Raw genomic sequence first — 56,602 nt, forward strand, 5'->3', positions numbered from 1 at the left:
TTGTGCTCGATCGAGGCGCGCACGATGCCGGCGGTCATCTCGGGCCGCATGGTCAGCGATTCGCCGTTGAGCGCGTCGGTGAACGTGTACATCTCTTTTTCGACGATGTCGGTCACTTCGCCAATGCCGCGCGTGAACAGGCGCGTATGCTCAAGCACGGGCGTACGCACATTGCGATAGCCGTAGCCGCGCAGCCAGCCGCGCACGATTTCCTCGAATTGCTCCCAGCGGGCGCTGGCCCCTGGCAGCAGGTCATTCATGCCGCGAATGGCGGCGACTTTCTGGAAAGCTTGAGTCATCTTGATCATGCCGCTCCGCGCGCCGGCAAGCGCGCCTCGCGGCCACACCCTTTCTTTTAATGAGAGGCGAGCGCGCCGTAGCGACGCGCAACGTAGTCTTCAACGATGGCCTGGAATTCTTCGGCGATGTGGTCGCCCTTCAGGGTGACCGTGCGCTCGCCGTCGACGAACACCGGCGCGGCCGGCACCTCGCCGGTGCCCGGCAGGCTGATGCCGATGTCCGCGTGGCGGCTTTCGCCAGGCCCGTTGACCACACAGCCCATGACCGCGACGTTCATGCTTTCGACGCCGGGGTACTGGGCGCGCCACACCGGCATCTGCCGGCGCAGGTAGGACTGGATGCTATCGGCCAGTTCCTGGAAGAACGTGCTGCTGGTGCGGCCGCAACCGGGGCAGGCCACCACCATGGGCGTGAACGCGCGCAGGCCCATGGTCTGCAGGATCTCCTGCGCCACCACGGCCTCGCGGCCGCGGTCGCCGCCCGGTTCCGGCGTCAGCGAGATGCGGATGGTGTCGCCGATGCCCTGTTGCAGCAGCACGGCCAGCGCGGCGGTCGAGGCGACGATGCCCTTGCTGCCCATGCCGGCTTCGGTCAGGCCCAGGTGCAGCGGATAGTCGCAACGCGCCGACAGGTCGCGGTAGACCGCGATCAGGTCCTGCACGTGGCTGACCTTGCACGACAGGATGATGGCATCGCGGCGCAGGCCGAGTTCCTCGGCGCGCTGGGCGTTGCTGATGGCGGACACCACCAGCGCGTCGCGCATCACCGCCTGCGCTTCCCAGGGCTGGGCGCGGCGGCTGTTTTCGTCCATCTTGCGCGCCATCAGCTCGTGATCCAGGCTGCCCCAGTTCACGCCGATGCGCACCGGCTTGTCGTAGCGGCAGGCCACTTCGATCATCTGGGCGAAATTGTCGTCACGACGCTTGCCGCCGCCCATGTTGCCCGGATTGATGCGGTACTTGGACAGCGCCTGGGCGCAGTCCGGGAATTGCGTCAGCAGCTTGTGGCCGTTGTAGTGGAAATCGCCCACCAGCGGCACGTCCACGCCCATGCGGTCGAGCTGCTCGCGGATCGCCATGACTTCCCTGGCGGCTTCGGGCGTGTTGACGGTGATGCGCACCATCTCGGAGCCGGCCAGCGCCAATTCCTTGACCTGGATCGCCGTGGCGATGGCATCGGCGGTGTCGGTGTTGGTCATGGACTGGACCACCACCGGCGCGTCGCCGCCGATCATGACCGTGCGGTCGCCCCACTTCACCGCCACCGAACGCGTGGCGCGGCGGGGAGCCGCGCCCACGGCGGGCGGCGGCGCATCCTGGCAAGGCAGAGAGGAATCTTGCATCGGCGAAACCGGTATTTACTTGGACAGCTTGGGAAGCCAGTCGAACGCCAGCCATTGCTGCGGCAGCCAGCCCTGCCAGAAGGCATAGGCGACGCCGGCGGCAAGCACCAGCACGATGGCGATCAGCCAGCCCCAGGAGGTCGAGGACGCGCGATCGTCGTCGGCACCGGACTGGGGAATGGAATGGGCCGAATGCAGCGCCCCCGGACTCAGCTTGACCGGGCCGGTGACGCGGGCCTTGGGGTCGAGCGAATCAACGATTGCCTGCGAATCGGCGCCCAGCATGCGGGCGTAGTTGCGGATCAGGCCGCGCAGCGAGACGCCGGTGGGCAGATCGCCCCACTGTTCGTTCTCGAGGGCCTCGATCTGCTTGGCCGAAAACTTGATGCGGCTGGACACTTCGTCGAGCGACCAGCCCTTGGATTGGCGCAGCGTGCGCAGCGCCGAGCCCACATTGCCCGAACCGCCCGCGCTCGCGGGCGTCTCTGAAACTGCAGAAGCGATATCCTGCGTCATGCATGCACCTGTCTAATTGGTATGGTCTGGCGCTGCGCGGCGTTCCGCTCGGTGATGCGGGTACGGTCGCGCACTTCTCCAGCCAGTTGACCACAAGCAGCGTCGATATCGTCCCCCCGGGTCTTGCGCACCGTCGTGATGATGCCGGCGTCCATCAGACGCTGGGCGAACACCTTGACGCGGGCCGAAGGCGAACGCTTCAGGCCGGAGGCGGGGAAGGGATTGAACGGGATCAGATTGAGCTTGCAGCGGATCTGGCGGGCAATGTGTATCAGTTCCTTGGCGTGCTGGTCGGTATCGTTGATGCCATCCAGCATGCAGTATTCAAACGTGATGAAGTCGCGCGGCGCGAAAGCCAGGTAGCGTTCGCACGCGGCCAGCAACTCCTTCAACGGGTATTTCTTGTTCAGCGGCACCAGCTCGTCGCGCAGCGCGTCGTTGGGCGCATGCAGCGACACGGCCAGCGCCACCGGACAGTCCTGCGACAGGCGGTCCATCATGGGCACCACGCCCGACGTGGACACCGTGACGCGGCGGCGCGACAGGCCATAGGCATTGTCGTCGAGCATCAGGCGCAGGGCCGGCAGCACCTGGTCGTAGTTGAGCAGGGGCTCGCCCATGCCCATCATGACCACGTTGCTGATGACGCGGGTGTCTTCGGTGGCGCGAGCGCCTTCCAGGCGCGCGGTGCCGACGTCGGCTTCCAGCACGCGCTTGGCCCACCACAACTGGCCGATGATCTCGCTGGTCTTGAGGTTGCGGTTGAACCCCTGGTGGCCGGTCGAGCAGAAACGGCAGTTCACCACGCAGCCCGCCTGGCTGGAGATGCACAAGGTGCCGCGGTCGTCCTCGGGGATGAAGACGGTTTCGATGGCGTTGCCCTGCCCCACGTCGAACAGCCACTTGCGGGTGCCGTCCGACGAGCGCTGCTCGGTGTTGACCGCCAGCGCCTCGATGACGCAACGGGACGCCAACTGGCCGCGGAAATCGCGGGCCAGGTCGGTCATGGCGTCGAACGAATCGGCGCCGCGCTGGTGCATCCAGCGCTGCAACTGGCGGGCGCGAAACGGCTTGCCGCCCCACTGCCCGACGAGTTCGGACAGGGCGGAGCCATCCAGCCCCAACAGGTTGATTCGTTCGACGGATTCCATGACCAGGGTATTGCTATGACGCTAAAGGAATTTCCGGGAAATCAACGGCTGTGGATGTTGATTTCGGGGAAGAAGAAAGCCACTTCGACAGCGGCCGTTTCCGGCGCGTCCGAGCCGTGCACGGCGTTGGCGTCGATGCTGTCGGCGAAGTCGGCGCGGATGGTGCCCGGGGCGGCCTTCTTGGGATCGGTGGCGCCCATCAGGTCGCGGTTCTTCTGGATGGCGTCTTCGCCTTCCAGCACTTGCACGAACACGGGGCCCGAGACCATGAAGTCAACCAGGTCCTTGAAGAAGGGGCGTTCTTTGTGGACGGCGTAGAAACGCTCGGCGTCGGCGCGCGACAGTTGGGCCAGGCGGGCGGCGATGACCTTCAGGCCGGCTTGCTCGAAGCGGGCGACGATCTGGCCGATGACGTTCTTGGCGACGGCGTCGGGCTTGATGATCGAGAGGGTGCGTTGGACGGACATGAGAACTCCAAAAACGGATACTGACTGGTTTCTATGATTGCCTGGCGTGGCCTGCGCTCGTTGGTGTCACCCTTCAAGCGGCAGCGCGCCATGGGCGCGCAAGCGACTCGGAACAACTGCGTTGACAGCGCGTTCCGGGCCGTCCCGGCCGCCTGTGCCAAGGCGGGGATTCGACACTGCCAACCCTTCGGAGTGATCCCGGGGTTGCCCCCGGGCTGTCCCACCTCGAATGCTTCGCTCGATTCATTGCGCTGAAATTCGCAGCGTTTTTTCAATGAACTTTTGGCGAAACCTCAATGAATTCAGGGACTTCTAAAAGGTTTACAGTAACCCGGTATTCTAACACGCCGATACGACCGCATTACATCTTAAAATGAGCGGTTTGCTTGCCCGTTTCCATCGACCGGGCGCCCTGTCTGCCGGAACCCTGTAATGACTCAAGCCGCTCCCCCGAACGCCGCGTCCGCCGCGACCGACTCCCCGGAACTCTCCAAGAGCTTCGAACCCGCCGAACTCGAATCCCGCTGGTACGCCGAGTGGGAAAAGCGCGGCTACTTCGCCGCGGGGTCGCACGTAAAAACGGGGACGGAAGATCAGCCTTACGTCATCCAGTTCCCGCCGCCCAACGTGACGGGCACCCTGCACATGGGCCATGCGTTCAACCAGACCATCATGGATGGCCTGATCCGCTACCACCGCATGCTGGGCGACGACACCGTTTTCATTCCGGGGACGGATCACGCCGGCATCGCCACGCAGATCGTGGTTGAAAGACAGCTCGACGCGCAGAAGGTTTCCCGCCACGACCTCGGCCGCGAGAAATTCGTCGAAAAAGTGTGGGAGTGGAAGGAAAAGTCGGGCAACGCCATCACCGGCCAAGTGCGCCGGCTGGGCGCCTCGGCCGACTGGCCGCGCGAGTACTTCACCATGGACGACCGCATGTCGCGCGGCGTGGTGGAGACCTTCGTGCGCCTGCATAAACAGGGCCTGATCTACCGCGGCAAGCGCCTGGTCAACTGGGATCCCAAGCTGCTGACGGCCGTGTCCGACCTGGAAGTCCAGTCGGAAGAGACCGACGGCCACATGTGGCACATCCTCTACCCCTTCGTCGACGGTCCGCAGACCATCGTCGACAAGGACGGCCAGACGGTCACCCTGCGCGGCATGACCATCGCCACCACCCGCCCCGAGACCATGCTGGCCGACGGCGCGCTGTGCGTGCACCCTGAAGACCCGCGCTACAAGCACCTGGTCGGCAAGGAAGTCGAACTGCCGCTGTGCGACCGCAACATCCCCATCATCGCGGATGACTTCGTCGACCCCGAATTCGGCACCGGTTGCGTCAAGATCACCGGCGCGCACGACTTCAACGACTACGCCTGCGCGATGCGCCACGACCTGCCGCTGATCGTGATCTTCACGCTCGACGCGCACATCAACGAAAACGGCCCCAAGCAGTTCCAGGGCATGGAGCGCTACGAGGCCCGCAAGGCCGTGGTGGCCCAACTGGAAGCCGAAGGCTACCTGGTCAAGGTCGAGCCGCACAAGATGATGCAGCCCAAGGGCGACCGCACCGGCGTCGTGCTCGAGCCCATGCTGACCGACCAGTGGTTCGTCGCCATGAGCAAGCCGGCCCCCGAGGGCACGCTCAACCCGGGCAAGAGCATCACCGAAGTGGCGCTGGAGGTCGTCGCCGACGGCCGCATCCAGTTCTACCCGGACAACTGGACCACCATCTACAACCAGTGGCTCAACAACATCCAGGACTGGTGCATTTCGCGCCAACTGTGGTGGGGCCACCAGATTCCCGCCTGGTACTCGGATGACGGCCAGGTGTTCGTCGCGCACGATGAGGCCGAAGCCGTCCAGCAGGCCCGCGCCGCCGGCGTCACCGGCGAACTCAAGCGCGATCCGGATGTGCTGGACACGTGGTTCTCGTCGGGCCTGGTGCCCTTCACCACGCTTGGCTGGCCCGACAAGACGGCCGACCTGGCGCGCTACCTGCCGTCCAGCGTGCTGGTCACCGGCTTTGACATCATCTTCTTCTGGGTCGCGCGCATGGTCATGCTGACCACGCACCTGACCGGCCAGATCCCGTTCAAGCACGTCTACGTGCACGGCCTGATCCGCGACGCCGACGGCCAGAAGATGAGCAAGTCCAAGGGCAACACGCTGGATCCGGTCGACCTGATCGACGGCATCGACCTGGACGGCCTGGTGGCCAAGCGCACCTACGGCCTGATGAATCCCAAGCAGGCCGGCGCCATCGAAAAGGCCACGCGCCGCCAGTACCCGGACGGCATTCCCGCCTTCGGCACCGACGCACTGCGCTTCACCATGGCCGCCTACGCGACCCTGGGCCGCAACATCAACTTCGACCTGAAGCGTTGCGAGGGCTATCGCAACTTCTGCAACAAGCTCTGGAACGCCACCCGTTTCGTGCTGATGAACACCGAAGGCCACGACCTGACCGGTCCGGACGCGGGCGAAACCTCGTTCGTCGACCGCTGGATCGTCAGCCAGCTACAGGCGCTGGAAGCCGAGGTGGCCCGCGGCTTCGCCGACTACCGTTTCGACAACGTGGCCAACGCGCTGTACCGCTACGTCTGGGACGAATACTGCGACTGGTACCTGGAACTGGCCAAGGTGCAGATCCAGACCGGCACGCCGGCCCAGCAACTGGGCACGCGCCGCACGCTGATCCGCGTGCTGGAAGGCGTGCTGCGCCTGGCCCACCCGATCATTCCGTTCATCACGGAAGAGCTGTGGCAGAAGGTCTCGGTGGTGGCCGGCAAGCGCAAGCAAGGCGTGGCAGACAGTGTCAGCGTGCAGCCGTACCCGCAGGCCAATCCGGCCGCCGTGGACACCGCCGCCGAAGCCGACGTGGCCGAACTGAAGGCCCAGGTCGAGGCCGTGCGCGCGCTGCGCGGCGAGATGAACCTGTCGCCGGCGCAGAAAGTGCCGCTGTGCGCCCAGGGCGACGCGCCCACGCTGACGCGCAACGCCCCCTACCTGGCCGCGCTGGCCAAGCTCAGCCAGGTGGACGTGCTGGACGCCCTGCCCGACGCTGGCGCGCCGGTGCAGGTGGTGGGCGCCAGCCGCCTGATGTTGCATGTCGAGATCGACGTGGCCGCCGAGCGCGTGCGCCTGGACAAGGAAATCGCCCGCCTGGAAGGCGAGATCGCCAAGGCCAACGGCAAGCTGTCCAACGCCAGCTTCGTTGAACGCGCCCCGGCCGCCGTGGTCGAGCAGGAAAAGGCCCGCCTGGCTCAATTCGGCGAGACGCTGCAGAAGGTGCGCGAACAGCGCGGCAAGCTGGGCAACTGATCGCCCGGCAATGCGTTCATGCAAAGGGCCCCGGATCCTCTCCGGGGCTTTTTTTCGCGCGGCCTGATCGCATCGGCCTATACGCCGCCGTCGGTCATCCGGTACCAGGTGACCACGGCGTTCACGTACAGGCGGCGCAGTCCATAGAGCGGAAACGGCTTTACGGGCGACAACGGCACCGGCAGCGCCTTGGCGTCGCCGCTGACGAGGTACTGCGCCATGGCGCGGCCCATGCTGGTCTGCAGGCCCACGCCGCGCCCCTGGCAGCCGATATCCACCAGCAGCCCGGGCTGCGGCTCGTGCAGGTGCGGCAGATAGTCGCGGGTGATGGCCACGCGGCCGCACCAGCGGTACTCGAACGGCGTGCCGGCCACCTGCGGGAACATCTTCACCATCACCCGTTCCAGGTGGGCCCAGTCCTGCGGCCCCTTGGGCTCGCGGAAGGGCCCACGCCCGCCCATCAGCAGGCGGCCCTGGTGGTCCAGGCGAAAATACAGCAGCAGGTTGCGGGTATCGGACGTGACGTGGCCTTCCGGAAAGATGCCTGCGCGCAGGCGCTCCGGCAGCGGCGTGGTGGCGACCTGGAAGGTATTGGCGTCGATGATCGAGGTCTTCAAGCCCGGCAGCAGATCGGCGCCGTAGGCGTTGGTGCACATCACCACGCGGTCGGCGGTCACGCTGGCGCCGCCGGGAGTCGTGGCGGTCCACTTGCCGCCGTCGCGCTTCAGACCGGTGACTGGCGTGTCGGTATGAATCACGGCGCCGGCATTCAGGGCGGCGCGGGCCAGTCCGCGCGCATAGCTCAGCGGCTGCACCGCGCCCGCGCGGCGGTCGACCCAGCCGCCCAGGTAGCGGTCGGCCCCGATCAGCCGCGCCACCTCGGCCCGGTCCAACGGCTGCGCGTCGGCGCCATGGCGCGCCCATTGCGCGGCGCGGGCGTGCGCCAGTTCCAGCGCGGCGGGATTGTGCGCGCCCTGGATCCACCCCCTGCGCACATGCGGCACGTCCATGGCATGCCGTTCGATCAGGTTGAACACCGCGTCGGCGGTGGCGCCAGCGAAGCGCACCAGGCGTTCGCCGCGCTCGGCGCCGAACATCGAAACGAGCGCATCGGGATCGTACTTGAGGCCGGGAATGACCTGGCCGCCGTTGCGCCCCGAGCCCCCGAAGCCGATCTCGCGCGCTTCCAGCAGCACCACCCGCACGCCCTGCTCGGCCAGGTGCAGCGCGGTGCTCAGGCCGGCGTAGCCGCCGCCCACCACCAGCACGTCGGCCTGCTCGGACTGCGTCAGCGGCTGCGTGTCCGGCGGCGGCGCCGCGGTGGCGGCCCAGAGCGACGGGGAAAGCGGAAACGGCGTCTGCGACATGATGGTTCCTCACATGGGATGCAGCACGCGGCGCAGGAAATCCTGCGTGCGCGGGTGCTGCGGCTGATTCAGCACTTCACGGGCGGCGCCCTGCTCCACCATCACGCCGCCGTCAAAGAACATGACGCGGTCGGCAACCTCGCGCGCGAAGCTCATCTCGTGCGTCACGACGACCATGGTCATGCCGGCCTCGGCCAGCTTGCGCATCACGCCCAGCACGTCGCCCACCAGCTCGGGGTCGAGCGCCGAGGTCGGTTCGTCGAACAGGATCGCCTTCGGCTGCATCGCCAGGGCCCGCGCGATCGCCACGCGCTGCTGCTGGCCGCCGGACAGTTGCGGCGGATGGGCATCGGCCTTGTCGGCCAGGCCGACACTGGCGAGCAATTCACGGCCGCGCTCCAGCGCCTGCGCGCGCGGCTCGCCCTTCACGTAGATCGGACCTTCCACCACGTTCTCCAGCGCGGTGCGATGCGGGAACAGGTTGAAGCGCTGGAACACCATCGCCACCTGCGTGCGGATGGAAACGATGGAGGCCGCATCGCAGTCCACCAGTTCGCCATCCACGGTGATGCGGCCGGCGTTGTAGCGCTCCAGCCCGTTGATGCAGCGCAGGATGGTGGACTTGCCCGAGCCGGACGGCCCGATCACGCATACGACTTCGCCCTTGCTGACCGAGGCATCGATGCCCTTGAGCACCTCCAGCGACCCGAAGCTCTTGCGCACGCCCTTGAGTTCGATCATTTGGCGGCACTCCTCTTTTCCAGATGCCGCACCAGCAGGATCAGCGGCACGCACATCACCAGGTACATCAGCGCCACCAGCGAGAACACGGTGGCGTTCTTGAACGTCGACACGGCGATCAGCTTGCCTTGCAGGGCAAGCTCGGCCACCGTGATGGTGGACGCCTGCGACGAGTCCTTGAGCATCATGATCATGATGTTGCCGTAGGGCGGCAGCACGATCTTGACGGCCTGCGGCAGCACCACGCGGCGCATGGTCATGCTCCAGCTCATGCCCATCGCCATGGCCGCCTCGATCTGGCCGCGGTCGATGGCCTCGATGCCGGCGCGGAAGTTCTCGGCCTGGTAGGCCGAGTAGGCAATGCCCAGCCCGATGATGGCCGCCTGCACCGCCGTCAGCGCGATGCCCATGTCCGGCATCACGAAATAGATGTAGAACAGCAGCACGATGATCGGGATGCCGCGCAGCAGGTTGATCACGCCCGCGCTGAACTTGGACAGGTATTTGTTGCCGGAGACGCGCATCAGCGCCCACACCAGCCCCAGCAGCGTGGACAGGACCAGCGACCCGAGCGTCACCAGGATGGTGAGCTTGGCGCCCTGCAACAGGATCGGCAGGTATTCCGCCGCGTCTTTGAAGAATTCCGTCATGACTCGAATCACCCCAACTGGGCCGCCTCCGGAAACCCCGGACGCGGCCGGTCCGCGCGCCAGGGCGCGCAGTCCGGGCGGACGCCTGCCGCGGCGCCACGCCCGCCATCAAACGGCCGTCAGCCGCCCAGCCCCCACTTCTTCAGGATCTGGTCGATGGCGCCATCGGCCTTGAGCTTGGCCAGCGCCTTGTTGATGCGTTCGAGCAAGGCGGTGTCGTCCTTGCGCGTGGCCAGGCCCAGGCTGCCCATGACGGTGGGCTGGTAGGACTGCGCCATCTTCAGGTTGGGATAGTTGCCCTGGGTCAGGATGTAGGCGGCGATGGGATAGTCCATGAACCCGCCCTGGATGCGGCCGGCGTTGGCGTCGCGCATCATGTCCGGCGGATTGTCGTAGAGCTTCACCTCCTTGAACACGCCGCTCTTCTGGATCGGCTCGACAAAGGCGGTGCCGACCTGCACCCCCACCGTCATGCCCTTCATGTCGGCGAATGACTTGTATTCCTTGTTGTCGCTCTTGAGCACCATCAGGCCTTCGCCATAGCGATAGACCGGCTCCGAGAAACTCACCACCTGCTGGCGCTGCGGCGTGATGAACATGGCCGCCGAGACGATGTCGATGCGCTTGGAAGTCAGCGAACCGATCAGCGCCGAAAACGCCATGGGCTCGATCTGCACCTCGAAGCCAGCCTCCTTGCCGACCGCTTTCACAATATCGACCATCACCCCTTCGATGGAGTTGGTCTTGGTGTCAAGAAAAGTGAACGGACTGCCGGTGGGCGTGGATCCCACCTTCAACACCGTCTGGGCCTGCGCGGCCGTGGCCGTGGACAATGCTGCGAATACAGAGACAACCAGAGTCTTGAATTTCATGACATTTCCTCATCTAGGCAAAGCGTTCCGGAGCGTGCCCGGAAGGCGGATGATCCCCAGTGTCATCGCGCCGATTCACTGCCCGCGCGCTCAAGGCGGCGGTTGCGTCGTATCCCCCGCGGCTTGATTGATATTCGAGATGGCCCAGATGACTTCGGTCACCTGCGAGCCGGGATTGCGCCAGCGCCGCGGCGTGCTGCTGGCATAGCAGAAACTGTCGCCCTCCTTGAGCAGCACGACGCGGTCGCCCACCCAGAGTTCGAGCGCGCCCTTGAGCACCACGCCGATCTGCTCGCCCTGCCCGGTCACGAACAGTTCGTTGCCGGTCGAGCCGCCGGGCTCGATGGTGGCGCGGCACAGGTCCATGCTGCGGCACGCGGGCGGCGTGTACATCTCCTTGACGATGCCTTTCTCGCGCAGGTCGATATAGCGGTGCGTGCCGGCGCGGGCGACGCGGCCGCCGTCCTCGCCTTCGGTGTGCTCGGCGTTGCGCAGCAAGGCGTTGACCGACACGCCGAACTCGCGCGCCAGTTGGTGCAGCGTCTTGACCGACGCGGAGCTCAGCCCGCGCTCGATCTGGCTGAGCAGCCCCAGCGACATGCCGCAGGCCTGCGCCACGTCCGCCAGCGAGCGGCCGTGCTGCTTGCGCAACTGGCGCAACTGCTGGCCCAGCCACATGTCGACGGCGGACTCAGGGCGACCCGCCGCCAGCGCTGGCTTGGAGAGCGCGGCGGCATCACGCGGCACGGGAGAGGATCGGCTCATATGAAAATTTCATTTTTATGTAATTTTCAATACTAAGGAGCGCGCCGAGTCGCTACAACCTAGGAGCATCCCTAGGCTGATCGGGTCTTGGAAAATGGGAAAAGGCTTGCGAAGAAAGCCGGCTTGAGTTGGGGGGGGGATGCGCCTGCCGGCTCAGGAAGCCTTGGGCTTGGATCCGCGGCGGCGCTTGGCGGGCAGCGGCGGCAACGGCTCGCCGGCCAGCTCGGCCAGGAAGCGCTCGTCGGCGAGCGACAGCCACCCCTGGGCGCGGGCCGACTCGATCAGCTCGGGACGTCGCGCAACGGTCAACGCCAGCGAGCGTTCACGGCGCCAGCGCGAGATGTTGGCATGGTGGCCGCTGAGCAGCGGCGCCGGCACGGGCGCGCCCTCGTAGACTTCGGGGCGCGTGTAATGCGGGCTGTCCAGCAGGCCGGACAGCGTGTCGTTGAAGGAGTCCTGCAACGCGGAGTCGCCGTCGTTCAGCACGCCCGGCAACAGGCGCACCGCGGCGTCGATCACGGCCAGCGCCGCGATCTCGCCGCCGGACAAGACGAAGTCGCCCAGCGAGATTTCGTGGGTGACACAACGCTCGATGAAGCGCTGGTCGACCCCTTCGTAGCGACCGCAGATGAGAATCAGGCCGTCGCTGGCAGCCAGCGCCTCGGCGCCGGCCTGATCGTAACGCTTGCCCACGGGCGCGAGCAGCGCCACCGGGGCCGGCCCCAGGCCTTGGGCCGCGCGCGCCGCCTGGGCGGCGCTGACGGCGGCTTCCAGCGGAGCCGCCATCATCACCATGCCGGGGCCGCCGCCATAGGGGCGGTCGTCCACGGTACGGTGGGGATCAGTGGTGAAATCTCGCGGATTCCACGCATGCAGCGCCCACCGGCCCTGGGCATGGGCCCGGCCGGTGACGCCGAAGTCGCGCACCACCCCGAACATCTCGGGAAAGAGCGTCACGACATCGATGCGCATCAGAGATCCGCGGGCCAGTCGCTGTCGATGCGGCGCGCGGCCAGATCGACGGCTTGGATGTGCGCGCGCACGAACGGAACGAGCATTTCGGCGGGCTTTCCCTTGGCGTTCAGCAAGGTTTCGGGGCCGTCGGCTCCGACCTTCTGGCGCAAGACCTTCAAGACGGCGTGAGCGCCGTTATCCAGGACCTCGTCCACCACGCCAATGAGCGCGGCGTCGCCGTCCGCCGTGGTGTACAGCGAACAGCCAATGAGATCGACCCAGTAGTATTCGTCTTCCTCGGGCGCGGGGAAGGAACCCCGCGGCGCCTGCACGGAATAACCGCGCAGCGCTTCGGCCTGGTCGCGGTCGGCAATGCCGGCCAACTGGGCCACCACGGTGGCGCCCTGCGAACGGACTTGCACGACCTTGTATGCGACGGGCGCAGACGCGACAGCGCCCCGCGCCAATTCAGGCACAGGGCGAGTCAACCACCATTGAGAAGCTGAGAGCAGCACTTCGGCATTGGCCGAATGCGGCTGCACCTTGACCCAGCCTTTCACACCGTAGGCCGCACTGATGCGGCCCAACTCGATCAAGTCCGCAGGCGCCGCGTTGGAATGTGCGGCATCAGACATGTATCGGGCTATCGGTTTCGTACAGCGTAGCTAGAAACTAGCAGGGTTCAGGCGTGCGACGCAGGCATTAAGCCGCGGCGGAAACCTTGGCCGAGTAGTCCTTGACCAGACGCTCGACGGCCGGCGACAGCTGGGCGCCGTTGCTGGTCCAGTGTTGCACGCGATCCAGCGCGATGCGCAGGTTTTCCGCGCCTTCGTTGCCGACGGGGTTGTAGAAACCCACGCGCTCGATGAAACGGCCGTCGCGACGGTTACGCGAATCGGTGGCCACCAGGTTGTAGAACGGACGCTTCTTGGACCCACCGCGGGCCAGGCGAATCACCACCATAGGTAATCCCTTGAATTAGTTGTGAAAAACGGGAAATTCTAGCACTTAAACAAGCCGACTGGCAAATGCGCATGCTGAATATCGGAAGGCGCGGCGCGATTTATACGCGAAAACACCACATATGCACCACATACGGGTATTCTACAAAATCCGGGCCGGAGCCCGCCGCAGACAGAGTGTAGCCCGTCACGGGCCGCCGTGCTGCGGCGGGGCGCATGAAAATCGCCCGGCGGCGTTGCCGTCCGGGGCGCGCCGCCCGACCGGCACCCTTTGCAAGTGCGTGTGAAGCATTTCCCCGATTGGAGAGATCGGAATGTCATCCTACGCCACATCCGCAAGCCCGCTCCCCCCGGCCGCGCCGCAACGGCGTCGCCCCTCCACGCCCTCACGCACCGCATGCCCGCGCGAACGTCCCCGTTTTCGCAGGGGCTGATCGCGCCCTGTTTCTCCCCAGCGTTTTCCCACAACTTCCTCTACCGGAGGGTGCTACACCATGAAGAACCGTAAAACTGTCTTCACCCCTGTCGCGCGCCTGGCGGCAACAGGTTTGCTGGCGGGCATGCTGGCGCTGCCGATGGCGGCCCAGGCCCGGGTGGTCGGCGCCGCGTTGACCACCGCCACCGGCAAGGTCACCGCGGTGGATCCCGCCACCCGCACCATCACCCTGCAGGGCGCCAATGGCAACGTAGTGGATATCCAGGCCGGACCTAACGTGCGCAACTTCAAGCAAATCAAGCCGGGCGATTCGCTTACGCTGGACTATTACGAATCGGTCGCCATCGACGTGCGGCGCGCGGGTTCCGGCGCGCCGGAGGTGGTCACCGAGACCGCCGCCACGCGTAGCGCCAAGGGCGCCAAGCCGGGTGGCGCGATGGGCCGGCAGACCACCATCACCGCGGAAATCTGGCACATCAACAAGAGCGCCAATCTCGTGACACTGAAGGGTCCGCAAGGCGGCCTGCGCACGATCCAGGTGCAGGACCCCGCCTTGCAGGCCCGGTTGGCGCAGCTCAAGGAAGGCGACCTGGTGGACTTCACCATCACGCAAGCCGTGGCAGCGGCGATTCATAAATAAGGCGCGACGAGCGCCGACAAAAAAGGCCAGCCTGGGGAGAGGCTGGCCTTTTTCATGTGTCGCGCGCAACTGCGTGGCTAGCGGCGGCGCAGGAAATGCACGCCGCGACCGTCGGCCTCGTGTTGCGCGACCAGCACGTTGCCGGTCTGGCGCGAAAAGGCCTGGAAATCGCGGATGGCGTTGCGGTCGGTGGTGACGACACGCAGCACCTGCCCGCTTTCCATCTGCGCCAGGGCCTTCTTGGCGCGCAGGATGGGCAAGGGGCAGGTCAGGCCGCTGGCATCCACCTCCTGGTCGAACGACGGCGCCGTGGCGCCTGACGCGTTGTCTATGTCAGAGGCGCTCATCGACCCACTTCTGCACGCTGGCGATCGCGGCAGGCAGCGCCGCCAGATCGGTGCCGCCGCCCATGGCCATGTCCGGACGACCGCCGCCCTTGCCGCCCACCTGGCTGGCGACGAAGCCCACCAGGTCGCCGGCCTTGATGCGGTTGGTCAGGTCGGCCGTGACGCCGCCGACGACGCTGATCTTGCCGTCGGCCGAGCCGGTGGCCAGCAGCACCACGGCGGGCTTGAGGCGGTCTTTCAGGTTGTCGACCATGCCGCGCAGGGCCTTGGGGTCGACGTCGCCGATGCTGGCGGCGAGCAGCTTGATGCCCTTGACCTCGACGGCCGCGGAGCTGGCCAGGTCGTTGCCGGCACTGGCGGCGAGCTTGCTGCGCGATTGTTCCAGGTCTTTTTCGAGCTGCTTGACCTGGTCCTGCACCTGCGCGATGCGGGCCGGCAGGTCGGCCGGCGTGCTGCGCAGCATGCCGGCCACCTGGGCCAGCAACGCGCTCTGGTTCTGCACCCAGGCCAGGGCGTTGTCGCCCGTGATGGCCTCGATACGGCGCACGCCGGCGGCCACGCCGCCTTCGGACACGATCTTGAACAGGCCGATGTCGCCAGTGCGGCTGACGTGGGTGCCACCGCACAGTTCACGCGAGAAACCGATGTCGAGCACGCGCACGGTGTCGCCGTACTTTTCGCCGAACAGCGCCATGGCGCCGCCCTTGACGGCGTCATCGTAGGCCATGACCTGAGCCACGGTGGGCTGGTTGGCGAGGATCTCGGCATTGACGATGGCCTCGACGCGGGCGATCTGCTCGGCCGTCAGGGGCGCGTCCTGCGCGAAGTCGAAACGGGTCTTGTCGGGGTCGACCAGCGAGCCGCGCTGCTGTACGTGCGCGCCCAGCACCTGGCGCAGGGCCTTGTGCATCAAATGGGTGGCCGAGTGGTTGCGCACGGTGCGGGCGCGGCGCACCGCGTCCACGCGCGCCAGCACGGTGTCGCCGACCGCCAGCTTGCCCTCTTCCAGCGTGCCGTGATGGCCGAACACGCCGGACTGGATCTTGAGCGTGTCGCCCACGGCGAAACGCACGCCGACCGCTTCGAGCAGGCCGGTGTCACCGACCTGGCCGCCGGACTCGGCGTAGAACGGGGTGGCGTCCAGCACCACCACGGCGCTCTGGCCGGCCTGCACCTGCTGCACCTGGGTGCCGTCGACGTACAGGGCCGTGACCTTGACGTTGTCGAGTTCGAGCTTTTCGTAGCCTTCGAAACGCGTTTCCGCGCCTTCGTAGCTCAGGCCTTCGGCCATCTTGAACTTGCCGGCCGCGCGCGCCTGGTCGCGCTGGCGTTCCATGGCGACTTCGAAGCCGGCCATGTCGACGTCGACTTCGCGTTCGCGGCAGATGTCGGCGGTCAGGTCTACCGGGAAGCCGTAGGTGTCGTACAGCGTGAACAGCGTGGTGCCGTCCAACTGGCCGCCCTTGGGCACATTGGCCAGCGCGCCGTCAAGGATGCGCATGCCGTGTTCCAGCGTTTCGCCGAAGCGCTCTTCTTCCTGCTTGAGCACCTGCGCCACGCGCTCGGCGGTGGCAGCCAGCTCGGGATAGGCTTCGCCCATCTCGGCGACCAGGTCGGGCACCAGGCGGTGGAAGAACGGCTTGGTCTGGCCCAGCTTGTAGCCGTGGCGCAGCGCGCGGCGGACGATGCGGCGCAGCACGTAGCCGCGGCCTTCGTTGCTGGGGATGACGCCGTCGACGATCAGGAACGAGCAGGCGCGGATGTGGTCGGCGATGACCTTGAGCGAATTGTTCGCCAGGTCCTTGACGCCGGTTTCGCGCGCGGCGGCGGCGATCAGGTTCTGGAAGAGGTCGATTTCGTAGTTGGAGTGGACGTGCTGCAGCACGGCCGCGATGCGCTCCAGGCCCATGCCGGTATCGACACAGGGACGCGGCAGGCGCGGCATGTTGCCGGCGGCGTCGCGCTCGAACTGCATGAACACCAGGTTCCAGATCTCGATGTAGCGGTCGCCGTCTTCCTCGGGCGATCCCGGGGGGCCGCCCCAGATCTCGGGGCCGTGGTCGTAGAAGATTTCCGAGCACGGGCCGCAGGGACCGGTGTCGGCCATCTGCCAGAAGTTGTCCGACGCGTAGCGCGCGCCCTTGTTGTCACCGATGCGGATGATGCGCTCGGCCGGCACGCCGACTTCCTTGGCCCAGATGTCATAGGCCTCGTCGTCTTCCTGGTAGACGGTGACCCAGAGCTTCTCGGCCGGCAGCTTGTAGACCTGCGTCAGCAGTTCCCAGGCGTACTGGATGGCGTCGCGCTTGAAGTAGTCGCCAAAGCTGAAATTGCCCAGCATTTCGAAGAACGTATGGTGGCGGGCGGTGTAGCCCACGTTCTCCAGGTCGTTGTGCTTGCCGCCGGCGCGCACGCTGCGCTGCGACGACGTGGCACGCGTGTACGACCGCGATTCCTTGCCCGTGAAGACGTCCTTGAACTGGACCATGCCCGAATTGGTGAAAAGCAGGGTCGGATCGTTGCCCGGCACGAGCGACGACGAAGGAACGATGGTGTGTCCCTTGGACTTGAAGAATTGCAGGAACTGCTGGCGAATCTCGGAGGATTTCATCGTGGATGAAGCAGAATTTAGGCGAATCTTTGATTATAGAGGGTTGTCGGCGCCTTGCGCCGTCGGGGACGACCCGCAGGCGTCGCGGCCTTCCTGGAGCGGACGCGACGCGCGGCGCGCCCGCGCCGCCAGCCGCCCGCCGCGGAACACCAGGGCGTCCCAGCAGCCGGCCAACACCAGATAGGGGTCACGACGCGCGTAAGGCAGCACTCGCATGCCGCCGGGATCGACGCCGAAAATGGCCGGCACAGGCTGGTCCGGCGCGAATTGCAGCCAGATTTCGCGGCCGTCGTCGAACACCTGCGACGGCGCCACGGCCGGATCGCCGGAGAGCCGCCAACCGAAATCGTACTCCCGCGACGCGGCCGCGGCCGACCGCCAGGCCGCCTCGGTCGCCGGCCGAGCGGACGGCCAGGCCGCGCATCCAGCCAGGCCCGCCAGCCCCGCCGCCAGGAAGAATCTTCGTACCATCCACGCCACCCTCGTAAAGACGGCGGCCCGGAAGCGGACCGCACCGCCATCATGGTGCAGGCGTGCCGGCCATCCTCACAGACCGGCATGTACGCAGGGAGCAATCCATCCCTCCCCCGCCGGCGCCGCGCAAACCCGCCCCCTCTGCGCCGAGGGTCACGGGCATGAAAAAAGCCCGGTTCGGAAACCGGGCTTTCGGATGGCCGGGCGGCGCCGGGGCGCCTGCCCGACGGGCCTGCGATCAACGCTGCGTGGCGATGGCGCGGGCCTGGTTGGCGGCGTTGTTCAGCGCCGACACCGGCGGCGTCTTGCCTTCCAGCGCGTCGTTGAGCTGCTGGTTGAACACGGGCTCGATGCGGTCGTAGTTGGCCATGCGGAAACCGCGGCTGTTGGCGACCGGGCGGGTGCTCATCGAGGCCACCACGGCTTGCGCGCCGGGGATGCTCTTGTAGAACGACACGTCCGAGGCGCGGAACGCGGCTTCGGTCAGCGGCAGGTAGCCGGTGCGCTGATGCCATTCCGCCGCGATCACGGGCTTGGACAGCCAGGCCAGGAACTGCGCCGTGGCCTTTTCCTCGTCCTTGGGACGACCATCCAGGGCCCACAGGGCCGAGCCGCTCACGAACGGCTGGCCGCCGGTCTGGGTGGCCTGGTCGTAATAAGGCAGCGGCGCCACGCCGAAGGCCAGCGACTTGGTGTTCAGGAACTGGCCAAACGAGCCCGAGTTGCCCGTCAGCACCGCGCATTCGCCCTTGGCGAACAGCTTGTCGGCGCTGTTGTCGGCGGTGTGCGCCATGAACAGCAGCGAACGCTTCCAACTGACCATCAGCGAGATGTGGCGCATGTAGAGCGTGTCGAACTGCATCGCCGGCGCCGCGCTCTTCTTGGTGACCGCGTCCAGGCCGTTGTTGTTGCTGGTGTACTGCTGGTTGTTTACCGGCGCCAGGTTTTCCAGGTGAATCGAGACCTGGTCGCTGGAGGCGTAGGGACAGTCGAGGTCGGCCACATCGCGCAGCTTCAACAGCTCGCCCTGCAGGCCGGTCCAGGTGCGGGCGGGCTTGTTGGGATCGAGGCCGGCCTTCTTGTAGGCGGCGGTGTTGTAGAACATCACCGGCACTTCGGCCATCCAGGGGAACGCCAGCAGGCGGCCCTTGCCGTCGCGCACGAAGCTGCTGGTGGCCGGCACGAACCAGTTCAAGTCCTTGACCGGATACTTGGCCAGCAATTCGTACATCGGCAGGATGGCCTTGTGTTCAGCCACGACTTCCGGCGAGTGGTTGTCGTTCAACTGCACCAGGTTGGGGGCCTTCTTGGCCTTGACCGCTGCGGTGGCTTCCTGCTGCAGTTGCGCCTGCGAGGCGAAGGCGCGCAGGGTCACTTTGACCTGGTCCTGCTCCTTGTTGTACTGCTTGGCGAGCTTCTCGAACTCGGCCTTGTTGGCGTCCGGCAGCGTGTGCCAGACCTGGATTTCGACGGGAGCGGCATGGACCGCGCCCGCGACCGCCATGGCGGCGCCAAAGACCCATGTGCGCCGGCTGGCGAACATCGCGCGGGCAATGCCCGCCAATTGCAATTTCTTCATAGGTTCATAGACCAAGAAAAGGGAATTCCGGTTCTGGACGACGTCCGCTCAGCAGGTCGGCCAGTGCCCGGCCCGAGCCGACGCCCATCGTCCAGCCGAGAGTACCGTGTCCGGTATTGATATACAAATTGGGAATGCGGCTGCGGCCGATGATGGGCACGTTCGAGGGAGTGGACGGGCGCAGGCCCGACCAATAGCTGACGCGCTCGAAATCGAGCGCGTCGGGAAAGAGTTCGCGGGCCAGCCGCGTCATGGCTTCGCAGCGACCGGTATTCAGGCCGCGCGAATAGCCGGACAGCTCGGCCGTGCCGGCCATGCGCAGGCGGTCGCCCAGGCGCGAGAACACCACCTTGTGGCTGCTGTCGGTCAGGCTGACCGTGGGCGCGCCACCGGGATTCAGGACCGGGAAGGTCGCCGAATAGCCCTTGGCCGGGTAGACGTTGCACGGGATGCCGAGCGGGCGCAGCAGCGACGGGCTGAAACTGCCCATGGCCACCACGTAGGCGTCGGCCGCCAGGGCGCCGTAGCGGCCGTCGGGCTCGATCAGTTCGACGCCGCTGACCGCCCCGGCTTCGGTGATGAGCCGGGTGACGCGGGTGCTGTAGCGGAATTCGACGCCGGCGCGCGCGCAGCGTTCGGCCAGCGCGACGGTGAACAGATGCACGTCGCCGCTTTCGTCCTCGGGGGTGTAGTCGCCCCCGACGATGGTGTTGCGATGCGGCGCCAGGGCCGGTTCGATGGCGATGACCTCGTCCGTCGAGACGACGCGGCGCTCGACGCCGAAATCGCGCATCAGGCCGGCAGCGCGCTGCGAGTTCTCGAATTCGTGCTGGTCGCGGTAGAAATTCAGGATGCCGCGCTCGAGGTGGTCGTATTCGATGCCCAGCTCGGCGCGCATGCCGCGCAGCGTGGCGCGGCTGTATTCGGCCATGCGGACCATGGCGCGGATGTTCGGCGCCAGGCGGCCCGGCAGGCACTCGCGCAGGAAGGCCAGGCCCCACATCCACTGGCGCCAGTCCAGTTGCGGGCGGAACAGCAGCGGCGCATTGTCCTGGAACATCCACTTGAGCAGCTTCAGGGGCGCCTGTGGATTGGCCCAGGGCTCCGCATAGGAAACCGAAATCTGTGCGCCGTTGGCGAGGCTGGTCTCCTGGGCGGGTCCGGTGCAGCGGTCGATGACCACGACGTCGTGGCCGGCCTGGCTCAGCCACCAGGCGCTGGAGATTCCGATGATGCCGCTACCCAATACCGCTACTTTCATGCCCGCATTGCTCCCTGCGTACCCGCTGAGCCCGCGGACACGATGTCCGCCTCCCGCGGCAAGCCGCTGCCAAGATGACACCGCAGTTTACCCCGGCGCCCCGCCCCCGCCTACGGCCGATTCCATCAAAAAAAGGGAAGGAACCCGCCACCGCCGGATTGCTTCCCTTTTGCGTCATGCGCCGTCCTGCTGATTCAGGGCGCGGCCTTTGCCAGATCGGCCTCGGACGTGAAGGCATCGGCGTAGAACTCTTCCGGAGGCAGGCCGCACTGGGCGCTGAATTCGCGCCGGGCGGCGTCCACCATCGGCGGCGCGCCGCAGGCGTAGACCTGATGGCCCGACATGTCGGGGATGTCCTGCAGCACGGCCTCGTGGACGAAGCCGTCACGGCCGCTCCAGCCGTCTTCCTCGAGCGCGTTCGACACCACGGGCACGTAACGGAAATCCGGCAGGTCGCGGGCCCACGACTTCGCCAGTTCGTCCATGTACAGGTCGCGCGGGCGGCGGCCGCCCCAGTACAGCGAGACCGGCCGGCGGATGTTCTTGTGGATCATGTGCTCGACGATGGCCTTGACCGGCGCGAAGCCGGTGCCGCTGGCCAGCAGGATGATCGGCTTGTCGCTGTCTTCGCGCAGGAAGAACGAACCGAACGGGCCTTCCAGGCGCAGGATCTCGCGCTCTTTCATCTGCGTGTCGCCGGCGCCGAACACGTGGTCGGTGAACACGCCGCCCGGCAGGTGACGGATGTGCAATTCCAGCGGGCTGCCGGTGTGCGGCGCGCCGGCCATGGAATAGCTGCGGCGACGGCCATCCTTGAGGATGACTTCGATGTACTGGCCGGCGTAGTAGCGGAACTGCTCCGAGGCGGGCAATTGCAGCTTGAGCACGATCACGTCCGGCGCCGCGCGTTCCATCGTCTGCACACGCGAAGGCAACTTGCGGATCTGGATGTCGCTGGCCAGGCGCACTTCGGTGGACTCGACCACCAGATCGGAGGCGGGCCGGGCCTGACAGAACAGGGTGTAGCCATCGGCCAGTTCCTCGGGCGACAGGATCTGCGCGGGGTACTGGCCGGCGTCGAACTCCCCGGACACCACTTTGCCCTTGCAGGTGGAGCAGGCGCCGTTGCGGCAACTGTAGGGCAGCACGATGCCCGCGGCCAGGGCGCCGTCGAGCACGGTCTGGCCGGGCTCGACCGGGAATTGATGCTTGCTGGGTTGGATGATGACCTGGAAGCTCATGATGAAACGTATCAGGGGGGATCAGGGTTGACGGCGCTCGCGGGACCCGCCCGCGGCGCGCCGCCCGGCCCGGCCTCAGGCCGGGAACTTGCGGATTTCCTTGACGCGGTTGGCGTCGTCCACCAGCACGACCTGCGGCTTGTGGGTGGCGGATTCTTCTTCGGACATGGGACCGTAGGTGCAGATGATCATCAGGTCGCCGACCTGCGCCCGGCGCGCGGCTGCGCCATTGAGCGAAATGATGCCGCTGCCGCGGGCCGCCTTGATGATGTAGGTGTCGAAGCGTTCGCCGTTGTTGATGTTGTAGAGCTCGATGCGTTCGAACTCGCGCATGCCGGCGGCGTCCAGCAGGTCTTCGTCGATGCCGCAAGACCCTTCGTAGTGCAGGTCGGCTTCGGTGACCGTGACGCGGTGCAGCTTCGCCCGCAGCATGATGCGTTGCATGATGGGAATATCCTGGTTTCGCGTGCCGGAACGCGAAGTGATGCGATGAATGCGAAACACCCGCGGATGGCGCGCACCTGCGGGCATGCAGCCGAACGGCACCCGGTTTTGCCGTCGGAAGCCGGTATTCTATAATTTTTGCCGCGACGGGACGGCCCGTTGCTGCGCTGGCCGCCACATGGCGGCATTTGCCATCGGCAACGACGGCATTGGCCATTGCCGCGGGCGCACCAATCCGGGGACGACCCCTCTCAAGTAGGAGTCGTCATGACCTGGATCATCCTCATCCTGGCCGGCCTGTTCGAAATCGTCTGGGCCGTCGGCCTCAAATACACGCACGGATTCACCCGCCTGGTGCCGTCGGCCGTCACTGTCGGCGGCATGCTCATCAGCTTCTGGCTGCTGGCGCTGGCGATGAAGACGCTGCCGCTGGGCACCGCCTACGCGGTATGGGTCGGCATCGGCACCGTCGGCGCCTTCGTGGCCGGCATCATCCTGTTCGGAGAATCCATCAGCTGGCTGCGCATCGCCAGCGTGGCATTGATCGTCGTGGGCCTGATCGGCCTCAAACTGTCCTCGGCCTGATCAGCGGGCGGATGCCGCCGCCCCGGCCGCGCGCCGGGGCGGCGACGGGCTAGAAATCCAGTTCGATCTCGACCGCGTCGCCCACCTTCAGGCGGGCGCCGGCCGGCGCATCGACAATCGCATTCTGGCCGAACACCACCCCGATCTCCAGATTGCGATAACCCGCCAGTGTGCGGCCCGGCTCGTCGTGCTGCACGGCGGTGCGCTGGTCGATGTCGGGAATCGAGCAGCGCGTGCAAGGCTTGACGAACGCCATGCTGACCGCGCCCGTGGTGATCATGGCGGTATGGTCTTCCTCGAAGGCCTCCCAGTCGCCCTGCACCACGATGTTGGGACGGAACCGATCCATCGGCACCGGGGCCACGCCCTTGGCCTGCAGGCGGGCATTCAGGTCATCGAGCGACGCCTGGTTCGCCACCAGCAACGGGAAGCCATCGGCGAAGCCGAAGAAGTGATCTCCCCCGAACGTCTGCGCCAGGTCTGGATGGCTTTCGGCCCACTTGTCGACCCATTCCGGCTTGGCGGGCCGCGTCGCGCCGGTGTCGACCTTGTACAGGCGACAAGGCGTCTTGAGGAAATCCGAGCACCACTGCGCCGCCGCCTCGCTCTCGCGGCGCGCGTCGAGCGTGTCCTTCCAGACGCCCACGCTTTCGACCCCGGGCTGCAGCGCCGAGCCGTCCAGCGGCACGTCCAGGTCGGGCATGCCGGGCGCCGAAAGCCGCAGCATGTCGGCCGTGAGCGCAGTGCGGATCAAGGCCATGGCCGCCCACTGGCGCTGCGTCATGAAATGGCCGTCCGCCCCCACCAGCATCCAGCGACGGTCGTGGGCCAACCCCGCGCGGTCCACCGGCGACTCGGACAGGTCGATACCGGCACAGGATTTGACGGGGTAGATATGCAGACTGAGGATGCGGGCGGACATGGTGCGGCTTCCGGCAGGGAAAGACGGCAGAGCATAGCGGAACGACGAAAAAAAGCCCAGGCCGAACGGCCTGGGCTGCGGCGCATGCAAGCGGCGCGGGCGTTCTTTCCCTCACGGGAAAGCGCGCAGCGGGAACGGCATGGGTCGCCCCCGCGCGCGGCCGGCCAGGCCACGCCCCGACCAGCGCCGGCAAGCATCCGCCGCGGACAACGTGCCGCGCTAGCTGCCGACCAGCTTCAACGTATCGAGCGGCGTGACCGCCTTGAACGCCTTGCGGGTGGCGATGTGCTCGGGACGCGGGGTCAGTCCGTACTTGGGCGGCTCCAGCGTGTTTTCCATGCTGTTGTAGACCATGAACACGTTGGCTCGCGGCCACGGCGAGATGTTGCTGTTCGAACCGTGCATGGTGTTGCAGTCGAAGAACACCACCGAGCCGGCCTTGGCCGTCATGGTGCGGATGCCGCCCTGCTCGACCAGCAACTGCAGGCTGACAGGATCCGGCACGCCGTATTCCTGCTTTTTCAGCGACTGCTTGTAGTGCTCGTTCGGCGTTTCGCCGACGCACGAGATGAACTGCCGGTGCGAACCCGGCACCAGCATCAGCGGGCCGTTGCAATCATTGTTCTCGGTCAGCAGCACCGAGCAACTGAGCGCGCGCATCGACGGCATGCCGTCTTCCACGTGCCAGGTCTCGAAATCCGAGTGCCAGTAGAACTCCTTGCCCTTGAAGCCGGGCTTCATGTTGGCGCGGGACTGGTGGATGTAGACCTCGGAACCCAGGATCTGGCGCGCCACATTGACCAGCCGCGGATCGCGCACCAGGCGCGCCAGCACGGGGTTGAGCACGTGCACCATGAAAATCGAGCGCACGGCGTTGCTGCCGGGCTCGGTGATCGACTCTTCGCGGCGGATGATCGACGGGTCGCGCGTCATGCGCTCGACCTCGGCCGACAGCGCCCGCACTTCGGCTTCGGAGAACACGTCCTCCAGCAGCAGGAAGCCATCGCGCTCATAGCTGCCGACCTGTTCGCCGCTCAGGGCGTTGGCGTACTTGCCTTCTCCGTAGACCACCGGATCCTGGCGGGAAATGATGGCGGAACTGCGATCCGTACGGGAGGCGTACGGATCCTGCGCAGGTGAGATCATGCGAACCTCCTTGTATCAGGCCGCTTGGGCTTCGGCTTCAGGCAGGGCGTAGACGCCCTCTTTGTCGTGCACTTCCTGGCCGGTCAGCGGCGGGTTGAAGACGCAGATGACGCGCAGCGGCTCCTTGCCGCCGCACAGCCAGTGCTCGTCATGCTCGTTCAGCGCGTAGACCACGCCCGGGCCGAGTTCATACTTCTTGCCGTCGGCAATCGTCTCGATGGAGCCGTCGCCCTCGATGCACCACACCGCCTCCAGGTGATTCTTGTAGTGGATGTGGGTGCGACCGCCCGGGAAGATGGTGGTCTCGTGGAAGGAAAAGCCCATGCCGTCCTTCTTGAGCAGCACGCGGCGGCTGACCCAGGTATCGGTGCGGACTTCGTCGGCGGTGCCGATCACATCTTTGACATTGCGTACGATCATTGACGTTTTCCTCCAAATTTCAGGATGCGGGCGGACTGCCCCTCTTCGGCCAGCGCGTCGGCCACGCTGGCCTCGATCACTTCCAGGCCCTTGGACAGCAGTTCTTCCTCGATGGTCAGGGCCGGCAGCAGCTTGAGCACTTCGTCATGCGCGCCCGAGGTCTCGATGACCACGCCGCGCTTGAAGGCGTTGGCGGCGATGCGGTTGGACAGCGCCGGGGTGGCATTGCTGACCAGGCCCTGGATCAGGCCGCGGCCACGCACCGACAGGCCGGCGTTGGGATAGCTGTGCACCAGGTTTTCCAGCCAGTCGCGCACCAGGCGCTCCTTGCGCTGGATCTCGGCGGTGAACGCGGTGTTGGTCCAGTAGGTTTCCAGCGCCTGGGTGGCGGTGACGAAGGCCAGGTTGTTGCCGCGGAAAGTGCCGCTATGGGCGCCGGGCTTCCAGACGTCCAGCTCGGGCTTCATCAGCACCAGCGACATCGGCAGGCCAAAGCCCGACAGCGACTTGGACAGCGTGATGATGTCGGGGCGGATGCCGGCGGCCTCGAAGCTGAAGAAGGTGCCGGTGCGGCCGCAGCCGACCTGGATGTCGTCCACGATCAGCAGCATGTCGTGGCGCTTGCAGAGCTTGTCCAGTTCCTTGAGCCAGCGCAGCGTGGCGACATTGACGCCGCCCTCGCCCTGCACCGTCTCGACGATGACGGCGGCGGGCTTGTCCATGCCGCTGCTGGGATCTTCCAGCATGCGCTCCAGGTAGGCCATGGTGTCCACGTCCGGGCCGAAGTAGCCGTCATAGGGCATGAAGGTGGTGTTGGCCAGCGGGTAGCCGGAGGCGTCGCGGAACTTCATGTTGGCGGTCACCGCCAGCGAGCCGCCGCTGACGCCGTGAAAGCCGTGCGTGAAGGAAATCACATTGGGACGCCCCTTCACCTGGCGCGCGATCTTGAGCGCCGCCTCGACCGCGTTGGTGCCGGTGGGGCCGGTGAACTGCAGGGTGTATTGCCAGTTGCGCGGCTTGAGCAGCACGCGGTCGACCGCCTCGAGGAAGCTTTTCTTGGCGCTGGTGGCCATGTCCAGGCCATGCACCACGCCGTCCGCCTGCACGTACTCGAGCAGCTTTTCCTTGAAGATGGGATTATTGTGGCCGTAGTTCAACGTGCCGGCGCCGCTGAAGAAGTCGATGTACTCGCCACCGTCCTCATCCACCAGCGTCGATCCCCTGGCCTGGCTGAAGATCACGGGAAACGACCGGATATAGCCCCGTACTTCCGACTCCATCCGGTCGAAGATTTTCAAGTCCATGTGATTATTCCTCCCTTTCATCTCATAAGTTGACAGACGGCCAGATCCCTTCCGCATGCGCCAGGCGCATCCGGATGCGTCAAAGCCATCCCGGTTTTCGACAGGTCCGCGTTGCCGCCTAGGGAGCGGGCAAGGTGAACGGGCCTATCCTCAACAACATCTCGTCGTCATGGTCCGCGCCGCCGAACAGTTGCCGATCGAAGAACGGCTGCTCGGAGACGTGGGCGCCCAGTTCGCCGGCCAGGCCGGCGAAGGTGCGGCGCGAGGCCTGGTTGTCAGGCGCCACCGTGGTTTCAAGATGACGAACATGCGCGAGCCCCTCGCGTTGCAAGAGCGCCCGAAGCATGGCGCGGCCTAACCGTTGGCCGCGTGCGCGGGTGTGCACGGCGACCTGCCAGACGAACAACACGTCGGGCCGGTCGGCAAGCACGTAAGCGGAGATAAATCCATCGATGCGTCCTCCGGCGCTTTCGGCCAGGACGCAGGTGCCGCGGTTGTGCTCGCACAGGAGCAGGTACGCGTATAGGGAATTGAGGTCGAGTGGCGGGCACTCGGAAATGAGCTGGTGGATCGCGGCGCCGTCCCTGCGGCGGGGCTCACGCAACAGATGCGTTTTGCTGCCCGCCGCCGGCGCCACGGCACTTGAGTTCGTAATGGTGTCGTGCAGTTCGTTTGCTCTCATACAACCAATCCTGATTCGGGAGGCGCGCCACCGGTGGGCACCTCGAGGATGGGCGACGACGCGTCGCCCTGGGGTTCCGTCGCCACCCCGCTCTCTTCTTCCATGAGCGCGACGATGCGCTCGAGCGACAGGGTGATGGTGGCCTGCTCCAGCTCCGGCAACGCGTTGAGCGCGTCGGCCAGGTGCTTTTGCAGCGGCGACGGCGCCTGCTGCGCGACCTCGCGGCCGGCGTCGGTGGCAGTCACGAAAACAATGCGGCGGTCTTCACGGCCGCGTTCGCGGCGGATCAGGCCCTTGTCCTCCAGGCGGTCGAGAATGCCGACGACCGTGCTGGGGCTGACATGGATCTCGCGGCTGATCGCCGTGGCCGTCATCGGCCCATTGGCAATGACCGTGCGCAGGCACATAAGCTGCGGCGCGGTGATATGACTCACCGCCGACAACTGGCGCGAATGCAACGCGATGGATCGTGTGATCCGGCGCAGCGCCCGCAGGATGCGCAGGTCATATTGCTGCGCGGGGTCGGTTACGGTCTGTTTATTCATGACTGAATTAGTTCAGCTAAATTGATTTCTATACGAATGATATGGGTGACCTATCCCTGTGTCAAACCGGATCGACCCTCATTTTGTAATCATTTCCGCGCATTCCGTCGTCAAGTCGCCGGGGGCGTTCCCGGGAACGGCGGTCGTTACGATTTGCGGGAATCGTTCTACATTTCGCAAATAAAACATCTGTTTTATTTTTATCCAGACAGCGGTAGCATTTGTTTTATTCCTTTCACTTTTTCCGCCATGATCGCGCCCCTGCAAGACCACCTGCGCCGCCTCAGCGCCACCCTGCCCGCCGAATTGCAGCGCGCGGCGCATTGGGTGCTGGCCAATCCGGCCGAAGTGGGACTGTGGTCGATGCGCCGGCAGGCGCAGGCAGTGGGCGTCTCCCCCGCCACCATGCTGCGCCTGGCGCGCGCTGCCGGGCATGACAGCTACGAGGCCTTTCGCGCGCCATTCCAACGCGCTTTGGCCGGCGCCGCCGACAACGGCTTGCGCGAGCGCGCGGCGCGTCTGCAGGCCGCGCACGCCCACCCGGCCGGCGGCACGGGGCAGGATGCGCTGACGCAATGGCAGACGGCGGCCCTGGCCTCGGTCTGGCAAGCCAACGACGCGATGGCGTTCGACGCGGCCGTCGATACCTTGCTGCGGGCGCGCCAGGTCGGCTTCCTGGGGACGCGCTCGGCCTTCGGCGTCGCCTTCCAGATGCGCTATGCCTACCACCTGCTGCGCCGCAACGGCATCCTGATCGATGGTTTGGGCGGCGCCGCGGCCGAGGATGCCGACAGCCTGCAGGCCGGCGACGCCCTCGTGGTGATATCGCAGGCCCCTTATCCGACCGCGACGGTGCGCCTGACCCGCGAGATCGCCGCCCGCGGCGTCGCCGTGCTGGCGCTGACCGACAGCGACACCAGCCCGGTGGCGCGGGCCGCCCGCCATGTGTTGCGCTTCACCCGTCCCGCCGACACCGGGCCGGATGACGGCGAGGCGCGGGATCCCGCGTCCTTCTTCCACAGCACCGCGGGTCTGCTGGGCCTGGCCGAACACCTGATCGCGCGGCTCGCGGCCCGCGGCGGCGAGGCGGTGCTGCAACGCCTGGACGAGATCGAGGCGCGGCTGCAGGCCGACGGCGCCTATTGGCGCGAGCCGCCGCGCGGGCGCAGCGCGGCGCCGGCTCCGGAATGACCCCGCCGCGCGCCGCTTCCCACCTCTTCGCCATCCGTCATCCGCCCTTCCCGCTCCGGAGTTCCTCATCATGACCCATACCCGAGTCCTTCATCGTTCCCTGCGCAGCACGCCCCCGGTCGCGGTCCGCGGCCAGGGCGCCTGGCTCTATGACCAGCACGGCCGCGCCTATCTGGACGGTTCGGGAGGCGCCGCGGTCTCGTGCCTGGGGCACAACCATCCCGACGTGCAGGCCGCGATGCACGCGCAGATCGACGCGCTGGCCTATGCCCACACCAGCTTCTTCACCACCGAGGTCGCCGAGCGGTTGGCCGCGACGCTGGTCGCCGACGCGCCGGCCGGCACCTCGCATGCGTACTTCGTCTCCGGCGGCTCGGAGGCGATCGAGGCCGCGCTGAAGATGGCGCGCCAGTACTACGTCGAGATCGGCCAGCCCCAGCGCCGCCACATCGTGGCCCGGCGCCAGAGCTACCACGGCAACACGCTGGGCGCGCTGGCGGTGGGCGGCAACGCCTGGCGCCGGGCGCAGTTCGCGCCGCTGCTGATCGACGTGGCGCACGTGTCGCCGTGCTATGCCTACCGCGACCAAACGGCTGGCGAAACCGATGACCAATACGCCGAACGGCTGGCGCAGGAACTGGAGCAGACCTTCCAGCGTCTCGGCCCCGACAGCGTGATGGCCTTCGTCGCCGAGCCGGTGGTGGGCGCGACCTCGGGCGCGGTGACCGCGGTGCCGGGCTATTTCCGCCGCATCCGCGAGGTCTGCGACCGCCACGGCGTGCTGTTGATCGCCGATGAGGTGATGTGCGGCATGGGCCGCACCGGTACGCTGTATGCCGTCGAACAGGAAGGCATCACGCCCGACCTGATCACCATCGCCAAGGGCCTGGGCGGCGGTTACCAGCCGATCGGCGCGGTCATGGCGCAGGAACGCATCGTGCAGGCGATGCAGCAGGGCAGCGGCTTCTTCCAGCACGGCCACACCTACCTGGGCCATGCCACCGCGTGCGCGGCCTCGCTGGCGGTGCAGCAGGTGATCAAGCGCGACAACCTGCTGGCGCGCGTGCGCGCCCAGGGCGAGGGGCTGCGCCAGCGCCTGCACCAGGCGCTGGGCGACCATCCGCACGTCGGCGATATCCGCGGCCGCGGACTGTTCATGGGCGTGGAGCTGGTGCAGGACCGCGCCAGCAAGGCGACCTTCGACCCGGCTCTGTCGCTGCATGCGCGCATCAAGCGCGAAGCCATGGCGCGCGGCCTGATGGTCTATCCGATGGGCGGCACCATCGACGGCCGCCAGGGCGATCACGTGCTGCTGGCCCCGCCCTTCATCATCACCGACGACGAACTGGACCAGTTGACCGAACGCCTGGCTGGCGCCATCGACGCCGCCATTGCCGACAGTGGCCGCTGAGCCGCAGGCGACCTAGCCGGCCCCTGGCGCCGACTGCCGGCGCCACGCCGGCCAGGCGGCGATGGTCAGCGCGCGCAGCAGCCATTCGACCGGGCCGTAGGCGTGGCGGCGCAGCCACCACGCCGACAGCGGCAACTGCGCCAGAAAGATCGCCACGGCGATCGCCAGGCCCGCCCCCGGCGACACGCTGCCCGTCAGGCGCAGGCCCCAGCCTGTGAAAAGGAAGGCGCACACAACCGACTGCATCAGGTAGTTGCTCAGCGCCATGCGGCCGGCCGGCGCCAGCGTGCGCGCCAGCGCCGCGCCCGGCCGCGTGCGCATCGCCAACAGCAACGCCGCCGCATACGACATGCTCAGTAGCGGCGCCGTGAACAGGCCCATGGCCAGGCCCGGGGTTTCCCACAATGGGGATATCGACGGCAAGGCGGAGGTCGCATAAGCGGCGGACCCGGCCAGCCCGGGCAACGCTCCCAGCGCGCACAGCAGCCACAACGCGCGCGGCTGGCGCCACGGATCGGCCAGCGCCTGGCGGCGACCCAGCGCGTAGCCGACCAGGAACATGGCAAAGACAAACGGTCCCTGCACCAGCAGGATGACGCCCCAGATGCTGGTGGTCAGCTCATGCCAATGGCGGGCGACCGTGCTGCCGATGGTGCCGCGATAGGCCTCGATGGCGGCCTGCGCATCCGCCACGGAAACCCCATTGGCGGCACGGCTCAATTCGACGGTGCCGGCGGGATCGAGCAGGCTCAACGCCCCCAACACGGCCCAGGCCAGCGACGCCAGTCCGATCAGCCATAGCGCGCGGCGCAAGGCGCGCCCCGGCTCCATGCGGCGACAGGCCATCAACAGCAGCCCCAGCACCGCGTACGTCAGCAGGATGTCCCCCTGGTAGAACAGTACCGCATGCGCCAGCCCCAGCAGCGCCAGGCCGGCCAGGCGCCGCAGGAAACGCGGCCCGAACGCGGCGCCGCCGCGTTCAGCCGCGCTCATCTGCAAGGTGAAGCTGTAGCCGAACAGAAACGAGAAAAGCAGGTAGAACTTGGTCTCGAACAACCACGCCACCAGCCAACGCACTGCCACGTCCCACGCCCCCGAGAAGCCGGGGTCGGTGATGCCGTTGGCGTAGAACGGCGAGGCGAACACGCCGATGTTGACGACAAGAATGCCGAACAGCGCGAAGCCGCGCAGCGCGTCGACATGGGCAAGGCGCTGCGGCGCGGTCGCGGCGGAGCCAGCAGCGGCGCTGGCAGGAGCGTTCAGGGGGACGCTCATGGCCGCCCTCCCGCCGCGCCGGGCGCCGGCGGCAGGCAACCCTGCAATGCCGCGTCGAGCAACCGCCCGCCGGCCGCCGCGTCGAACCGCGGATCCACCACCGAACGGCTATAGATGCCGTCCAGCAGCAGCAACAGCAGATCGGCCATTTCGGACACGGGTCGCGGCATGGCGTCCGGCGGCACGTCCCGCCATACCGCCGCCAGCAGCGCCGCGAGCGACGCCTTGCGTTCGCTTTCGTTGGCCATGACCAACGCGTGCACCCGGGGGTTGCGCACCGCCTCGGCCAGGATTTCCATGCCGAGGCGGACGAAACCGGGATCGCGGTACTGCGCCAGGTTTGCGTCGACCCAGCCAGTCAGCGCGGCGCGCGCATCGCCCGCGTCGCCGGCCTCGCGGCGTTCGCGCAGCGTGTCGGTGTCGGACGCGATCAGCGCCTCGATGATCTCGGCCTTGCTGGCGTAGTAGTGGAACAGGTTGCCGGGGCTCATCGCCGCGCGCGCGCAGATCTGCGCGGTCGAGGTGGCATGAAAGCCGTTTTCGGCGAAACACTCGGCGGCGGCGGCCAGGATCTGGCGGCGCCGCTCCTGCTGCCGGGCGGGATCGATTTTGCGCATGCTGCGAAGGTGTTTATTAATAGACTGATTGGTCTATCTATTAAATATCGGCGACGCGAGCACGGTCAAGCGCACCCCAGAAAAAAGGCGGCCCCCAGGGGCCGCCGTTCATCGATGGCGCCGACCGGCCGCGGTCAGCCCAGCACCGGCGACAGCAGCGGCTGCTTGGGCCGCACGTCCAGCGCCCGCCCCTTGCGGGCGCGCTTGCCCACGTACACCGCCAGCGCCGCGCCCGCCAGGATGTCCTCGGTGTGCTTGTTGCGGTAGATGCCCGCCGCGCGCAGGCCCAGCGCGCCGATCGGCACGGTCTGATCCAGCTTGTCGGCGCCATCCAGCCCCATCAGGATGGTGCCGCGTCCGCCGCCGGACAACGATTTGACCTCGTCCAGCCCGAACACCAGGAACTTGCCCTTCTGCGACAGCAGCGCCAGTTGCGTGGCGCCCTCGAACAGCGGCACCGGACGCAACAGTTCGTCGCCCGCCTCCAGCGTGATGAACTGCTTGCCGGCGCGCTGGCGGCTGGTCATGTCCGACAGCTTGGCGGCAAAGCCATAGCCGCCGCGCGTGGCCAGCAACCAGCGGCTGTCGGCCGCCGCCGCGATGGTGTGGACGATGCGGGTGCCGCTTTCCAGGTCGATCATGGTGGTGACCGGCTGGCCGTCGCCACGCGCCGAAGGCAGCCCGGCCACCGGCACCGAGTAGACACGGCCGTTGTCGCCCATGGCGATCAGCGTGTCAGTGGTGCGGCATTCAAAGGCGCCATAGAGATCGTCGCCCTGCTTGAAACCGAACTGCGAGGCATCGTGGCCGTGGCCCTGGCGCGCGCGCAGCCAGCCCTTCTGCGACACGATCACGGTGACCGGCTCGTCCAGCACCTTGGTCTCGAGCACGGCGCGCTCGGCGGTCTCGATCAGGGTACGGCGGTCGTCGCCATACTGCTTGGCGTCGGCCTCGATTTCCTTGATCAACAGACGCTTGAGGGTGTTGGGATTATCCAGCAGTTCCTGCAACGCAACCTGCTCCTTGCGCTTGTCCTCGAGCTCCTGCTCGATCTTGAAGCCTTCCAGGCGCGCCAACTGACGCAGGCGCATTTCCAGGATGTCCTCGGCCTGCCGCTCGGACAGATTGAAGCGCTCCATCAAGGCCGCGCGCGGCTCGTCGGATTCGCGAATGGTCTGGATGACCTCGTCCACGTTCAGGTAGACCACCATGCGGCCTTCCAGCACGTGGATGCGGTCGATGACCTTGTCCAGGCGGAAGCGGGTGCGGCGCAGCACGGTATTGGTGCGGAACGCCAGCCATTCGGTCAGGATGTCGCGCAGCCCCTTCTGGCGCGGACGGCCGTCGGTGCCAATGCAGACCAGGTTGACCGAGGCGCTGCTTTCCATGCTGGTCTGCGCCAGCAGCGTGTTGACGAACTCGTCGCGGTCGACGCGCGAGGTCTTGGGTTCGAACACCAGGCGCACGGCGGCGTCCTTGCCGGATTCGTCGCGCACCGCATCCAGCAGGTTCAGCATCACGGCCTTGGCCTGCGTCTGCTCGGGCGTCAGGCTCTTCTTGCCGCTCTTGACCTTGGGGTTGGTGATTTCCTCGATCTCTTCGAGCACCTTCTGGCACGAGGTGCCCGGCGGCAGCTCGGTGACCACCAACTGCCACTGGCCGCGCGCCATTTCCTCGAACTGCCAGCGCGCCCGCACCTTGAGCGAGCCGCGCCCGCCTGCGTAGATCTGGGCAATGTCGGCGGCCGGCGTGATGATCTGGCCGCCGCCGGCGAAGTCCGGGCCGGGGATCATGCCGAACAGCTCGGCGTCCGGCAGTTGCGGGTGCTTGATCAGCGCCACGCAGGCCTGCGCCACCTCGCGCAGGTTGTGCGGCGGGATCTCGGTGGCCATGCCGACCGCAATGCCGGATGCGCCGTTCAGCAGCATCACCGGCAGGCGCGCCGGCAGCATCTGCGGCTCCTGCTGGCTGCCGTCGTAGTTGGGCACGAAATCGACCGTGCCTTCGTCGAGCTCGTCCAGCAGCAGCTTGGCGATCGGCGTCAGGCGCGCTTCCGTGTAGCGCATGGCGGCGGCGTTGTCGCCGTCGCGCGAGCCGAAGTTGCCCTGGCCATCGATGAGCGGATAGCGCAGGGAGAAGTCTTGCGCCATGCGCACCATGGCGTCATAGGCGGCCTGGTCGCCGTGCGGGTGGTACTTGCCCAGCACGTCGCCGACGACGCGGGCCGACTTGACGGGCTTGGCGCCCGCGCCCAGTCCCATGGCCTGCATCGCGAACAGGATGCGGCGCTGCACGGGCTTCTGCCCGTCGCCGACGTCGGGCAGGGCGCGGCCCCGCACCACGGACACTGCATAGTCCAGATAGGCCTGTTCGGCATAGCGCGCCAGGGTGATGGCGGCATCGCCGCCCCCGTCGGGCGCGGCGTCGAACAAACCTTGTTGATTGCTGTCGGTCATGATGGTTTCAGGTAGACAAATTCATTGAAACGGCGTCATTGGGGACGCGCGGCGCCCAGCAACTGGGTATCGGCCACGTGCTCACGCAACTGGGCGCGCACCGCGTCCAGGGTGGCGGCGTCCTGCCCGCGTTTGGGAATGATCACGCCTTGCAGCGTCCCCAGGATGACATACAGATGCTGCGGCGTTTCCTCGACCCGCCGCACGTCGCCCCAGTCGATGCGCCCCGAGGCGTCGGCAATGCTGTCCTCGATGCCGTCGGCGCCGAACACCAGTTGGTGGCGCCCCAGGAACAAGCCGTCGGGCCGCTTGGCCAGCATGCGGCGCGTGTTCATGCGCACCAGGCCCGGCAGCACGAACTCGTAGGCCAGCGCCAGCAGCGCCAGGATGCCCAGGCCGACCGCCAACCCCTCGAAGTACACCGGCAGCAGCAGGCCCCAGTTCGGGCCGTGCCCGTCCCAGGTCTGCCAGACCAGGTAGCCCAGCAGGACCACCACCATCAACACCGCGAAACGCAGGTGCGACAGGTAGCGGCGCCGGCGCAATTCGGGCCGCTTGTACACGTAGGCCGCAAATTCGGCGTAGTCGTCGGCGGTCAGGTCGACCGCCATGGCGGCGGACGGCGGCGGGGACGAGGGCAACGACATCAGATGTCCAGCTCCGCCAGGTTGCCCTTCTCTTCGATCCAGGCGCGGCGTTGCGAGGACTCGCCCTTGCCCATCAGCATGTCGAACATGCGGGTGGTGTCTTCAGGCGTCTGGTCGCCGTAGCCCACCGGCAGCAGCCGGCGCGTGTCCGGATTCATGGTGGTTTCCCACAACTGCTCGGGGTTCATTTCGCCCAGGCCCTTGAAGCGGCTGACCGACCAACTGCTTTCGCGCGAGCCTTCCTTGCGCAGCTTGTCCTGCGCCGCTTCCAGCTCGCCTTCGTCCAGGCAGTAGATCTTGCGCGCCGGGCGCTTGCCCTGCGCCGGCACGTCCAGGCGGAACAGCGGCGGCTTGGCGACGTAGACGTGGCCGGCCTCGACCAGCTTGGGAAAGTGCTTGTAGAACAGCGTCAGCAGCAGCACCTGGATGTGCGAACCGTCGACATCGGCGTCGGACAGGATGCAGATGCGGCCGTAGCGCAGCCCCGACAGGTCAGGCGTGTCGCCCGGGCCGTGCGGGTCGACGCCGATGGCGACGGAGATGTCGTGGATCTCGTTGTTGGCGAACAGGCGGTCGCGGTCGACCTCCCAGGAATTGAGCACCTTGCCGCGCAGCGGCAGGATGGCCTGGAATTCCTTGTCGCGGCCCATCTTGGCCGAGCCGCCGGCCGAATCGCCCTCGACCAGGAAGACCTCCGTGCGGGCGGCATCGCTGGATTCGCAGTCGGTCAGCTTGCCGGGCAGCACCGCCACGCCGGAACTCTTGCGCTTTTCGACCTTCTGCGCCGAACGCTGGCGCGCCTGCGCCTGGCGGATGGCCAGTTCGGCCAGCTTCTTGCCGTATTCGACATTGCTGTGCAGCCACAGGTCGAGCGCGCTCTTGGCGAACCCGCCCACCAGGCGCACGGCGTCGCGGCTGTTCAGGCGTTCCTTGATCTGACCCTGGAATTGCGGGTCCAGCACCTTGGCGGACAGCACGAAGCTGGCGCGAGCGAACACGTCTTCGGGCAGCAGCTTCACGCCCTTGGGCAGCAGGCTGTGCAGTTCGGCAAAGCCCTTGACGGCGCCGAACAGGCCTTCGCGCAGGCCCGACTCGTGGGTGCCGCCGGCCGGCGTCGGGATCAGGTTGACGTACGACTCGCGCACCGCGTTGCCGTCCTCGGTCCAGGCCACCACCCATTGGGCGCCCTCGCCTTCGGCGAAGGTTTCGTGGTCGGCGCCGGCGTACTGCTGGCCCTCGAAGAACGGCACCATCAGTTCCGCGCCCGCCAGCGCCTCGGACAGGTAGCCGCGCAGGCCGTCCTGGTACTGCCAGGTCTTGGTGTCGCCGGTCTTTTCGTTGACCAGCGAGACCTTCACGCCCGGCAGCAGCACGGCCTTGCTGCGCAGCAGGTGGGTCAGCTCGCCCAGCGGGATATTGGGGCTGTCGAAATATTTGGCGTCGGGCCAGACCCGCACGCGGGTGCCGGATTTCTTGCGGCCGCCTTGGTCGTAGGGCGCCAGCGGTTCGGCGACGTCGCCGCCCTTGAACACCAGGCGATTGACGGCGCCGTCGCGCCAGACCACCACTTCGAGGCGGGTGGCCAGGGCGTTGGTGACGGACACGCCGACGCCGTGCAGGCCGCCGGAAAAGGCGTAGGCGCCGCCGCCAGCCTTGTCGAACTTGCCGCCCGCGTGCAGCCGGGTGAAGACCAGCTCGACCACGGGGGCGTTTTCCTCGGGGTGCAGGCCCACGGGAATGCCGCGGCCGTCGTCCTCGACGGAGACGCTGCCATCGATGTGCAGCGTGACCAGGATCTGTTTGCCGTGACCGGCCAGGGCCTCGTCCGCGGCGTTGTCGATGACTTCCTGCACGATGTGCAGGGGGTTTTCGGTGCGGGTGTACATGCCCGGGCGCTGCCGCACGGGCTCCAGCCCCTTCAGGACGCGGATGGACGCCTCGTTGTAACGTGGAGTGGCCAAGTTATCCCCAACATCTGTGGAAAAAAACCGACATTTTACGGATAAGCCCAGATTCTGCGCGGCTCCGGGTGGGATGCGCACGACCTGACCAGCTCCGAATTCGGTAGGATGACGATAGAGACACAGCCAGCGGATCCCGGTTCAACGCCCCGGATCGCGATAACTGCGCCGCGATATCCTACACAAAAGCGGCGAATACTGTTGTTATAAACAGTGGTATGCCTGTTGTTTTTGACAGTGGTATGCTTTAATCCAATCCACAAACAAGAACAACGGCAAGGCGTCCCTCTTTTCGCCTTTTGCTGCCGAACCCGAGAATCACCATCATGAGCGACCAAATCAAGAACGTCAGTGACGCGAGCTTCGATGCCGATGTGTTGAAGTCCGGCCAGCCGGTGCTGGTGGACTACTGGGCTGCCTGGTGCGGCCCCTGCAAGATGATCGCCCCGATCCTGGAAGAAGTCGCCACCGAATACGCCGGTCGCCTGACGATCGCCAAGCTCAACGTGGACGAAAACCAGGGCACCGCCGCCAAGTACGGCATCCGTGGCATCCCCACCCTCATGCTCTTTAAAGACGGCCAGGCTGCCGCCACCAAGGTTGGCGCGCTGTCGAAGTCGCAACTCACCGCATTCCTGGACGGCGCGTTGTAAACTGCGTGCTGTGAACGAAGGCGCCGCCCTGGGGGCGGCGCTGCTTCCATACCGCGCGAGCCCGTCCGTGGCGCGCCGCCAGAACCCTCCTTTACTTTTCCCCCAACACTCACCGCGATGCACCTCAACGAACTGAAGGCGCTGCATGTCTCGCAGCTGCTGGAAATGGCCGCTGGCCTGGAAATCGAGAACGCCAACCGCCTGCGCAAGCAGGAGCTGATGTTCGCCATCATGAAACGGCGCGCCAAGCAGGGCGAGCAGATCTTTGGCGACGGCGTGCTGGAAGTCCTGCCCGACGGCTTCGGTTTCCTGCGCTCGCCCGAGACCTCGTATCTGGCCAGCACGGACGACATCTACATCTCGCCGTCCCAGATCCGCCGCTTCAACCTGCACACCGGCGACTCGATCGAAGGCGAAGTGCGCACGCCCAAGGATGGCGAGCGCTATTTTGCGCTGGTCAAGGTGGACAAGGTCAACGGCGTGGCGCCCGAGGCGATCAAGCATCGCATCATGTTCGAGAACCTGACGCCGCTGCATCCGAACCAGCCGCTGCGCCTGGAACGCGACATCAAGAGCGAGGAAAACCTCACCGGCCGTATCCTCGACGTCTTCGCCCCCATCGGCAAGGGCCAGCGCGGCCTGATCGTCGCCAGCCCCAAGTCCGGCAAGACGGTGATGATGCAGCACATCGCGCACGCCATCACCACCAACTATCCCGACGCGGTCATGATCGTCCTGCTGGTGGACGAGCGCCCCGAGGAAGTGACCGAAATGCAGCGCACCGTGCGCGGCGAAGTGGTCGCCTCGACCTTCGATGAGCCCGCCACCCGCCACGTGCAGGTCGCCGAAATGGTCATCGAAAAGGCCAAGCGCCTGGTCGAAATGAAGAAGGACGTGGTGATCCTGCTGGACTCGATCACCCGCCTGGCCCGCGCCTACAACACCGTGGTGCCGGCCTCCGGCAAGGTGCTGACCGGCGGTGTCGACGCCAACGCCCTGCAACGTCCCAAGCGCTTCTTCGGCGCCGCGCGCAACCTCGAGGAAGGCGGTTCGCTGACCATCCTGGGCACCGCGCTGATCGAGACCGGCAGCCGCATGGACGAAGTCATCTACGAAGAATTCAAGGGCACCGGCAACTCCGAAGTGCACCTGGAACGCCGCCTGGCGGAAAAGCGCGTCTACCCGTCCATCAACCTGAACAAGTCGGGCACCCGCCGCGAAGAACTGCTGATCGCGCCGGACCTGCTGCAGAAGGTCTGGGTGCTGCGCAAGTTCATCCACGACATGGACGAAGTCCAGTCCATGGAATTCATCCTGGACAAGATGCGCGCCACCAAGACCAATGCCGAATTCTTCGACATGATGAAGAAGAAGTAAGCCGTCGCCGCCCGGCGCGCCGGGCGCACGCATCGATCTGGCGAGGATTGCCCCACGGCGGTCCTCGCCAAATGCTTTCAGGGCCGGCGTTTCGAGCCGGCCCGCATTGAATCCACGCAGGGGGCCCGTCGGCCCGCACACTATCCGCGGCGGCGCGCACGGCCGGTCCGCAACCGATCCGCCGCCCGGCCGTCGTTCAGCGCAACTTGGGATCGGGGAACGGCAGCTTGTCCTGGGACATGCTGGGCTGGGCCTTCCACGTCTTGCCCTGCCTGTAGAAGTCCATCTGGTTCTCGTTGACCGCGGCGCCCATCGTCACCGCCACCGTGCAGGCGACCTGCCCCGGGTGGCTGGCCTGCTCGGCGGCCACGCAGGTGCCCAGCTTGACCTCGGACGGGCGCGACAGGCCGGTGCCCGCGAGCATGTCGACGATCGCATCCGTCGCCTCCGGAATGGTGGGCAGGGCCAGGTTCTGGGCCTGGGCCCAGGCGGAAACACTCGTCAATGCGACGACGGTTGCCAGGCGGATGCGGGACTTGGCGATGCGAAGACTCCATCCGGTCTGTATCCCAATGTCAGGTGGCGGCGGCCGCCGGATCAGTGCTCGATGAACTCTTCCAGGCTGCGCGGCTTGGGTGTCTGCTTGGGCGCCGGCTTGCCCGAGTCGTCGATCGGGTCGATCTTGGGATCGTCCCAACTGCCGGTCACGGCGTATTCCATGGTCATGGCGCGGGCCAGCGGCTGCTTGAGCAACCATTGCGTCACGAAGGCGCCCAGGCCGATCAGCGGGTTGACCGCCAGCGCCGTCACCATCGCCGCGCCGCTGGCGTCCAGGTTGGGAATCACCACCGCCTTCAGGTTCCAGCGCTCCTGCACGATATTGACGTCGCCCGCCAGCACGATGGCGGCGACCGGGCCGTTGATCTTGTAGCCCTCGGTCTTGAGCGCGCCGTCCGCCAGCTTGAGCTGTCCGCGCACGGTGTCGAACGGGAAACCGTCGCGCAGCAGGTTGGTCGGGTTGACGTCGAGCCGCGCCAGGCGCTGCAGCGATTGCAGCGACAGCAGCTCCAGCAGGCGCGCCGTGCGCGAATTGACGTGCATGAAGCGGCCCTTGTCCAGGGAGATCTCGGCATCGCCGATGACGTCGGCGATATCGTGGGTCCAGGGCAAGTTGCGCCACGTCACATTGGCCTTGACGGCGCCGGTGCCGCCCGACACCACGCGCTCGAAGCCGATGCGGTCCATGAAGCTGCCTACGTTCTCGAACTTGGCAGTGGCATCCACCGTCAGGCCGCGGTCCGGCCCTTCGAGGCGCCAGGCGCCGGTGGCGTTCAAGGTGGCGGCGTCATTGGTGATCGACAGCTTGTCCAGGCGCCACTGGCGGCCACGTTCGAGGTTGGTGCCCAGCACCTGCAGCTCCCCCAGGTTCTTGCCGTACAGGCGGAATTCCTTGGCCTGCAGGTCGATCGCCGGAATGTCCGACAGGTCGTTGCCCGAGGACAGCGCCGTGTCGGCCTCGTTGGCGTCGTCCGCGCCGCCCAGCGCCAGGTGCTTGAAGCGCGCGGTGATCTGGCCGGCGATGGCGCCGGAGGCTTCGCGCCACGACAGCGAGCCCGCCGCCTGGCGCGACTGGATATCCACGCGCCATTGGGCCGGGGCCGGCCGGGTGGCGTACAGGGTCAGGTCGTTGAGCGTATAGCCGCTGGCGCGCAGCACGCCGGTGGCCAGGCTGATGCGCTCGGCCACGGGCAGCAGCGGCCGCGGCGCCGCGCGTCCCTTGACGGGTGGCGGGTCGAAACCGTCGGACACCTTCTCCCAGGCATCCATGTCCAGTTCCGGCAAGCTGGCGCTCAGGCTCAGGCCGCGCTCGGGCAGGCTGGCTGGACGGTTGATGCCGAGCGCGCCGCGCGCGAAGTACGACGGCGCGGCATCGGCCGGATCGCGCTCGAACAGCGCGTTGATGTTGTCGCCCAGGCTGGCGGTCAGCCAGCGCCGGCCCTTGGCGCCGCGGTCCTGCGCCGCGCCCCATTGCAATTTGAGCGGCCGCGCCAGCGGCGCCGCCTTGCCGACGGGCGCCGGCATGTCGATGGCCAGTCCGGTCAGGTCGGACTCCATCGACAGCTCCACCGAACCGCCGCGCTGGTAGCCGACCTTGCCCTTGTAGGCGGTCTTGCCCGAAAAGCGCCCCATCGACGGCGTATTGCTGATCTGCGTCAGTCCGGACCCGGCCAGCACGCCCTCGAAGCGCAGGGCATCCGTCGGCTGCGCCAAGCTGCCCGAGATCTTGACCGGGCCGCCCAGGAACTGCGCGCGGATTTCCTTGGTGCGCACGCCCTTTTCCGAAAACTCCAGGTCGCCGTGCATCTGGCTGAGCAGCGGCATTTCCGGCATGAAAGTGAAGGTGTTGTCGGCGAATTGGATCTTGCCTTCGACCTGGGTGTCGTCGGTGTTCATCAACGGCACTTTCAGCTTGAGCGGCATGCGCCAGTTGCCCGTGCCGCGCGCCTCGTCGAGCGCGCCGTCCAGCAACTGGCCCAGCGGCGAGCTGTCCGACAGCGCCAGGTAGGCCGGCACCGTCCCGCTGGTGTCGCCGCTGACCGTCAACTCGGCGTTGTGCTCCATGTCGGGAATGCTGGCGGTAACCGCCCCCAGCGTCACCGTCTGGCCCGGCCCGGTATGGGCCACCGCGCCGCCCGGACTGTCGAGCACCAGCCCGACCTTGTCGACTCGGAAGTTGCCCGACAGGTTCTCCAGCATCGGCCAGCCCTTGCGATGCGGCCGGGCCGGCGCGTAATCGACCTTGGCGCCGGTGTAGGCGCCGGCGATGACAAACTCTCCGGTGGAACCTGGAGCGCCGAAGGGGAATTCGTCCAGGTCGCCCTTGAGGGTGATGGCGGCCGACTCCATCTGGCCGGCCGGCAAGCCGGTCGCGAGCCATTCGCGCGCGTCCGCATTGACCTCCAGCGGCAGGTAGCGGTGGATCGCATTCATGGCGCCACGCACCAGCGTGCCGCGCATGTCGACGCTGCCCGCGGCGCTCTTGCCTTCCTTGCGCCACTGGCCCCGCAAGCGGACGTCGAGATCGTCGTTGACGACCCGCAGCTGGCCCACCTCGACAAACCAGTCGCGCGCGTCGGCGCCTTTGACGTGGGCATCCAGCGCGATCTCGCTGGCGCCCAGCTCGGGCTGTTCGAAGATGCCGGGCAAGGCCACGCGCAATTGCTCGACGCGGCCGCTGACCGACAGGTCCGCCGCCCCCGCGCTGCGCGCCAGCGGCACCTGCTCGCTCTGAACGAAATCGCCCGGCGTGCCTTCGATGCGGAACTGCGCGTAGCCGGCCCGCGCCGCCGGGCCATCCGGCGCCGGCGCCCAATCGACGCCACGCGCCGCGACGTCGGTGGTCAGCTTGGTGAAGGCGCCATGATCCAACTGCAGCCAGGCGCGGGCGCTGACGCGCCCCTTGATGGCCGGCGGCGACATCCAGGGCGCCCAGGCCATCGGCTCGGCGTCATCCAGGGCAGCGTAGACCTGCCCGCTCCAGTTGGCCGGACTGGCGGCGCTGGCGCTGAACAGGCTGCGGTTGAACTCGCCGCGCAGGTCCACCCTGCGCGCCAGCGCCGGATCGGCATCGGCGCGCAGCACGAAACGGTGCGACAGGCTGCCGTTGCGCACCAGGAAATCGACATTGCTCAGGACCAGTTCAGGCGCCCGGCGCAGTTCGTCCTGCCAGCGGATGCGGGCGCCGCGCACCAGCAGTTCGCGCTGCGTGGTCAGCCAGCGCAGCGCCGGATGATCCAGGTCCGAGCGGTGATCGCTGGCATTCAGGTCGATGCCCTGCCCCGCCACCCACAGGCGGTTGTCGGCATCGCGGCGCAGGGTCAGTTCGGGTTGTTCCAGGCGTAGCCGCACCAACTTTGGTGACAGCGTCAGCAGGCTGCGCCAGGCCAGCACCGCCGACACCGAAGGCAGCGTCAGCACCGGCGCGGCCTGGTCGTCGTAGACCTGGACCGAGGAAAGATCCAGGCGCGGATTGAGCCCTTGCCAGTCCGCCTGGATGCCGCCGATCGTGACGCGGGCGCCCAACGCCTGGCTGGCGTAGGCTTCGATCTGGGGACGCCACTGGTCCACGCGCGGCAAGACCCAATAGCGCACGCCCAGGAGCCCGATGGCCACGACGCCGTACACGGTCAGCGCCGCCCAGAACAGGCAGCAGAGCACTTTTTTTGAAACAGACACGGATCGGTGGGCAGGAGAATAGTCTTGCGGTATCGTCCCCACTTATACCTGAAACGCGTCCATTCGTCTCCGTCCGATCGCCATGTCCATGCCCGCCCTGTTTGCCCCCGCCCTCGCCTGGTCCGGCCATCTGCGCCGCCGTCTCGACGCCCATCCGGATCTGGCCGCCTGGCTGGCCGAAGCGGTGCAACAGCCGGTCACAGCCGAGCGGCTGGCGCAATGGCAGGCGGAGCTCGCCGGCCCCGGCGCGCCCGACGTCCTGCCAGTGGATCTGTGCCGCCAGGTGCTGCGCAAATTGCGCGAACGCGTCTTCAGCACCCTGATCGTGCGCGACCTGTCCGGCCAGGCGCCCCTGGAAGAAGTGGTGGGCGCGATGACGGCGCTGGCCGACGCGGCGGTGGCCGCCGCCTACCGCAGCGTGGCCGCCGACCTGGCCGCGGTGCACGGCGTGCCGCGCGATCCGGCCACCGGCCTGCCGCAGGAAATGCTGATCGTCGGCATGGGCAAACTGGGCGGCGGTGAATTGAATGTCTCGTCCGATATCGACCTGATCATGCTGTACGGCGAGGAGGGCGACACCGACGGCCCGCGCCGCATCAGCCACCACGAGTTCTATGGCCGCCTGACGCGGCGCATGATGCCGGTGCTGTCCGAAGTCGACGCCCACGGCCAGGTCTTCCGCACCGACCTGCGCCTGCGCCCGGACGGCGACGCCGGCCCGCTGGCCTGGAGCCTGGACGCGTTGGAACACTACCTGATCGGCCAGGGCCGTGAATGGGAGCGCTACGCCTGGCTCAAGGCCCGCCTGATGCCGGCCCAGGCCTTCGAGGGCAGCGACAGCGCGGCCCAGGCCCGCCAACTGGAAAGCCTGCGCGTGCCGTTCGTCTATCGCAAGTATTTCGATTTCGACGCGCTGGCCGCGCTGCGCGCGCTGCGCGAGCGCATCCGCCAGGACTGGCAGCGCCGCGCCTCGGCCCGCAACGGCATTGACAGCGCCAACAACATCAAGCTGGGCGACGGCGGCATCCGCGAAATCGAGTTCGTGGTGCAACTGGCGCAATTGATCCGCGGCGGCCGCATGCCGGCGCTGCAGCAGCGCGGGCTGCTGGCGGCGCTGCACGCCGAACAGGTCGCCGGGCTGGTGCCCGAGGACGACGCGCGCCGCCTGGAGGAGGCCTACCGCTTCCTGCGCCGCACCGAACACGCGCTGCAATACCGCGAGGATGAGCAGACCCACCTGCTGCCGGGCGACCCTGGCCAGCGCGCCGCGCTGGCCGCCGCGCTGGGGCTGAGCCCGCAGGATTTCGAAAGCACGCTGGCCGCGCACCGCCAATTCGTCTCGCGTACCTTCCGCAACGTGTTCCGCATGGTGGGCATGGACAAGGAGGACACCGCCGATGCCGGCGCCGACACGCCCGCCGACGAACCCGACGAGGAATGCGCCCTGGCCGAGCAGATCCGCCAGGCCTTCGGCGAGCAGGCCGACGACCTGTTGCGACGCGCCGAAACGCTGCTGGGCAGCCACCGCGTGCGCAGCCTGCCCGAGAGCAGCCGGCGCCGCCTGGAAACGCTGCTGCCGGCCGCGCTGCGCGCCGCGCGCCAGACCAGCGCGCCGCTGGACGCCGCGGTGCGCCTGTTCGACCTGATCGAGAAGATCGCCCAGCGCAGCGCCTACCTGGCCCTGCTGGCCGAATATCCGGACACCCTGGCGCGGGTCGCGCGCATGGTCGCGGCCAGCCCCTGGGCGGCCCAGTACCTGACGCAGCACCCGCTGCTGCTGGACAGCCTGATCGACTGGCGCACGCTGTTCGAGCCGCTCGACTTCGCCCAGATCGCACGCCAGTTGTCCGCCGACCTCGACGCCTGCCGCCTGCCCGATGGCGACCCGGACATCGAGCGCCAGATGAACCTGATGCGCGACGTGCAGCGCCAGGCCAGCTTCCAGTTGCTGGCGCAGGACCTGGAAGGCGAGCTGACCGTTGAAAAGCTCGCCGACCAACTGTCGGCGCTGGCCGACCTGCTGCTGACGGAAACCATCCGCCGCACCTGGCCGCTGGTGAACAAGATCGCAGGCGCCACGCCGCGCTTCGCCGTCATCGCCTACGGCAAGCTGGGCGGCAAGGAACTGGGCTACGCCTCGGACCTGGACCTGGTGTTCCTGTATGACGATCCGCGCGAGGATGCCGCCGAGGTCTACGCCAAGCTGGGCCGCCGCATGACCTCGTGGCTGTCCACGATGACCTCGTCGGGCCGCCTGTACGAGGTCGACCTGCGCCTGCGCCCGGACGGCGACGCCGGCCTGCTGGCGGTGTCAGTCGAGGCCTTCGAGCAGTACCAGCAGAAGCACGCCTGGGCCTGGGAACACCAGGCCCTGACGCGTGCCCGTTACGCGTCCGGCGACGCCGGGGTCGGCCAGCGCTTCGAGCAGATCCGCGAGGCCATACTGGTGATGCCGCGCGACACGGCCAAGCTGCGCCAGGAAGTGCTGGCAATGCGTGAGAAGATCAACGCCGGGCATCCCAACAGCACCGACAGGTTCGACCTGAAGCACGACGCCGGCGGCATGGTCGACGTCGAATTCGTGACCCAGTACCTGGTGCTGTGCCACGCGGGCACCCATCCCCTGCTGGTGCGCAACCTGGGCAACATCACCCTGCTGCGCCTGGCCGGCGAGGCCGGGCTGATCGATCCGGCGCTGGCCGCCCGGGCCGGCGACGCCTACCGCACGCTGCGGCGCGTGCAGCACCAGTTGCGCATGCAGGGCGTGGAGAAAGCCCGCGTGGCGCCCGACCAGTTGCAGGCCGAACGCGCCGCGGTGCGCGAGCTATGGGACGCGGTGCTGGGGTAAGCCGCGGCAAGGGCTTGCTGGCGGCGCGGGCCGCCGCCCCAAGGCCAAGGCGGCAACTCAGCGTAAAATAAGGACTTTTACGCCTTACCGCCTGCTTTCAATCATGTCCGAATTCGTGCGCCCCAAACTCGACCTGCCCGCCGGCCGCCGCAAGGTGCTGATGCACTCGTGCTGCGCGCCCTGTTCCGGCGAGGTCATGGAAGCCATGACGGCTTCCGGCATCGACTACTCGATCTACTTCTACAACCCGAACATCCATCCGGTCAAGGAGTACGAGATCCGCAAGCAGGAGAATATCCGCTTCGCCGAGCAGCACGGCATCGAGTTCATCGACGCCGACTACGACATGGACAACTGGTTCGAGCGCGTCAAGGGCATGGAAAACGCCCCCGAGCGCGGCGAGCGCTGCACCGCCTGCTTCGACATGCGCTTCGAGCGCACCGCGCTGTACGCCCACGAGCATGGCTTTGACACCATCACCAGCTCGCTCGGCATCTCGCGCTGGAAGGACATGAACCAGATCAACGGCTGCGGCGAACGCGCGGCCGCGCGCTACGACGACCTGATCTACTGGACCTACAACTGGCGCAAGGGCGGCGGCTCGTCGCGCATGATCGAGATCAGCAAGCGCGAGAACTTCTACCAGCAGGAATACTGCGGCTGCGTCTATTCGCTGCGCGACACCAATCGCCACCGCCGTGCGCAGGGGCGCGAGCGCATCCACATCGGCGTGAAGTTCTACGGCAAGGAAGACCTCATCAACGAGGAAAACCTCTGATCACGCCGGGTCGTCCCGCCCGCGGGCGGTAGCTCCCGCATCAGGCCGATTCGCCCGGCAGGCGCCCCTGGCGCCGGTATTCCGACGGCGATACCCCATAGCGGTTGCGGAACGCGTGGCTGAAACGCGCCGCATCCGAAAACCCATGACGAAACGCGATCTCGCCGATCTGGCGCCCGGTCTGCGCGGCGTCGGCCAGCATGTCGCGGCAACGCTCCAGGCGCGCGCTGAGGATGAAATCGGCCGGCGTCGTAGCGGCCTGCGCGAACAGGTTGTATAGATAGCGGCGCGACACGCGCAGGGCCTCGGCCGCAGTCGCCGGGGACAGGTCCGGGTCATGCAGGTTTTCGATCAGGTACTGCTGCACGCGGCGCAATTGCGCCTGGCGCATTTCGCGTTGGTCCAGCGCGCCCGCGCCGCCGGCCCGCTCGCTGATATCCAGCCCCATCATCTGCATGACGGCGTTGGCCGCATCGCGCGCCGCGCTGTCCGACAGATGGGCGTGCTCGCTCAGCGCCACCCGCAAGAGGTCCATGGCCATGCGGCCGCAACCGTGGCGGGCGCTGAAGCTGCGCGCCACCGCGTTGCGCATGGCCGGCAGCCAGGCCTCGGATTGCTTGCCCGGCACCTGCATCACCAGGAAATGGGCGTCGTCGTCGACGTCGACTTCGTACGGACGGGTGGTGTCGTAGATGCCCCACTCGCCCGGCATCAGCAAGGCGGTGCGCGCCGCCTGCCGGATCTCGCTGCGGCCATCGAGCTGCAGCGTGACCTTGTAGCCGGACGCCTCGGCACGCTCCGCGAGCAAGCGCGTGCGGCGCACGCGCTGCGCGCCGGTGCGCATTTCGCAGACCTGCATCCAGCCCAGCGAATCCACCGCCACGCTGCTGCGAAAACGCTTTGGATCGGCGGCCGACACCTCCAGCGGCACAAAGGTGTTGCTGATGTTTTCCTTCCAGCTTGCGCAATCCAGGAACTGCTGGGGCGCGCTGCGTAAGAGAGGGTGGGACATGGCGACTCCGGCGCGCGGCATGGAACAAAAGGCGGTCTTCTTTCTATCACCGAGCCCCCGGCCGGGAGTATCCGTGACAACCCCTAGGGCCAGCTCACCCTGCCAGGATCCCCACACAGGCTCCGGGCGCCGCGCGGCCTCAGGGCTTGCGGGCGCTGCCATATGAATAGTCGGACAACGCCAGGCCCAGCGCCGCCAGCTCGCGCGCCAGGCCATGGCGCACCGGCACCACGTCGTCGTAGCGGCGCGGCCGCGCCGCCGCCACCTCGCTCTCCGTATAGGGCGTGAAATCGGCCGGCAATTGCGCTGGACTGAACGTGAGCAAAAGCCAGTTCAACACATTGGCCAACTCGGCATTGCTCAACTGCGAGTAGGCCGCGCCCGGGACCCGGACCAGGTATTCGCGTCCGGCCGGCAGGTGCGTGAAGGCGCCCACCGAATTGCGGAAATCGGGAATGCCGTGCGGCGTGCTGCCGCGGCCGTCGACCCGGTGGCAGCCGGCGCATTGCAGCACGTAGTCCGCGCGCGCGGCCTGCCTCAGCGTGTCGGCGCCGGGCACGCCATTCGCCGCTGCCTGCGGCCCCGCGGCGGCCTGCGCGGCCGCAGGCACCGCTTCGTCGGCGAGCGCTGCCGCCCCCACGGCCGCCGCCCCGATCGCCGCGCAGGCCAGCCCGGCAGCGGCCCCGCGCCACCGCCCTCGCCCGCTGCCCCGTCCCGCCGCGTCCATCATGGCTTCTTCTTGGCCAACCCCACGATCACGGAGGTGGTGCAGTGGAAGATCGACGACTCGTTGGACATGCACCAGTTGACGTCGTTGTGCAGGAACATCTGGTAGCCCGGCCGCTCACGTTCGGCCGAGGCGCACATGCACTTGCCGCAGGCCGTCTTGCCGCAGCAGTCGTTGTAACTGATGAGGTAGTCCTTGCCATCCAGCGGGTTGTGGCAGGTGCCGACCCACGACACCGCCGACGGCGAGGTGCCCGGCGGGCAAGAGGTCATGCTGCCGCCGCAGCACGAGCACAGGAAGCCATCCACCGCGCAATAGCGCCAGTAGTCGCAGGCGGTCTCGTCGGTCTGCGGCTTCTTGGCCGCCGCCGGCGCGGATCGGGCCACCGGCAGCACCGGCACCAGGAAGGCGGTGCCGACCAGCACGCGACCGATGCGGTTGAGCACGCTGCGACGCGACGTGGCGTGGGCGACGGAGCGCGTGGCGCGCTCTCCAAGCTTATCCAACCAGCGCATTGCCGTTCTCCTTGCGTGAAATGCGGGTCTCTTCCAGCGCGCCGCCGGCCAGGAATTCCTGCACCGAGGCCACGCCCAGCTCCTTGGCCGTGAACAGGCTTTCCAACTGTTCGCGCGAATTGATCAGGCCCTTGGCGCGGATCACGCCGGACTCGTCGATCAACACCGCGTACGGCAGCTTGCTGATCTGGAACTTCATGCCCAGCTCGGTCGACAGCAGGTAGGGAAAGCGCTCCAGCCCGGCCTGGCGGTAGAACGCCAGATGCTCCGGCATCTCGCCGTCGCTGGCCAGGACGATGCGCAACCACGCGCTTTCCGTGCCGGCCACCGACTTGAGGATCGGCAAGAGCTTCTTGCACACCGGGCAGGTCGGCGACAGGAAGAACAGCAGTTGGCTGTGCTGGCCGCGCTCGCCGATAGTCAGGCGCCGGCCCAGCAGGTCGGCCAGTTCGAAGCGCGGTGCGGCTTCGCCCACCGCCGGCCCCTTGTCCATGGTCAGCGCCCCCATCGGCGCCACGCGTTCATACAGCACGCCGATCTGGCGCGACAGCGCCAGGATGACCAGCAGCAGGCAGAGCACCACGCCCCACAGCAGAAAATTGGAAATGATCAAGGCTTCCATATCGTGTCGCTCCGTTGTTCCTAGATGTGCAGGTGCCGCAGCTTCAGGTGCGAAGCCAGCAGGTGGTTGGCGGTGAAATACAGGGCCACGGCGCTCATCGCCAGGCCGAAGACCGAGGCGGCGTCGGTCCATTGGAGGCTGCGTGACGCGCCCTGCGCGGCGGCGAACACCGGCAGCGTCCACAACGCCAGCAGGGCATTGCGCAGCACCATCCACCAGGACAGCCCGGCGCCGCGCGCCGCCGCGCCCCGGAAGGCGGGACCGCCGCAGCCGCAATCGATATCGCGGCGGCCGCGCGCCAGGTTCAGGGCCACGCCAGCCGTCGCCAGGGCCAGCACCAGCAATGCCAGCGCGGCCCCCGCCGCACGCAGGCCCGGCGCCAGCAGCAAGGCGCCGGCCAGCGCCTCGGCCAGCACATAGCCCCACGAGAAAAGGCTGGCCAACCCGGTCGGCAAAATGTCGTAGGCATGCACGGCAGCGCTGAACGCCGCCATATCCTTGAGTTTTTCCAGCGCGCCGAGCAGCAGCACGCAGGCCAGCGCCGCGCTGGCGGCATAGAGCAGCACGGGATCGGTCATTGCGCGCCTCCCGGCTGCGGCTCGACCTGCAGCGCCGTCTCGCCGGCGCCCTGGATCGTGCCCTTGAGCACCGGCGCCGCTGGCGCCGCGTCATAGATGTTGACATTGCCGCCGTCGATGGTGAACAGGCGCGGCTTGTCGTCCTGCGACACGGACATCGACAACGCGTTCTTGCCGGGAATGCGCGCCAGCCGCTTGTGCGTGGCCAGGTCGTAGACCCAGATCTCGGCCGCCGGCGTCTTGTGCGTTCCCTCGGCGCCATTCGGATGCATGCCCACGTACAGCCGCTTGCTGGCGCGATTCACCGCCAGCAGGTTGTAGCCGCCGGGACGCCAGCCGCGATCCTTGCCCGAAGCGTCCAGCAGCGACCAGCGCTCGCCGAAGCGGGCCTGTTCGCCGCTGAAATCGGCGCTGTAGACGTTGCCGTTGTATGAGACGAAGTAGAAGGTGTCGCCCAAGCGATCTGTATGCGTGAAGATCGGATCCTTCTCGACCTCGAACATGGGCTTGCTGCGCTGCTGGCCCGACGGCTTGCCGGCGGCGTCCAGGTCGACCGTGACGAACGAGCCGTCGCCGCAGATGCTGGCGAAGCTGCGCGGCCGCGACGGCGGCACGATGATGCTCCAGCAGCCGGCGGCCGCGGTCACTTCGTCGGCGAACTTGCGCGTCTTCAGGTCGACCACCGTGACCGACGAGGCCGGCGTGGCGTTCTGCACGAACAACAGGCCGCCGTCGGAACTCTGCTGCAGGTAGTTGCGGTAGTTCAGCGCCTGCGCGCGTTTCTCGGGTATCGGCACCTCGTACTTGGGCGTCAGCGTCTCGGCGTCCCAGGCCTCGACCACGTCGGTGCGCTTGCCGCGGTTCAGGCGCTCGTAATAGGTGGTCATGATGTAGATGTCCTTGCCGTCCGCCGACACCGTCATGTGGCCGTTGAACGACGAGGGCACCAGCCCCAGGAATTTCAGGGTGTCGCCGTCGTAGATGTTGACGCGGCTGTCGACCAGGTGATTGAACACCGCGTCCATCACGTACAGCCGGTGCGGCGTGGCGGGCGGCAGGCGGGTGCCGCCCTTGAGCTCCTCGACCGGCAGGTCGGCGCGGGCAAGCCCGGCGGCCGCGGCCAGGGCCGCGCACAGCGCCCATTTGCCCGCCCGCGCGGCGCCCCTGTTGGCACAAAGCGCAATCATTGGATCTCTCCTGCTGTCATGTCCGTTGCTCCTAGAAGGCGTAGACGTAGCGCATCTGCACGCCCCGCATGCGCGGGCCGTTCTCGACCTTGAGGTCGTGGATGTACTGCATCTGGATCTGGTTGGCGTCGTTGATCTGGTGCGTCAGCTCCAGCGCCAGTTGGTGGTTGCGGGCGCGGCTGGTCACCGTTTCGCCGGCGGCGCGCTCGCGGCCGCCGGTCTCGTAGCGGTAGCGGATGCCGGTGTAGGTGTTGTCCGTGATATTGGTCGAGGCCAGCGCGAAGAAGCGAAAGGACGGGTCTTTCTTGAGGGTCTGGCTCATCCAGTCGCTGTTGCGGCCGTAGATCTCCACTTCGCCGATGGCCTCCAGGAAGGTGGATTCGCCAACGCCCTTGACGAACGAGAAGTCCTGGATGGTGGACCAGCGGTTCTTGCCCGGCGACGTGTCCGGGCGCGAACCGTCGTAGCGGCCCACCGGCACCACCACGAACGGCTCCCAGGCAAACCAGGTCTTGGTCTGCTCATTGTTGTAGAGCCAGATGGCCGACCCCAGCGTCACATCGCCGACGCCGGTCTGGCGGTCGCGCGGGGCGCCCGACAGTTCCATCGTGGTGCGCGACATCGGCACGATGAACTCAAGCTGCACGGTCTTGCCGAACAGCTCCCGGTAATGCATCTGGCGGTAGATCAGCGCGTCCACGTCCACCGAGGCGCCGTCGATGCGCTTGCCCGCCGAATACAGCCCCGACGAGCGCAGTCCGGCCAGATAGCCGGCGATGATGTTGGTGCCCACCGGCGCGGGTATCCAGTCGCGCGCGCTCGGGTCTCCGGCCCATGCCGCCTGCGCCAGGGCCAGGCCCGCCAGCAGCAATGCTGTGCGCGCCCCAGCCCGGCAATTGGTCTTGCCTGCCATGCACTTCCCCTTGGTTGCGCGGCCGCGCGCGCCGGTATCTCCCGGCTTGTCTCGCGCGGCCGTCAGTCTAGTAAGCGATACAAACGGACTTCTTCTCCAGGTACATGTCCAGTACGGCGCGGCCGTGCTCTCGGCCGATGCCGGACTGCTTGAAGCCCCCGAACGGCATGTTCGGGTCCAGCATGTTGTGGGTGTTGATCCAGAGCGTGCCCGCGTCGATGCGCGGGATCAGGCGCTGGACCCGCGTCAGGTCGTTGCTCCAGAGGCTGGCGCCCAGGCCGAAGGCGCTGTCGTTGGCCAGCCGCACGGCGTCGTCGAGCGTATCGAACGGCTGCGCCACCACCACGGGGCCGAAGATCTCCTCGCGGGCAATGCGGGCGCCGGGCGCCACGTCGGCGAACACCGTCGGCCGCACGAAATAGCCGGCGCCCTCGCCCGCGGCGCCGCCCGCCAGCACCTTGCCGCCCTCGGCGCGGCCGATGCCGATGTAGTCCATCACGCGCTGCTGGTGGCGCGCCGACACCAGCGGCCCCACCTGCGTATCCGGGGCAAAACCGGAACCCAGCTTCATGCCGGCGGCAAGGTCGGCCAGCCGCTGCACCACCTTGGCGTACAGGCCCTTCTGCACGTACAGCCGCGAACCGGCGGTGCAGACCTGCCCCTGGTTGAAGAAGATGGCGGCGGCCGCGCCCTGCGCGGCCACGTCGGGGTCGCAGTCATCCAGCACGATCACGGGCGACTTGCCGCCCAGTTCCAGCGACACGCGCTTCATGTCGTCCATGGCGGCGCGGCCGATGAGCTTGCCGACCTCGGTGGAGCCGGTGAAGGCGATCTTGTCCACGCCCGGATGTGCCACCAGCGCCGCGCCGGCGGTCTCGCCACGACCGGTCACCACGTTGACCACGCCCGGCGGAAAGCCCGCCTCCAGCACCAGTTCGGCCAGGCGCAAGGCGGTCAGCGGGGTTTCCTCGGCGGGCTTGAGCACCACCGTGCAGCCGGCGGCCAGCGCCGGGGCGATCTTCCAGATCGCCATCAGCAGGGGGAAATTCCACGGGATGATCGCCGCCACCACGCCCACCGGTTGCGGCAGCGTGTAGGCGCTGTACTTCACGCCGGGCGGGAACGGGATCGACAGCGCCAGCGTGTCACCGGTCAACTTGGTGGCCCAGCCCGCCATGTAGCGCAGCCATTGCGCGCCGGAGCCGACCTCCAGCCCCTGGGCCACGCCCAGCAGCTTGCCGTTGTTCAGGGTCTCGAGCCGCGCCAGTTCCTCGCCGTGGCGTTCCACCAGGTCCGCCAGGTTCAGCAGCAGGCGCTCGCGCCCGGCCGGCAGCATGTCGCGCCATGGCCCGCTGGCAAACGCCCGGCGCGCGGCCTGCACCGCCAGGTCGATCTGCGCCGGACCGGCGTCGAGCTGGGTGGCGATGACCTCGCCGGTGGCCGGGTCGTGCACGGCAATGGGGTCGCCCTGCCCCTGGCGCAGCGGCTTGCCGTCAACGATCATGTATTCCCGGATGGCGGCCAGTTCCGGGCGGCCGGAGGCGGAGGGATGGGCGGACGACATGCGTGAGGCTCCAACGGATAGGGTGAAGCCAGGATAGCAACGGCCCACCGCGCTGGCTTGTCCGCCCGTGCATGGAGATTTGTCCCGGTGCGCACGAAAAAAAACGGGACGCGCCATGCGTCCCGCCTTGTCCGCGGCGCCAGGGGCGCGCCGGATCAGTCCAGCATCAGCACCGTGGCGCCGGTGGTCTTGCGCGAGGCCAGCGCGGTCTGCGCGTCGCCGGCCTGTTCCAGGCTGTAGCGCTGGTCGATGCGAACCTTGATCTTCTTCTTCAGCACCAGGTCGAACAGCTCTTCCGAGGCGGCCTGCAGCTTTTCCAGCGTATTGACGTGCACGCCCAGCGACGGCCGCGTCACGTACAGGCTGCCCTTCTGGTTCAGGATGCCCAGGTTCACGCCCGCCACCGGACCGGAGGCGTTGCCGAAGCTGACCATCAGGCCGCGCGGCTCCAGGCTGTCCAGCGAGGTTTCCCAGGTGTCCTTGCCGACGCCGTCATAAACCACCGGCACCTTCTTGCCGCCGGTCAGTTCGAGCACGCGCTCGGCCACGTTCTCGCGCGAATAGTCGATGGTTTCCCAGGCGCCGTTGGCGCGGGCCAGCTCGGCCTTCTCGGGGCTGGAGACCGTGCCGATCAGCTTTACGCCGAGCGCGCGCGCCCACTGGCAGGCGATCAGGCCCACGCCGCCGGCGGCCGCGTGGAACAGGATGGTTTCGCCGCCTTGCAGGCGATAGGTCTGGCGGAACAGGTACTGCACCGTCAGGCCCTTGAGCATGAGCGCGGCGGCTTCGTCGAAGCCGATGCCCTTGGGCACCTTCACGACCTGGTTGGCCGGCACGTTGCGGGCCTTGGCGTAGGCGCCGATCGGGCTCTGGCCGTAGGCCACGCGGTCGCCCTTCTTCAGGTGCTTGACGTCGGCGCCCACGGCGGTGACCACGCCCGCGCCCTCGAAGCCCAGGCCATGCGGCAGCGGATGGGGATACAAGCCCGTGCGGAAATAGATATCGATGAAGTTCAGCCCGGCCGCGTGCTGGTCGATGGTGACCTCATTGGCGGCCGGCGGCGGCACCTCGACTTCGACCAGTTTCAGGACCTCGGGACCGCCATGCTGCTCGATACGAATTGCCTTGACGAGATTGCTGGCCATGCTGGCCTCCTTTCATTGAAATGTTGCGACGCAAGCTTGAAAATCAAATACGCAATTCGGACGTCAGCGCGCGGACGCGCTGCCGCCCGGCGCGGCGGGCGGCGGCTTGGCGGCCCCGCCCCCCATCAATACGAATACCCCGGCCAGGACCAGCGCGGTGCCCGCCATCTGCCAGACCGTCACGGGCTCGTGCAGGAACCACGACGCCAGGAACAGCACCGACACCGGTCCCAGCATCCCCAGCAGCGACGCGGTCGGCGCGCCGATCAGCGCCACCGCCCACATCAGCATGAAGACCGGCACCACCGTGTTCAGGGTGGCATGGATGATCGAGTAGCCGTACACGCCCATCGGCTGCACCAGCACGGAGGCCGGATGGATCACGAAGAACTGCACGATGCAGGCCACGCACGACACCAGCATGGCATACGCCACCAGCCGGGTCGGCCCGACACGCTTGATCAGTTCTCCGGAGCAAATCAGGTACACAGAATAGCTGAGCGCCGAACCGAAGACGAATAAAGACCCTAACAGCACCTCGGCGGAACCGCCAAAGCTCAGATCATGCGCGAAAACCAGCACCACGCCGGCATACGACAGCGTCATCGCCAGCCACTGCCGGCGCTCGACCGGCCGTTTGAACCAGAAGGCCGAGATCAGCACCACCAGCGATGGCGACAGGAACAGGATCAGCCGCTCAAGGCTGGCGGTGATGTAGCGCAGGCCGAGGAAATCCAGGAAGCTGGACAGGTAGTATCCCAACAGGCCCAGCAGGCAGACCTGGATGCGTTCCTTCCAGGTCATGACCACGATTTCGCCGCGAGCCGCCAGGCGCGAC

General features: G+C 67.1%; 52 protein-coding genes (2 of these 52 only partly in view). 9 read left to right on the forward strand and 43 right to left on the reverse strand.

Going from position 1 to position 56,602, the window contains the following annotated elements; all coding sequences use genetic code 11:
• The 5 genes in view from hisS to ndk are tightly spaced (at most 56 nt apart) and all read right to left on the reverse strand, a layout consistent with a single transcriptional unit that may run on beyond the window.
• Nucleotides 1-299 carry the 5' end (the start) of a histidine--tRNA ligase gene (gene hisS, locus HV783_RS10395; protein WP_116793158.1) on the reverse strand. The gene continues 988 nt to the left of window position 1, outside the view, so the window shows 299 of its 1,287 coding nt (coding positions 1-299); its start codon is at nucleotides 297-299; the stop codon falls past the left edge of the window.
• A 56-nt stretch (nucleotides 300-355) separates the two neighbouring features.
• The gene (gene ispG, locus HV783_RS10400; RefSeq protein WP_054503921.1) at nucleotides 356-1,642 is read right to left on the reverse strand and encodes a flavodoxin-dependent (E)-4-hydroxy-3-methylbut-2-enyl-diphosphate synthase; all 1,287 of its coding nucleotides are present in this window, start codon (nucleotides 1,640-1,642) and stop codon (nucleotides 356-358) included.
• A gap of 15 nt (nucleotides 1,643-1,657) precedes the next feature.
• A complete protein-coding gene (locus HV783_RS10405; protein ID WP_024068348.1) occupies nucleotides 1,658-2,158 on the reverse strand; it encodes a helix-turn-helix domain-containing protein in 501 nt (166 codons plus the stop codon).
• Nucleotides 2,155-3,309: a dual-specificity RNA methyltransferase RlmN gene (rlmN, locus tag HV783_RS10410; RefSeq protein ID WP_049075192.1), complete on the reverse strand. Its 1,155-nt coding sequence runs from the start codon at nucleotides 3,307-3,309 to the stop codon at nucleotides 2,155-2,157. The genes HV783_RS10405 and rlmN overlap by 4 nt, the downstream gene beginning before the upstream one ends.
• A gap of 41 nt (nucleotides 3,310-3,350) precedes the next feature.
• On the reverse strand, nucleotides 3,351-3,776 hold the full coding sequence (gene ndk / locus HV783_RS10415) for a nucleoside-diphosphate kinase (RefSeq protein ID WP_006387851.1): 426 nt from the start codon (nucleotides 3,774-3,776) through the stop codon (nucleotides 3,351-3,353).
• Nucleotides 3,777-4,208: 432 nt separating this feature from the next.
• Between ndk and HV783_RS10420 the strand changes: the two genes are divergently transcribed.
• Nucleotides 4,209-7,103: a valine--tRNA ligase gene (locus tag HV783_RS10420; protein WP_175189085.1), complete on the forward strand. Its 2,895-nt coding sequence runs from the start codon at nucleotides 4,209-4,211 to the stop codon at nucleotides 7,101-7,103.
• Nucleotides 7,104-7,180: 77 nt separating this feature from the next.
• Here HV783_RS10420 and HV783_RS10425 read toward each other — a convergent pair whose 3' ends face one another.
• From HV783_RS10425 to rpsP, 8 genes are all read right to left on the reverse strand, one after another.
• Nucleotides 7,181-8,470 carry an NAD(P)/FAD-dependent oxidoreductase gene (locus tag HV783_RS10425; RefSeq protein ID WP_064523199.1) on the reverse strand — a complete coding sequence of 430 codons (1,290 nt, stop codon included), beginning with the start codon at nucleotides 8,468-8,470 and terminating at the stop codon, nucleotides 7,181-7,183.
• 9 nt (nucleotides 8,471-8,479) lie between these two features.
• Nucleotides 8,480-9,211: an amino acid ABC transporter ATP-binding protein gene (locus HV783_RS10430; RefSeq protein WP_024068345.1), complete on the reverse strand. Its 732-nt coding sequence runs from the start codon at nucleotides 9,209-9,211 to the stop codon at nucleotides 8,480-8,482.
• Entirely contained in the window at nucleotides 9,208-9,861 is a 654-nt protein-coding gene (locus tag HV783_RS10435) for an amino acid ABC transporter permease (protein ID WP_006393967.1), read from the reverse strand. The genes HV783_RS10430 and HV783_RS10435 overlap by 4 nt, the downstream gene beginning before the upstream one ends.
• Nucleotides 9,862-9,980: 119 nt before the next feature.
• A complete protein-coding gene (locus HV783_RS10440) occupies nucleotides 9,981-10,733 on the reverse strand; it encodes an ABC transporter substrate-binding protein (RefSeq protein WP_024068344.1) in 753 nt (250 codons plus the stop codon).
• Between the two features lie 90 nt (nucleotides 10,734-10,823).
• On the reverse strand, nucleotides 10,824-11,498 hold the full coding sequence (locus HV783_RS10445) for a helix-turn-helix domain-containing protein (protein WP_175189086.1): 675 nt from the start codon (nucleotides 11,496-11,498) through the stop codon (nucleotides 10,824-10,826).
• 153 nt (nucleotides 11,499-11,651) lie between these two features.
• A complete protein-coding gene (gene trmD, locus HV783_RS10450) occupies nucleotides 11,652-12,470 on the reverse strand; it encodes a tRNA (guanosine(37)-N1)-methyltransferase TrmD (protein WP_175189087.1) in 819 nt (272 codons plus the stop codon).
• Complete coding sequence (rimM, locus tag HV783_RS10455; protein WP_049075203.1) at nucleotides 12,470-13,087, reverse strand: ribosome maturation factor RimM; 618 nt, start codon at nucleotides 13,085-13,087, stop codon at nucleotides 12,470-12,472. The genes trmD and rimM overlap by 1 nt, the downstream gene beginning before the upstream one ends.
• 67 nt (nucleotides 13,088-13,154) lie before the next feature.
• Entirely contained in the window at nucleotides 13,155-13,415 is a 261-nt protein-coding gene (gene rpsP / locus HV783_RS10460) for a 30S ribosomal protein S16 (protein WP_006387841.1), read from the reverse strand.
• Nucleotides 13,416-13,908: 493 nt separating this feature from the next.
• Between rpsP and HV783_RS10465 the strand changes: the two genes are divergently transcribed.
• Complete coding sequence (locus HV783_RS10465) at nucleotides 13,909-14,490, forward strand: hypothetical protein (protein ID WP_054503926.1); 582 nt, start codon at nucleotides 13,909-13,911, stop codon at nucleotides 14,488-14,490.
• Between the two features lie 77 nt (nucleotides 14,491-14,567).
• Here the strand turns inward: HV783_RS10465 and HV783_RS10470 are convergent, their stop codons facing one another.
• The 7 genes from HV783_RS10470 to panD form a co-directional block, all read right to left on the reverse strand.
• On the reverse strand, nucleotides 14,568-14,837 hold the full coding sequence (locus HV783_RS10470) for a sulfurtransferase TusA family protein (RefSeq protein ID WP_175189088.1): 270 nt from the start codon (nucleotides 14,835-14,837) through the stop codon (nucleotides 14,568-14,570).
• Nucleotides 14,824-17,448: an alanine--tRNA ligase gene (gene alaS / locus HV783_RS10475; protein ID WP_049075208.1), complete on the reverse strand. Its 2,625-nt coding sequence runs from the start codon at nucleotides 17,446-17,448 to the stop codon at nucleotides 14,824-14,826. The genes HV783_RS10470 and alaS overlap by 14 nt, the downstream gene beginning before the upstream one ends.
• 33 nt (nucleotides 17,449-17,481) lie before the next feature.
• Nucleotides 17,482-17,919 (reverse strand): TrbG/VirB9 family P-type conjugative transfer protein, encoded by a 438-nt coding sequence (locus tag HV783_RS10480; protein WP_175189089.1) that lies wholly within the window; start codon nucleotides 17,917-17,919, stop codon nucleotides 17,482-17,484.
• 241 nt (nucleotides 17,920-18,160) lie between these two features.
• A complete protein-coding gene (locus HV783_RS10485) occupies nucleotides 18,161-19,501 on the reverse strand; it encodes an extracellular solute-binding protein (protein ID WP_054503929.1) in 1,341 nt (446 codons plus the stop codon).
• A gap of 4 nt (nucleotides 19,502-19,505) precedes the next feature.
• Nucleotides 19,506-20,762 (reverse strand): D-amino acid dehydrogenase, encoded by a 1,257-nt coding sequence (locus HV783_RS10490; RefSeq protein WP_054503930.1) that lies wholly within the window; start codon nucleotides 20,760-20,762, stop codon nucleotides 19,506-19,508.
• 194 nt (nucleotides 20,763-20,956) lie between these two features.
• Nucleotides 20,957-22,003 (reverse strand): CDP-6-deoxy-delta-3,4-glucoseen reductase, encoded by a 1,047-nt coding sequence (locus tag HV783_RS10495; protein ID WP_054503931.1) that lies wholly within the window; start codon nucleotides 22,001-22,003, stop codon nucleotides 20,957-20,959.
• A 75-nt stretch (nucleotides 22,004-22,078) separates the two neighbouring features.
• Nucleotides 22,079-22,447: an aspartate 1-decarboxylase gene (panD, locus tag HV783_RS10500; protein ID WP_054503932.1), complete on the reverse strand. Its 369-nt coding sequence runs from the start codon at nucleotides 22,445-22,447 to the stop codon at nucleotides 22,079-22,081.
• Nucleotides 22,448-22,714: 267 nt separating this feature from the next.
• Between panD and sugE the strand changes: the two genes are divergently transcribed.
• A complete protein-coding gene (gene sugE, locus HV783_RS10505) occupies nucleotides 22,715-23,032 on the forward strand; it encodes a quaternary ammonium compound efflux SMR transporter SugE (protein WP_054503933.1) in 318 nt (105 codons plus the stop codon).
• 49 nt (nucleotides 23,033-23,081) lie between these two features.
• Here the strand turns inward: sugE and HV783_RS10510 are convergent, their stop codons facing one another.
• The 6 genes from HV783_RS10510 to HV783_RS10535 all read right to left on the reverse strand — a co-directional run bounded on the left by HV783_RS10510 (nucleotide 23,082) and on the right by HV783_RS10535 (nucleotide 28,051).
• The gene (locus tag HV783_RS10510; protein ID WP_175189090.1) at nucleotides 23,082-23,954 is read right to left on the reverse strand and encodes an MOSC domain-containing protein; all 873 of its coding nucleotides are present in this window, start codon (nucleotides 23,952-23,954) and stop codon (nucleotides 23,082-23,084) included.
• A 219-nt stretch (nucleotides 23,955-24,173) separates the two neighbouring features.
• Entirely contained in the window at nucleotides 24,174-25,100 is a 927-nt protein-coding gene (gene thpD, locus HV783_RS10515; protein WP_064526313.1) for an ectoine hydroxylase, read from the reverse strand.
• Between the two features lie 15 nt (nucleotides 25,101-25,115).
• Nucleotides 25,116-25,520 carry an ectoine synthase gene (locus HV783_RS10520; RefSeq protein ID WP_006387829.1) on the reverse strand — a complete coding sequence of 135 codons (405 nt, stop codon included), beginning with the start codon at nucleotides 25,518-25,520 and terminating at the stop codon, nucleotides 25,116-25,118.
• Nucleotides 25,517-26,824, reverse strand: a complete 1,308-nt coding sequence (ectB, locus tag HV783_RS10525) for a diaminobutyrate--2-oxoglutarate transaminase (RefSeq protein ID WP_054503936.1) — start codon at nucleotides 26,822-26,824, stop codon at nucleotides 25,517-25,519. Before ectB ends, HV783_RS10520 begins: the two co-directional genes overlap by 4 nt.
• A 118-nt stretch (nucleotides 26,825-26,942) precedes the next feature.
• On the reverse strand, nucleotides 26,943-27,506 hold the full coding sequence (gene ectA, locus HV783_RS10530; protein WP_175189091.1) for a diaminobutyrate acetyltransferase: 564 nt from the start codon (nucleotides 27,504-27,506) through the stop codon (nucleotides 26,943-26,945).
• A complete protein-coding gene (locus tag HV783_RS10535; RefSeq protein ID WP_049075229.1) occupies nucleotides 27,503-28,051 on the reverse strand; it encodes a MarR family winged helix-turn-helix transcriptional regulator in 549 nt (182 codons plus the stop codon). Before HV783_RS10535 ends, ectA begins: the two co-directional genes overlap by 4 nt.
• Before the next feature lie 249 nt (nucleotides 28,052-28,300).
• Here HV783_RS10535 and HV783_RS10540 point away from each other — a divergent pair, with 249 nt between their 5' ends.
• Nucleotides 28,301-29,242, forward strand: coding sequence for a MurR/RpiR family transcriptional regulator (locus tag HV783_RS10540; protein WP_054503937.1), 942 nt, complete (start codon nucleotides 28,301-28,303; stop codon nucleotides 29,240-29,242).
• Between the two features lie 70 nt (nucleotides 29,243-29,312).
• Nucleotides 29,313-30,653 carry an aspartate aminotransferase family protein gene (locus tag HV783_RS10545; RefSeq protein WP_175189092.1) on the forward strand — a complete coding sequence of 447 codons (1,341 nt, stop codon included), beginning with the start codon at nucleotides 29,313-29,315 and terminating at the stop codon, nucleotides 30,651-30,653.
• Nucleotides 30,654-30,665: 12 nt separating this feature from the next.
• Here HV783_RS10545 and HV783_RS10550 read toward each other — a convergent pair whose 3' ends face one another.
• The 5 genes from HV783_RS10550 to parE all read right to left on the reverse strand — a co-directional run bounded on the left by HV783_RS10550 (nucleotide 30,666) and on the right by parE (nucleotide 37,609).
• Nucleotides 30,666-31,928, reverse strand: coding sequence for a DUF418 domain-containing protein (locus HV783_RS10550; protein ID WP_175189093.1), 1,263 nt, complete (start codon nucleotides 31,926-31,928; stop codon nucleotides 30,666-30,668).
• On the reverse strand, nucleotides 31,925-32,545 hold the full coding sequence (locus HV783_RS10555; protein WP_064526308.1) for a TetR/AcrR family transcriptional regulator: 621 nt from the start codon (nucleotides 32,543-32,545) through the stop codon (nucleotides 31,925-31,927). Before HV783_RS10555 ends, HV783_RS10550 begins: the two co-directional genes overlap by 4 nt.
• Before the next feature lie 134 nt (nucleotides 32,546-32,679).
• Nucleotides 32,680-35,001, reverse strand: coding sequence for a DNA topoisomerase IV subunit A (parC, locus tag HV783_RS10560; protein ID WP_116793137.1), 2,322 nt, complete (start codon nucleotides 34,999-35,001; stop codon nucleotides 32,680-32,682).
• 35 nt (nucleotides 35,002-35,036) lie between these two features.
• The gene (locus tag HV783_RS10565; protein WP_054503941.1) at nucleotides 35,037-35,648 is read right to left on the reverse strand and encodes a YcxB family protein; all 612 of its coding nucleotides are present in this window, start codon (nucleotides 35,646-35,648) and stop codon (nucleotides 35,037-35,039) included.
• Nucleotides 35,648-37,609 (reverse strand): DNA topoisomerase IV subunit B, encoded by a 1,962-nt coding sequence (gene parE, locus HV783_RS10570; RefSeq protein WP_054503942.1) that lies wholly within the window; start codon nucleotides 37,607-37,609, stop codon nucleotides 35,648-35,650. Before parE ends, HV783_RS10565 begins: the two co-directional genes overlap by 1 nt.
• A gap of 326 nt (nucleotides 37,610-37,935) precedes the next feature.
• Between parE and trxA the strand changes: the two genes are divergently transcribed.
• Together trxA and rho are read left to right on the forward strand one after the other, a co-directional pair.
• On the forward strand, nucleotides 37,936-38,262 hold the full coding sequence (trxA, locus tag HV783_RS10575; RefSeq protein WP_006387817.1) for a thioredoxin TrxA: 327 nt from the start codon (nucleotides 37,936-37,938) through the stop codon (nucleotides 38,260-38,262).
• 117 nt (nucleotides 38,263-38,379) lie between these two features.
• Nucleotides 38,380-39,639, forward strand: a complete 1,260-nt coding sequence (gene rho / locus HV783_RS10580; RefSeq protein ID WP_006387816.1) for a transcription termination factor Rho — start codon at nucleotides 38,380-38,382, stop codon at nucleotides 39,637-39,639.
• Nucleotides 39,640-39,835: 196 nt separating this feature from the next.
• Here the strand turns inward: rho and HV783_RS10585 are convergent, their stop codons facing one another.
• Both HV783_RS10585 and HV783_RS10590 read right to left on the reverse strand, forming a co-directional pair.
• The gene (locus HV783_RS10585; protein WP_254603864.1) at nucleotides 39,836-40,144 is read right to left on the reverse strand and encodes a hypothetical protein; all 309 of its coding nucleotides are present in this window, start codon (nucleotides 40,142-40,144) and stop codon (nucleotides 39,836-39,838) included.
• Between the two features lie 92 nt (nucleotides 40,145-40,236).
• Entirely contained in the window at nucleotides 40,237-43,857 is a 3,621-nt protein-coding gene (locus HV783_RS10590; RefSeq protein ID WP_175189099.1) for a YhdP family protein, read from the reverse strand.
• Between the two features lie 100 nt (nucleotides 43,858-43,957).
• Between HV783_RS10590 and glnE the strand changes: the two genes are divergently transcribed.
• Together glnE and HV783_RS10600 are read left to right on the forward strand one after the other, a co-directional pair.
• On the forward strand, nucleotides 43,958-46,723 hold the full coding sequence (gene glnE / locus HV783_RS10595; protein WP_175189094.1) for a bifunctional [glutamate--ammonia ligase]-adenylyl-L-tyrosine phosphorylase/[glutamate--ammonia-ligase] adenylyltransferase: 2,766 nt from the start codon (nucleotides 43,958-43,960) through the stop codon (nucleotides 46,721-46,723).
• Nucleotides 46,724-46,826: 103 nt separating this feature from the next.
• Entirely contained in the window at nucleotides 46,827-47,501 is a 675-nt protein-coding gene (locus HV783_RS10600; protein WP_054503945.1) for an epoxyqueuosine reductase QueH, read from the forward strand.
• Nucleotides 47,502-47,541: 40 nt separating this feature from the next.
• Here the strand turns inward: HV783_RS10600 and HV783_RS10605 are convergent, their stop codons facing one another.
• The 10 genes from HV783_RS10605 to HV783_RS10650 form a co-directional block, all read right to left on the reverse strand.
• A complete protein-coding gene (locus HV783_RS10605; RefSeq protein WP_054503946.1) occupies nucleotides 47,542-48,513 on the reverse strand; it encodes an AraC-like ligand-binding domain-containing protein in 972 nt (323 codons plus the stop codon).
• 139 nt (nucleotides 48,514-48,652) lie between these two features.
• Nucleotides 48,653-49,072: a c-type cytochrome gene (locus HV783_RS10610; protein ID WP_231132995.1), complete on the reverse strand. Its 420-nt coding sequence runs from the start codon at nucleotides 49,070-49,072 to the stop codon at nucleotides 48,653-48,655.
• Nucleotides 49,073-49,239: 167 nt separating this feature from the next.
• Nucleotides 49,240-49,755, reverse strand: a complete 516-nt coding sequence (locus tag HV783_RS10615) for a methylamine dehydrogenase light chain (RefSeq protein ID WP_049075261.1) — start codon at nucleotides 49,753-49,755, stop codon at nucleotides 49,240-49,242.
• Nucleotides 49,739-50,377, reverse strand: a complete 639-nt coding sequence (gene mauD, locus HV783_RS10620) for a methylamine dehydrogenase accessory protein MauD (RefSeq protein ID WP_064526301.1) — start codon at nucleotides 50,375-50,377, stop codon at nucleotides 49,739-49,741. Before mauD ends, HV783_RS10615 begins: the two co-directional genes overlap by 17 nt.
• A 20-nt stretch (nucleotides 50,378-50,397) precedes the next feature.
• On the reverse strand, nucleotides 50,398-50,955 hold the full coding sequence (locus HV783_RS10625) for a MauE/DoxX family redox-associated membrane protein (RefSeq protein ID WP_175189095.1): 558 nt from the start codon (nucleotides 50,953-50,955) through the stop codon (nucleotides 50,398-50,400).
• Nucleotides 50,952-52,142 (reverse strand): amine dehydrogenase large subunit, encoded by a 1,191-nt coding sequence (locus tag HV783_RS10630; protein ID WP_054503948.1) that lies wholly within the window; start codon nucleotides 52,140-52,142, stop codon nucleotides 50,952-50,954. Before HV783_RS10630 ends, HV783_RS10625 begins: the two co-directional genes overlap by 4 nt.
• A 31-nt stretch (nucleotides 52,143-52,173) precedes the next feature.
• Complete coding sequence (locus tag HV783_RS10635) at nucleotides 52,174-53,055, reverse strand: transporter (protein ID WP_054503949.1); 882 nt, start codon at nucleotides 53,053-53,055, stop codon at nucleotides 52,174-52,176.
• 67 nt (nucleotides 53,056-53,122) lie between these two features.
• Entirely contained in the window at nucleotides 53,123-54,619 is a 1,497-nt protein-coding gene (styD, locus tag HV783_RS10640; RefSeq protein ID WP_054503950.1) for a phenylacetaldehyde dehydrogenase StyD, read from the reverse strand.
• 155 nt (nucleotides 54,620-54,774) lie between these two features.
• A complete protein-coding gene (locus HV783_RS10645; protein ID WP_054503951.1) occupies nucleotides 54,775-55,764 on the reverse strand; it encodes a quinone oxidoreductase family protein in 990 nt (329 codons plus the stop codon).
• A 63-nt stretch (nucleotides 55,765-55,827) separates the two neighbouring features.
• Nucleotides 55,828-56,602, reverse strand: partial view of a DMT family transporter gene (locus HV783_RS10650; RefSeq protein ID WP_054503952.1) — the 3' portion only. The gene runs 206 nt beyond the window's last position; the window shows 775 of its 981 coding nt (coding positions 207-981); its start codon lies off the right edge, out of view — the gene reads right to left on this strand; its stop codon occupies nucleotides 55,828-55,830.

The organism is Achromobacter dolens, from assembly GCF_902859745.1.
In the GTDB taxonomy this organism is placed as follows: domain Bacteria; phylum Pseudomonadota; class Gammaproteobacteria; order Burkholderiales; family Burkholderiaceae_B; genus Achromobacter; species Achromobacter dolens.

Coding starts and splice junctions, on each gene's coding strand:
- ispG (WP_054503921.1), bottom strand. CDS start 1,642: ATGCAAGATTCCTCTCTGCCTTGCCAGGATGCGCCGCCGCCCGCCGTG.
- HV783_RS10405 (WP_024068348.1), bottom strand. CDS start 2,158: ATGACGCAGGATATCGCTTCTGCAGTTTCAGAGACGCCCGCGAGCGCG.
- rlmN (WP_049075192.1), bottom strand. CDS start 3,309: ATGGAATCCGTCGAACGAATCAACCTGTTGGGGCTGGATGGCTCCGCC.
- ndk (WP_006387851.1), bottom strand. CDS start 3,776: ATGTCCGTCCAACGCACCCTCTCGATCATCAAGCCCGACGCCGTCGCC.
- HV783_RS10420 (WP_175189085.1), top strand. CDS start 4,209: ATGACTCAAGCCGCTCCCCCGAACGCCGCGTCCGCCGCGACCGACTCC.
- HV783_RS10425 (WP_064523199.1), bottom strand. CDS start 8,470: ATGTCGCAGACGCCGTTTCCGCTTTCCCCGTCGCTCTGGGCCGCCACC.
- HV783_RS10430 (WP_024068345.1), bottom strand. CDS start 9,211: ATGATCGAACTCAAGGGCGTGCGCAAGAGCTTCGGGTCGCTGGAGGTG.
- HV783_RS10435 (WP_006393967.1), bottom strand. CDS start 9,861: ATGACGGAATTCTTCAAAGACGCGGCGGAATACCTGCCGATCCTGTTG.
- HV783_RS10440 (WP_024068344.1), bottom strand. CDS start 10,733: ATGAAATTCAAGACTCTGGTTGTCTCTGTATTCGCAGCATTGTCCACG.
- HV783_RS10445 (WP_175189086.1), bottom strand. CDS start 11,498: ATGAGCCGATCCTCTCCCGTGCCGCGTGATGCCGCCGCGCTCTCCAAG.
- trmD (WP_175189087.1), bottom strand. CDS start 12,470: ATGCGCATCGATGTCGTGACGCTCTTTCCCGAGATGTTCGGGGTGGTG.
- rimM (WP_049075203.1), bottom strand. CDS start 13,087: ATGTCTGATGCCGCACATTCCAACGCGGCGCCTGCGGACTTGATCGAG.
- rpsP (WP_006387841.1), bottom strand. CDS start 13,415: ATGGTGGTGATTCGCCTGGCCCGCGGTGGGTCCAAGAAGCGTCCGTTC.
- HV783_RS10465 (WP_054503926.1), top strand. CDS start 13,909: ATGAAGAACCGTAAAACTGTCTTCACCCCTGTCGCGCGCCTGGCGGCA.
- HV783_RS10470 (WP_175189088.1), bottom strand. CDS start 14,837: ATGAGCGCCTCTGACATAGACAACGCGTCAGGCGCCACGGCGCCGTCG.
- alaS (WP_049075208.1), bottom strand. CDS start 17,448: ATGAAATCCTCCGAGATTCGCCAGCAGTTCCTGCAATTCTTCAAGTCC.
- HV783_RS10480 (WP_175189089.1), bottom strand. CDS start 17,919: ATGGTACGAAGATTCTTCCTGGCGGCGGGGCTGGCGGGCCTGGCTGGA.
- HV783_RS10485 (WP_054503929.1), bottom strand. CDS start 19,501: ATGAAGAAATTGCAATTGGCGGGCATTGCCCGCGCGATGTTCGCCAGC.
- HV783_RS10490 (WP_054503930.1), bottom strand. CDS start 20,762: ATGAAAGTAGCGGTATTGGGTAGCGGCATCATCGGAATCTCCAGCGCC.
- HV783_RS10495 (WP_054503931.1), bottom strand. CDS start 22,003: ATGAGCTTCCAGGTCATCATCCAACCCAGCAAGCATCAATTCCCGGTC.
- panD (WP_054503932.1), bottom strand. CDS start 22,447: ATGCAACGCATCATGCTGCGGGCGAAGCTGCACCGCGTCACGGTCACC.
- sugE (WP_054503933.1), top strand. CDS start 22,715: ATGACCTGGATCATCCTCATCCTGGCCGGCCTGTTCGAAATCGTCTGG.
- HV783_RS10510 (WP_175189090.1), bottom strand. CDS start 23,954: ATGTCCGCCCGCATCCTCAGTCTGCATATCTACCCCGTCAAATCCTGT.
- thpD (WP_064526313.1), bottom strand. CDS start 25,100: ATGATCTCACCTGCGCAGGATCCGTACGCCTCCCGTACGGATCGCAGT.
- HV783_RS10520 (WP_006387829.1), bottom strand. CDS start 25,520: ATGATCGTACGCAATGTCAAAGATGTGATCGGCACCGCCGACGAAGTC.
- ectB (WP_054503936.1), bottom strand. CDS start 26,824: ATGGACTTGAAAATCTTCGACCGGATGGAGTCGGAAGTACGGGGCTAT.
- ectA (WP_175189091.1), bottom strand. CDS start 27,506: ATGAGAGCAAACGAACTGCACGACACCATTACGAACTCAAGTGCCGTG.
- HV783_RS10535 (WP_049075229.1), bottom strand. CDS start 28,051: ATGAATAAACAGACCGTAACCGACCCCGCGCAGCAATATGACCTGCGC.
- HV783_RS10540 (WP_054503937.1), top strand. CDS start 28,301: ATGATCGCGCCCCTGCAAGACCACCTGCGCCGCCTCAGCGCCACCCTG.
- HV783_RS10545 (WP_175189092.1), top strand. CDS start 29,313: ATGACCCATACCCGAGTCCTTCATCGTTCCCTGCGCAGCACGCCCCCG.
- HV783_RS10550 (WP_175189093.1), bottom strand. CDS start 31,928: ATGAGCGTCCCCCTGAACGCTCCTGCCAGCGCCGCTGCTGGCTCCGCC.
- HV783_RS10555 (WP_064526308.1), bottom strand. CDS start 32,545: ATGCGCAAAATCGATCCCGCCCGGCAGCAGGAGCGGCGCCGCCAGATC.
- parC (WP_116793137.1), bottom strand. CDS start 35,001: ATGACCGACAGCAATCAACAAGGTTTGTTCGACGCCGCGCCCGACGGG.
- HV783_RS10565 (WP_054503941.1), bottom strand. CDS start 35,648: ATGTCGTTGCCCTCGTCCCCGCCGCCGTCCGCCGCCATGGCGGTCGAC.
- trxA (WP_006387817.1), top strand. CDS start 37,936: ATGAGCGACCAAATCAAGAACGTCAGTGACGCGAGCTTCGATGCCGAT.
- rho (WP_006387816.1), top strand. CDS start 38,380: ATGCACCTCAACGAACTGAAGGCGCTGCATGTCTCGCAGCTGCTGGAA.
- glnE (WP_175189094.1), top strand. CDS start 43,958: ATGTCCATGCCCGCCCTGTTTGCCCCCGCCCTCGCCTGGTCCGGCCAT.
- HV783_RS10600 (WP_054503945.1), top strand. CDS start 46,827: ATGTCCGAATTCGTGCGCCCCAAACTCGACCTGCCCGCCGGCCGCCGC.
- HV783_RS10605 (WP_054503946.1), bottom strand. CDS start 48,513: ATGTCCCACCCTCTCTTACGCAGCGCGCCCCAGCAGTTCCTGGATTGC.
- HV783_RS10615 (WP_049075261.1), bottom strand. CDS start 49,755: ATGCGCTGGTTGGATAAGCTTGGAGAGCGCGCCACGCGCTCCGTCGCC.
- mauD (WP_064526301.1), bottom strand. CDS start 50,377: ATGGAAGCCTTGATCATTTCCAATTTTCTGCTGTGGGGCGTGGTGCTC.
- HV783_RS10625 (WP_175189095.1), bottom strand. CDS start 50,955: ATGACCGATCCCGTGCTGCTCTATGCCGCCAGCGCGGCGCTGGCCTGC.
- HV783_RS10630 (WP_054503948.1), bottom strand. CDS start 52,142: ATGATTGCGCTTTGTGCCAACAGGGGCGCCGCGCGGGCGGGCAAATGG.
- HV783_RS10635 (WP_054503949.1), bottom strand. CDS start 53,055: ATGGCAGGCAAGACCAATTGCCGGGCTGGGGCGCGCACAGCATTGCTG.
- styD (WP_054503950.1), bottom strand. CDS start 54,619: ATGTCGTCCGCCCATCCCTCCGCCTCCGGCCGCCCGGAACTGGCCGCC.
- HV783_RS10645 (WP_054503951.1), bottom strand. CDS start 55,764: ATGGCCAGCAATCTCGTCAAGGCAATTCGTATCGAGCAGCATGGCGGT.